At 68.1% G+C, this 56,727-nt stretch carries 50 protein-coding genes and 1 tRNA gene (2 of these 51 only partly in view); 33 read left to right on the plus strand and 18 right to left on the minus strand.

Features of this window, described 5'->3' with window-relative positions:
• The 3 genes from AC1DKQ_RS14065 to AC1DKQ_RS14075 form a co-directional block, all read right to left on the minus strand.
• On the minus strand, positions 1-561 hold the start of the coding sequence (locus tag AC1DKQ_RS14065; protein ID WP_476884321.1) for an ABC transporter permease. The gene continues 1,032 nt to the left of window position 1, outside the view; the window shows 561 of its 1,593 coding nt (coding positions 1-561); its start codon is at positions 559-561; the stop codon falls past the left edge of the window.
• A gap of 5 nt (positions 562-566) precedes the next feature.
• Entirely contained in the window at positions 567-1,622 is a 1,056-nt protein-coding gene (locus tag AC1DKQ_RS14070) for an iron ABC transporter substrate-binding protein (RefSeq protein ID WP_476884320.1), read from the minus strand.
• Between the two features lie 174 nt (positions 1,623-1,796).
• Positions 1,797-2,993 carry a glycoside hydrolase family 76 protein gene (locus AC1DKQ_RS14075; RefSeq protein WP_476919318.1) on the minus strand — a complete coding sequence of 399 codons (1,197 nt, stop codon included), beginning with the start codon at positions 2,991-2,993 and terminating at the stop codon, positions 1,797-1,799.
• Positions 2,994-3,186: 193 nt separating this feature from the next.
• Here AC1DKQ_RS14075 and AC1DKQ_RS14080 point away from each other — a divergent pair, with 193 nt between their 5' ends.
• Together AC1DKQ_RS14080 and AC1DKQ_RS14085 are read left to right on the plus strand one after the other, a co-directional pair.
• Positions 3,187-4,038 (plus strand): SDR family NAD(P)-dependent oxidoreductase, encoded by an 852-nt coding sequence (locus AC1DKQ_RS14080; RefSeq protein ID WP_476919319.1) that lies wholly within the window; start codon positions 3,187-3,189, stop codon positions 4,036-4,038.
• Positions 4,035-5,300: an acyl-CoA dehydrogenase family protein gene (locus AC1DKQ_RS14085; RefSeq protein WP_476919320.1), complete on the plus strand. Its 1,266-nt coding sequence runs from the start codon at positions 4,035-4,037 to the stop codon at positions 5,298-5,300. The genes AC1DKQ_RS14080 and AC1DKQ_RS14085 overlap by 4 nt, the downstream gene beginning before the upstream one ends.
• 37 nt (positions 5,301-5,337) lie before the next feature.
• On the opposite strand, the gene AC1DKQ_RS14090 is transcribed toward AC1DKQ_RS14085, so the two are convergent.
• Complete coding sequence (locus tag AC1DKQ_RS14090; protein ID WP_476919321.1) at positions 5,338-6,198, minus strand: DUF1684 domain-containing protein; 861 nt, start codon at positions 6,196-6,198, stop codon at positions 5,338-5,340.
• Positions 6,199-6,276: 78 nt separating this feature from the next.
• Complete coding sequence (locus tag AC1DKQ_RS14095; protein WP_476919322.1) at positions 6,277-6,897, minus strand: TetR/AcrR family transcriptional regulator; 621 nt, start codon at positions 6,895-6,897, stop codon at positions 6,277-6,279.
• A 217-nt stretch (positions 6,898-7,114) separates the two neighbouring features.
• On the opposite strand from AC1DKQ_RS14095, the gene AC1DKQ_RS14100 reads away from it, so the two are divergent.
• The 3 genes from AC1DKQ_RS14100 to AC1DKQ_RS14110 all read left to right on the plus strand — a co-directional run bounded on the left by AC1DKQ_RS14100 (position 7,115) and on the right by AC1DKQ_RS14110 (position 11,200).
• Positions 7,115-7,795, plus strand: coding sequence for an NADPH-dependent F420 reductase (locus tag AC1DKQ_RS14100; RefSeq protein WP_476919323.1), 681 nt, complete (start codon positions 7,115-7,117; stop codon positions 7,793-7,795).
• A gap of 162 nt (positions 7,796-7,957) precedes the next feature.
• A complete protein-coding gene (gene ppc, locus AC1DKQ_RS14105; RefSeq protein WP_476884313.1) occupies positions 7,958-10,771 on the plus strand; it encodes a phosphoenolpyruvate carboxylase in 2,814 nt (937 codons plus the stop codon).
• A 123-nt stretch (positions 10,772-10,894) separates the two neighbouring features.
• Positions 10,895-11,200: a hypothetical protein gene (locus AC1DKQ_RS14110; protein ID WP_476884312.1), complete on the plus strand. Its 306-nt coding sequence runs from the start codon at positions 10,895-10,897 to the stop codon at positions 11,198-11,200.
• Positions 11,201-11,213: 13 nt separating this feature from the next.
• Here AC1DKQ_RS14110 and AC1DKQ_RS14115 read toward each other — a convergent pair whose 3' ends face one another.
• Positions 11,214-11,849, minus strand: coding sequence for a DedA family protein (locus tag AC1DKQ_RS14115; RefSeq protein ID WP_476919324.1), 636 nt, complete (start codon positions 11,847-11,849; stop codon positions 11,214-11,216).
• Between the two features lie 27 nt (positions 11,850-11,876).
• Positions 11,877-12,860 carry an RluA family pseudouridine synthase gene (locus AC1DKQ_RS14120; RefSeq protein ID WP_476919358.1) on the minus strand — a complete coding sequence of 328 codons (984 nt, stop codon included), beginning with the start codon at positions 12,858-12,860 and terminating at the stop codon, positions 11,877-11,879.
• 330 nt (positions 12,861-13,190) lie between these two features.
• Here AC1DKQ_RS14120 and AC1DKQ_RS14125 point away from each other — a divergent pair, with 330 nt between their 5' ends.
• Together AC1DKQ_RS14125 and AC1DKQ_RS14130 are read left to right on the plus strand one after the other, a co-directional pair.
• The gene (locus tag AC1DKQ_RS14125) at positions 13,191-13,901 is read left to right on the plus strand and encodes a helix-turn-helix domain-containing protein (protein WP_476919325.1); all 711 of its coding nucleotides are present in this window, start codon (positions 13,191-13,193) and stop codon (positions 13,899-13,901) included.
• Complete coding sequence (locus AC1DKQ_RS14130) at positions 13,894-14,586, plus strand: SRPBCC family protein (RefSeq protein WP_476919326.1); 693 nt, start codon at positions 13,894-13,896, stop codon at positions 14,584-14,586. Before AC1DKQ_RS14125 ends, AC1DKQ_RS14130 begins: the two co-directional genes overlap by 8 nt.
• Before the next feature lie 240 nt (positions 14,587-14,826).
• Here AC1DKQ_RS14130 and yczR read toward each other — a convergent pair whose 3' ends face one another.
• On the minus strand, positions 14,827-16,389 hold the full coding sequence (gene yczR / locus AC1DKQ_RS14135) for a MocR-like transcription factor YczR (RefSeq protein WP_476919327.1): 1,563 nt from the start codon (positions 16,387-16,389) through the stop codon (positions 14,827-14,829).
• A gap of 61 nt (positions 16,390-16,450) precedes the next feature.
• Between yczR and yczE the strand changes: the two genes are divergently transcribed.
• Positions 16,451-17,122 carry a membrane protein YczE gene (yczE, locus tag AC1DKQ_RS14140; RefSeq protein ID WP_476919328.1) on the plus strand — a complete coding sequence of 224 codons (672 nt, stop codon included), beginning with the start codon at positions 16,451-16,453 and terminating at the stop codon, positions 17,120-17,122.
• Positions 17,123-17,138: 16 nt separating this feature from the next.
• Here the strand turns inward: yczE and AC1DKQ_RS14145 are convergent, their stop codons facing one another.
• The 7 genes from AC1DKQ_RS14145 to AC1DKQ_RS14175 form a co-directional block, all read right to left on the minus strand.
• Complete coding sequence (locus tag AC1DKQ_RS14145) at positions 17,139-18,005, minus strand: DNA-formamidopyrimidine glycosylase family protein (RefSeq protein ID WP_476919329.1); 867 nt, start codon at positions 18,003-18,005, stop codon at positions 17,139-17,141.
• A complete protein-coding gene (locus tag AC1DKQ_RS14150; protein WP_476919330.1) occupies positions 17,998-23,211 on the minus strand; it encodes an Lhr family helicase in 5,214 nt (1,737 codons plus the stop codon). The genes AC1DKQ_RS14145 and AC1DKQ_RS14150 overlap by 8 nt, the downstream gene beginning before the upstream one ends.
• Positions 23,212-23,342: 131 nt before the next feature.
• Positions 23,343-23,975: a DUF4232 domain-containing protein gene (locus AC1DKQ_RS14155; protein WP_476919331.1), complete on the minus strand. Its 633-nt coding sequence runs from the start codon at positions 23,973-23,975 to the stop codon at positions 23,343-23,345.
• A 145-nt stretch (positions 23,976-24,120) separates the two neighbouring features.
• Entirely contained in the window at positions 24,121-24,267 is a 147-nt protein-coding gene (locus tag AC1DKQ_RS14160; RefSeq protein WP_476884303.1) for a hypothetical protein, read from the minus strand.
• A complete protein-coding gene (locus tag AC1DKQ_RS14165) occupies positions 24,254-24,499 on the minus strand; it encodes a hypothetical protein (protein WP_476884302.1) in 246 nt (81 codons plus the stop codon). The genes AC1DKQ_RS14160 and AC1DKQ_RS14165 overlap by 14 nt, the downstream gene beginning before the upstream one ends.
• A gap of 143 nt (positions 24,500-24,642) precedes the next feature.
• A complete protein-coding gene (locus tag AC1DKQ_RS14170; RefSeq protein ID WP_476919332.1) occupies positions 24,643-25,224 on the minus strand; it encodes an SRPBCC family protein in 582 nt (193 codons plus the stop codon).
• A gap of 26 nt (positions 25,225-25,250) precedes the next feature.
• Entirely contained in the window at positions 25,251-26,261 is a 1,011-nt protein-coding gene (locus AC1DKQ_RS14175) for a LacI family DNA-binding transcriptional regulator (RefSeq protein WP_476884300.1), read from the minus strand.
• A 243-nt stretch (positions 26,262-26,504) separates the two neighbouring features.
• Between AC1DKQ_RS14175 and AC1DKQ_RS14180 the strand changes: the two genes are divergently transcribed.
• From AC1DKQ_RS14180 to AC1DKQ_RS14260, 17 genes are all read left to right on the plus strand, one after another.
• On the plus strand, positions 26,505-28,049 hold the full coding sequence (locus tag AC1DKQ_RS14180) for a sugar ABC transporter ATP-binding protein (RefSeq protein WP_476919333.1): 1,545 nt from the start codon (positions 26,505-26,507) through the stop codon (positions 28,047-28,049).
• A complete protein-coding gene (locus AC1DKQ_RS14185) occupies positions 28,046-29,092 on the plus strand; it encodes an ABC transporter permease (RefSeq protein WP_476884298.1) in 1,047 nt (348 codons plus the stop codon). Before AC1DKQ_RS14180 ends, AC1DKQ_RS14185 begins: the two co-directional genes overlap by 4 nt.
• Entirely contained in the window at positions 29,085-30,167 is a 1,083-nt protein-coding gene (locus tag AC1DKQ_RS14190; RefSeq protein WP_476919334.1) for an ABC transporter permease, read from the plus strand. Before AC1DKQ_RS14185 ends, AC1DKQ_RS14190 begins: the two co-directional genes overlap by 8 nt.
• 80 nt (positions 30,168-30,247) lie before the next feature.
• Positions 30,248-31,315 (plus strand): rhamnose ABC transporter substrate-binding protein, encoded by a 1,068-nt coding sequence (gene rhaS, locus AC1DKQ_RS14195; RefSeq protein ID WP_476919335.1) that lies wholly within the window; start codon positions 30,248-30,250, stop codon positions 31,313-31,315.
• 186 nt (positions 31,316-31,501) lie between these two features.
• On the plus strand, positions 31,502-32,950 hold the full coding sequence (locus tag AC1DKQ_RS14200) for an arabinose isomerase (RefSeq protein ID WP_476919336.1): 1,449 nt from the start codon (positions 31,502-31,504) through the stop codon (positions 32,948-32,950).
• A complete protein-coding gene (locus tag AC1DKQ_RS14205; protein WP_476919337.1) occupies positions 32,947-33,330 on the plus strand; it encodes an L-rhamnose mutarotase in 384 nt (127 codons plus the stop codon). The genes AC1DKQ_RS14200 and AC1DKQ_RS14205 overlap by 4 nt, the downstream gene beginning before the upstream one ends.
• Positions 33,327-34,493, plus strand: coding sequence for an L-rhamnose isomerase (rhaI, locus tag AC1DKQ_RS14210; RefSeq protein WP_476919338.1), 1,167 nt, complete (start codon positions 33,327-33,329; stop codon positions 34,491-34,493). Before AC1DKQ_RS14205 ends, rhaI begins: the two co-directional genes overlap by 4 nt.
• Positions 34,494-34,499: 6 nt before the next feature.
• Positions 34,500-36,551 (plus strand): bifunctional aldolase/short-chain dehydrogenase, encoded by a 2,052-nt coding sequence (locus AC1DKQ_RS14215; RefSeq protein WP_476919339.1) that lies wholly within the window; start codon positions 34,500-34,502, stop codon positions 36,549-36,551.
• Positions 36,548-38,101: a rhamnulokinase gene (locus AC1DKQ_RS14220; RefSeq protein WP_476919340.1), complete on the plus strand. Its 1,554-nt coding sequence runs from the start codon at positions 36,548-36,550 to the stop codon at positions 38,099-38,101. Before AC1DKQ_RS14215 ends, AC1DKQ_RS14220 begins: the two co-directional genes overlap by 4 nt.
• On the plus strand, positions 38,098-38,901 hold the full coding sequence (locus AC1DKQ_RS14225; protein WP_476919341.1) for a (Fe-S)-binding protein: 804 nt from the start codon (positions 38,098-38,100) through the stop codon (positions 38,899-38,901). The genes AC1DKQ_RS14220 and AC1DKQ_RS14225 overlap by 4 nt, the downstream gene beginning before the upstream one ends.
• Positions 38,898-40,463, plus strand: a complete 1,566-nt coding sequence (locus tag AC1DKQ_RS14230; protein ID WP_476919342.1) for a LutB/LldF family L-lactate oxidation iron-sulfur protein — start codon at positions 38,898-38,900, stop codon at positions 40,461-40,463. The genes AC1DKQ_RS14225 and AC1DKQ_RS14230 overlap by 4 nt, the downstream gene beginning before the upstream one ends.
• Complete coding sequence (locus AC1DKQ_RS14235; RefSeq protein ID WP_476884288.1) at positions 40,460-41,101, plus strand: LutC/YkgG family protein; 642 nt, start codon at positions 40,460-40,462, stop codon at positions 41,099-41,101. Before AC1DKQ_RS14230 ends, AC1DKQ_RS14235 begins: the two co-directional genes overlap by 4 nt.
• Before the next feature lie 148 nt (positions 41,102-41,249).
• Entirely contained in the window at positions 41,250-41,516 is a 267-nt protein-coding gene (locus AC1DKQ_RS14240) for a hypothetical protein (protein ID WP_476884287.1), read from the plus strand.
• Positions 41,517-41,880: 364 nt separating this feature from the next.
• On the plus strand, positions 41,881-42,165 hold the full coding sequence (locus AC1DKQ_RS14245; protein ID WP_476884286.1) for a hypothetical protein: 285 nt from the start codon (positions 41,881-41,883) through the stop codon (positions 42,163-42,165).
• A gap of 1,290 nt (positions 42,166-43,455) precedes the next feature.
• A complete protein-coding gene (locus AC1DKQ_RS14250) occupies positions 43,456-44,817 on the plus strand; it encodes a hemolysin family protein (RefSeq protein ID WP_476884285.1) in 1,362 nt (453 codons plus the stop codon).
• Positions 44,810-45,850: a hemolysin family protein gene (locus AC1DKQ_RS14255; RefSeq protein ID WP_476884284.1), complete on the plus strand. Its 1,041-nt coding sequence runs from the start codon at positions 44,810-44,812 to the stop codon at positions 45,848-45,850. The genes AC1DKQ_RS14250 and AC1DKQ_RS14255 overlap by 8 nt, the downstream gene beginning before the upstream one ends.
• 182 nt (positions 45,851-46,032) lie before the next feature.
• Positions 46,033-46,503 carry a hypothetical protein gene (locus AC1DKQ_RS14260; RefSeq protein ID WP_476919343.1) on the plus strand — a complete coding sequence of 157 codons (471 nt, stop codon included), beginning with the start codon at positions 46,033-46,035 and terminating at the stop codon, positions 46,501-46,503.
• Positions 46,504-47,114: 611 nt separating this feature from the next.
• Here the strand turns inward: AC1DKQ_RS14260 and AC1DKQ_RS14265 are convergent.
• Positions 47,115-47,204 (minus strand) — tRNA-Ser (locus tag AC1DKQ_RS14265).
• Between the two features lie 127 nt (positions 47,205-47,331).
• Here AC1DKQ_RS14265 and AC1DKQ_RS14270 point away from each other — a divergent pair.
• The 4 genes from AC1DKQ_RS14270 to AC1DKQ_RS14285 are packed head-to-tail and all read left to right on the plus strand — an operon-like array spanning position 47,332 to position 51,306.
• Complete coding sequence (locus AC1DKQ_RS14270; protein WP_476919344.1) at positions 47,332-48,393, plus strand: zinc-dependent alcohol dehydrogenase; 1,062 nt, start codon at positions 47,332-47,334, stop codon at positions 48,391-48,393.
• A gap of 3 nt (positions 48,394-48,396) precedes the next feature.
• The gene (locus AC1DKQ_RS14275; protein ID WP_476884281.1) at positions 48,397-48,795 is read left to right on the plus strand and encodes a 6-pyruvoyl trahydropterin synthase family protein; all 399 of its coding nucleotides are present in this window, start codon (positions 48,397-48,399) and stop codon (positions 48,793-48,795) included.
• Positions 48,796-48,804: 9 nt separating this feature from the next.
• Positions 48,805-49,947 carry a glycosyltransferase family 4 protein gene (locus AC1DKQ_RS14280; protein WP_476919345.1) on the plus strand — a complete coding sequence of 381 codons (1,143 nt, stop codon included), beginning with the start codon at positions 48,805-48,807 and terminating at the stop codon, positions 49,945-49,947.
• A 48-nt stretch (positions 49,948-49,995) separates the two neighbouring features.
• Complete coding sequence (locus tag AC1DKQ_RS14285; protein WP_476919346.1) at positions 49,996-51,306, plus strand: DNA glycosylase AlkZ-like family protein; 1,311 nt, start codon at positions 49,996-49,998, stop codon at positions 51,304-51,306.
• Between the two features lie 10 nt (positions 51,307-51,316).
• Here the strand turns inward: AC1DKQ_RS14285 and AC1DKQ_RS14290 are convergent, their stop codons facing one another.
• Complete coding sequence (locus AC1DKQ_RS14290) at positions 51,317-51,817, minus strand: nucleoside deaminase (RefSeq protein ID WP_476884278.1); 501 nt, start codon at positions 51,815-51,817, stop codon at positions 51,317-51,319.
• Positions 51,818-51,907: 90 nt separating this feature from the next.
• On the opposite strand from AC1DKQ_RS14290, the gene AC1DKQ_RS14295 reads away from it, so the two are divergent.
• The 4 genes from AC1DKQ_RS14295 (at position 51,908) to AC1DKQ_RS14310 (ending at position 54,626) form a co-directional block, all read left to right on the plus strand.
• Entirely contained in the window at positions 51,908-52,774 is an 867-nt protein-coding gene (locus AC1DKQ_RS14295) for a phosphatase PAP2 family protein (RefSeq protein ID WP_476919347.1), read from the plus strand.
• Positions 52,775-52,786: 12 nt separating this feature from the next.
• Entirely contained in the window at positions 52,787-53,422 is a 636-nt protein-coding gene (upp, locus tag AC1DKQ_RS14300; RefSeq protein ID WP_476919348.1) for a uracil phosphoribosyltransferase, read from the plus strand.
• Between the two features lie 57 nt (positions 53,423-53,479).
• Entirely contained in the window at positions 53,480-53,857 is a 378-nt protein-coding gene (locus AC1DKQ_RS14305) for a glyoxalase superfamily protein (RefSeq protein WP_229994821.1), read from the plus strand.
• Between the two features lie 88 nt (positions 53,858-53,945).
• Entirely contained in the window at positions 53,946-54,626 is a 681-nt protein-coding gene (locus AC1DKQ_RS14310; protein ID WP_476919349.1) for an HAD-IA family hydrolase, read from the plus strand.
• A gap of 68 nt (positions 54,627-54,694) precedes the next feature.
• Here the strand turns inward: AC1DKQ_RS14310 and AC1DKQ_RS14315 are convergent, their stop codons facing one another.
• Positions 54,695-56,727 carry the 3' portion of an ArnT family glycosyltransferase gene (locus tag AC1DKQ_RS14315; RefSeq protein WP_476919350.1) on the minus strand. 64 nt of this gene lie beyond the right edge of the window, so only the last 2,033 of its 2,097 coding nucleotides appear in the window; the start codon falls outside the window, past its right edge; it ends in the stop codon at positions 54,695-54,697.

Consider the following 56,727-nt stretch of genomic DNA (forward strand, 5'->3'; position numbering starts at 1 on the left):
GCGGAAGAACGCGCGCCAGGCGCCGAGGCCGAGGGAGGCGGCGGACTGTTCGATCGCCGGGTCCAGGCGGCTGAGTGTCGCCGCGGCCGGAATGTACACGAGCGGGAAATAGGACAGCGTGGCGATGAGGACCCCGGACCAGAGTCCGCCGAGGGAGGGCACCGCGGAAACCCAGGCGTAGCTGTTGACGAAGGCGGGGATGGCCAGCGGGGCGGCCAGCAGCACGGCCCACCACTTCCGGCCCACCAGGGACGTGCGTTCAACCAGCCACGCCCCGCCGACCCCCAGGACCAGGCACAGCGGCACCGTCACCACGGTGAGCAGCACCGTGTTCAGCAGGAGTTCGCCCACGCGCGGGCGGATGATCAGTGCGGCGGCGGTGTCCCAGCCGGTGGAGGCCGTCATGAAGATCACGTAGGCCAGGGGAATGAGGGAAAACAGGGCGATCAGGACCGCAATGATGGAAACAACAGAAACGCCGAAAGGCGGGCGGGGGCGCTTGCCCCTGCCCGCCGTCGTCGTGTCCCCGGTTATTTTGGGGACCGCCAGCTTGGAAGTCACTGCCGCTACAGCAGCCCTGCTTGGGTCATCAGCTCGGTGACCTTGGCGGAATTGAGCTTCGCGGGATCCACTGTGGGTGCCTGCAACTCCTTGAGCGGAACCAGCTTGTCGTTGGACGGGACGTCCGAGGCGACGGCGTACTCGAAGGAGGTGCCCTTCTGCAGTACTTCCTGGCCCTTCTTTCCGGTGATGAACTTCAGGAAGGACTGGGCCGCCGCGGCGTTCTTCGAGGACTTCAGCACGCCGCCGCCGGAGATGGAGACGAAGGCGCCAGGGTCCTGGTTCTTGAAGTAGTGCGGCGTGACGTTCTTGGAGTTCTCGCCGGTCTTGGCCTGGTCGCCGTAGTAGTAGTAGTGGTAGATCAGGGCGGCGTCCACTTCGCCGGCGTTGACGGCCTTCATGGCCGTGCTGTTGCCCTTGTACGCCTTGGAGTTCTCTTTCATGCCCTTGAGCCATGCCTGCGTGGCGGCTTCGCCCTTGAGTTCCAGCAGGGCCGAGACGATCGCCTGGAAGTCGGCGCCGGACGGCGAGGCTGCCCACTTGCCCTTCCACTCGGGGTTGGCCAGGTCCAGCATGGACTTGGGCAGCTTGTCGGCGCTGATCTTGTTCTTGTCATAGACCAGGACGGTGGAGCGGGCTGCGATGCCGGTCCACTTGTTGGTGGAGGGACGGAACTCAGCGGGGACCTGGTCCACGGTGGCCTTGTCCACGTCCGCGAAGAGACCGGCGTTTTCCACCTGGGCCATGGCGGGTGAGTTCTCGGTCAGGAAGACGTCCGCGGGTGAGGCCTGGCCTTCCTGGATAATCTGGTTGGACATTTCGGTGTCGTCGCCCTGGCGCAGGGTGACCTTGATGCCGGTTTCGGCCGTGAAGGCGTCTACCCACTCTTTGGTCAGGGACTCGTGCTGGGCGTTATAGACCGTGATCTCGCCGGCGGCCGAGCCGCCAGCCGCTGCACTGCTGCCAGCCGGGGCAGCGGAACCGGAGCCGCAGGCGGCCAGGCCCAGGGCGGCAGTGGCTGCCAGGGCGATGCCCGCCAGTGCGTTGTTGCGGATCTTCATGGGGCTACTTTCTGCAAGGAATTCGTCGTCGGTGCCCGGACCCCCGTGAGCGGGGAAGTTAGGGCATGCTCACTACGAAAGACTGTAGGTTAGCCAAACCTAAGCGACCAACCTGAAGGCGCCATAAGTGATGAGGATCACATGAATTACGAAACTGTTGCGTGACCTAATTGGTCAGGGTTGCGGTGCGGCGGCCGCAGCGATCGATGCGGCCGCCTCCAGCACCATCCAGGCCTGGAGCTGTGTGGACAGCTCGACGGCGGCGCCCTCCGGATAGCTGCGGCGAGCCGGAAGTTCGGTGCGGTCGGAGAAGATGAGGTGGCTGCCGGGGCGCGCGAGGCGGTCCTGCGGCGGGAGGATCCGGCGGCCTTCCCAGAGGGACTCGGCGGTATCGTTCACGAGTGCCGCCGCCGTGGCCCGGGTTTCGGCGGGCAGCCGTTCGTCGACGGCGGCAAGGGCCAGATAGCGGACGAGGATCCCGGTGAAGAGTCCGCCGTCGCCTGTTCCCTCGCAGCGCAGCACCGCGGCGGTGCGCCCCAGCAGCGGGGCCGGATGCGTGAGGTTGCTTGCCACGGCTTCCACCAGTGCGGCCGCACGTCCGAGGTTCGCCTCGCCCCCAAGTTCCAGCAAGGCCCCGAGCACGGGCCCCTGGTTGTAGGTGTAGATGGTCTCTTCCAGCACCACGTCGCCCGTGCCGGAAATCCGCAGGCCGTCCCGGTAGAGGCCCTGCCCGGGCTCGTAGAGCTTGGCGTCCAGCCAGTCCAGCAGTGCCTGCGCCTTGTCCGGGTTGCCCGTCCGCGCGTAGTAGAGGGCCACCGGTGCGGTGGCGGGCGTGTTCTTGAAATCGCGCTTCGTGCTCCAGAACGTTCCGCCGCCGAGGTCGTCGGTGGACGCGGAGTCGAACTGCAAGGTCAGGCTCTGCAGGACCTTGGCGTTGCGTCCCCGGCCGGTGTTTTTGCGGGTGTCCTCGGCGAGCTTGTCCAGCCGGAGCGTGGCCAGGGCCAGCCAGGCCATGTCGTCGTAGTAGTTGTTGACCACCGTGAGGAAATTGCGCAGCCGGATGCCGGTGACGAGCCGGGAGGCGAGGCGGCCGGCGCTGGGCCGGTTCTCGCCGTCGAACTTGGCGCCCGGACGCCCGGGCGAGCCCAGTTCCCGGCGGCCGGCGTCCACGAGGCAGTCCAGGTAGTGTGCCTGCCACCAGTAGTGCCAGGGCCGGGACAAATTCTTCAGCCGGCCGGACGGCCGCAAGATCGCGGCGATGTGGGTTCCCGGCAGGAAAAAGAGCCGCTGCCCGAAAAGCCTGGTCACCGAGCGGGCGGCCTCGTCCGCGCGGAAGGACCAGTTGGGGGCGGAGGTGTCGGGTCGGGTCATGAGCCCAGCCTAATCGCGGGAGCCCGTCCGGACCGCGATCGTGACCGCGCCGTCGGCGGGTGCGCCCAAAGGTGCGCAACGGCCGCATTCCAGTTAACATTCACTAACTAATGTTCCCCGCGGACCGGTGCTTCAGGCGCCGTCCGCGTTGAGGCCTCGCGGCCGGGGTTCGGTTCCACATCAAGGAGGATGCATGGACATCAAGGGTACTGTCGGACTGATCACGGGCGGGGCCTCGGGTCTTGGAGCGGCCACGGCCAGGCGCCTGTTCGACGCCGGTGCGTCGGTGGTGCTCGTGGACCTGCCGGGTTCCGCCGGGGACGCCTTTGCCGCCGAACTGACAGCCTCCGCCGCTGGTGCCGCCGCTCTCGGTGCCGGTGCCGCTCCCGCCGCCAGTGCCTCCGCGGCCAATGGCGGCCGCACCGCCGTCTTCGTCCCCGCCGACGTTACGGACGAGGTGCAGGTGCGGGCCGCCGTCGATGCCGCCGCCGCCCTGGGCCCGCTGCGCATCGTGGTCAACTGTGCCGGGATCGCGACCCCAGGCAAGGTCCTGGGCCGTGACGGCGTGCTGCCGCTGGAGGCCTTCAACCGCGTCATCCAGATCAACCTCGTGGGCACCTTCAACGTGATCCGCCTCGCCGCGGCCGCCATGGCAGCCACCGAGCCCGCCACCACCGAACTCGGCGGCCCGGAACGCGGAGTCATCATCAACACCGCCTCCGTTGCCGCGTTCGACGGCCAGATCGGCCAGCCCGCCTACGCCGCTTCCAAGGGTGCTGTGGCCGCCATGACGTTGCCGATCGCCCGCGAACTGGCGCGCTCGCTGATCCGGGTGGTCACCATTGCACCGGGCATTTTCGAGACCCCCATGATGGCAGGGCTGCCGCAGGAGGCGCAGGACTCCCTGGGCCACCAGGTGCCGCACCCCTCGCGGCTGGGCCGCCCCGCCGAATACGCGAACCTTGCCGCCCACATTGTGGAGAACGCCATGCTCAATGGCGAAACCATCCGCCTCGACGGCGCCATCCGGATGGGCCCGAAATGACCTGGTCTGGAATGTCCGGTTCCGGAGTGACCGGGACAGGGCTGGGCGCGACGGACGCACCGTCTGCGGCCGCACCCCCTGTGGCCGCACCATCCACCGCAGGGCTCCCCGCGGCTGACTTCTTCGACTACGAATCCCTGCTCAACGCGGCGGAGCGGGCCAAACTGGTACAGCTGCGGGACTTCCTGGCCGTCGAGGTCGCCCCCTTCGCCACCGACTGGTGGAACAAGGCAGAATTCCCGGCCCACATCCTTCCCAAGCTGGCCGCCTTGGAGCTAAGCGCCCCCGCCCAGCGCGGCTACAGCAACCTGTTCGCCGGAATCGTCATCGCCGAGATGACCCGCGTGGACACCTCGCTCGCCACCTTCTTCCTGGTCCACCATGACCTCTTCGTGGAGTCGCTCTACGGCTTCGGCTCCGAGGAGCAGAAGGCTCGCCTGCTCGAGGACGCGGCGAACCTTCGCACCACCGGCGCCTTTGCCCTCACGGAACCGGATCACGGCTCGGACGTTGCCGGCGGCATGGAAACCCGGGCCCGGCGGGTCCCCGGCGGCGATGCCTGGGTGCTCAACGGCGCCAAGCGCTGGATCGGCAACGGGACGTTTTGCGACTACATGCTGGTCTGGGCCCGGGACGAGGCCGACGGCGGCATCCGCGGCTTCATCGTCGACGCCACCTTGCAGGGCGTGAGCAGGAGCCGGATCGAGAACAAGATTGCCCTGCGCACGGTGCAGAACGCGGACATTGTCTTCACCGACGTCCGCGTGGCCGAAACGGACCGCTTCGCCGGCATCAGCAGCTTCGAGGACACCAACGAACTCCTGCGCGGTTCCCGGATCATGGTGGCCTGGCAGGGCGTGGGGCAGCAGCTCGCCGCGTTCGACGTCGCGCGGCAGTACGCCGTCGAACGTCAGCAGTTCGGCCGCCCGCTGGCAAAGTTCCAGCTGGTTCAGCAGCAGCTGGTGACCATGCTCGGCAATGCCGTGGCCAGCATGGGCATGATGGTCCGGATCGCGCAGCTGCAGGACCAGGGCGCGGCGGACATGCCGCAGGTGGCCCTCGCCAAGTCCTATGTCAGCGCCCGGATGCGCGAAACCGTGGCGATGGGCCGGTCCCTGCTGGGCGGCAACGGGATCGTCACCGACTACCGGATGGCCAAGATCTTCTCCGATGCCGAGGCGATCTACACCTACGAGGGCTCGTTCGAGATCAACACGCTGATTACGGGGCGTGCCGTCACCGGAGTGTCCGCGATCGTGTAAAAGGTCATCTGGAGTGTGACCGGCTAGAAGCGGCCGTCTAGAAGACCCCGGGCTCCTTCTCGCCGGCCGCGATCCGGTAGTCGAGGCTGTTGTTCTTCACCGGCATGGGGCAGGTGCCGTACGGGGTGAAGGCGCTGGGGTAGTTGATGGCCCGGTTGAAATCCAGGACCACACTTCCGTCAGGCCGAGGCTTTGCGGTGGAGACTTTCCGCCACTCGTCGGTCGATTCCCCATTGGTCTCGTCGTGAAACGTCAAGGTCAGGGCGCCGAGCTTCTCCTCCTCGGCCTGCAGGTGGAACTCGTGGTCCGTGCCGGGAAGCCGGAAGACGAGTTCTCCCACTGAGCGGTGGACACCGTCCACCAGCGGGTTGGCGGTGCCGATTGGGACGTCCACGGGCTCGGGATAGGGCGCGAACCGGGCCTCCACCACCAGGTCCGGGCGGAAGTCGAAGGTGGGCACGCCGTCGAACTCGGTCAATGCGGGGGACCGGGAGTCGCGCGTGCGGATGGCGTACTTGTCCGCCCGCATGGCGAGCTCCACCACCACTTGGCGGCCGTCGTCGCCGCCGTACTGGACCCACATGAGGGATTCCTCGTCCGAGAGCACGGCGCTGATGGTGCCGTCCACGGGATCGCCGGTATCCACAAGGGTCAGGCCGTCGGATACGGCGGCGGTGAGGAACGCCGTCGTGCCGTCAGTGGACCAGAGCCCGGGGGCGAGCTCGACGGCGGCCGGCCGGTCCTCGAGCCACTGGAACGAGGTCAGTGTTAACCAACCGTGGTCGCTGGCAAGGGCCGCGTCCCGGCTGTTCCGGAAGCGCTGCCAGCGGGCAAGCTGCGGGTCGGCCGCGGCCTCAGTTGTTCGCGTCGAACCTGTCCCGGGTTCAGGAGCGGTCATGGGTACCTCCAGGGGTATCAGCCCAACTAGCTGGCAGCAGGGGCCGTTTTGAGGCCTCAGAACGGCCCCTGCTGCTAGTCAGTTGGGGGTGGGTGGGATTCTGAGGCTGGCAGCCACGAGTTGGGCCGCGGTGGCTCCGGCGGCGGTGGCCGCGTCCGGGTCGCCGTCGAGCACCCCGCTGGCCAGGCCGCCGTCGAGCAGCAGGGTCAGGCTGCGGGCGAGCTGGTCCGGGTCCCGGGCGCCGGCGCGGGCGGCCAGATCCCGGATCCAGGCGCGGATCTGATGTTTGTGGGCCACGGTCCGGTCATGGACCCGGGTGCCGGCGGCCGACTCGGCGGCGGCATTGATGAAGGCGCAGCCCCGGTAGCCGTCGCGCCGGCAGGCGGTTGTCAGGGCATCGAACAGGCCCACGAGCTGCGCGGCCGGGTCTTGGCCGGCGGCCGCGGCGGCGGCGTGAAGCTGCCCCGTCCAGATGCCGTCGACCTTTTCCAGATAGGCCAGAATGAGGTCGTCCTTGGCCGGAAAGTACTTGTAGAACGTGGCTTTCGCGACGCCCGACTCGGCAATGATGGTGTCGATGCCGGCGGCCCGGAAGCCGTGCGAATAGAACAACCGGAAGGCCGTGGCCAGGATTTTCTCCCTGGCATGCCCGGCGGGGGTGCGGGCAGCCGGCGGGGCGGTGGCTGCTGGCAGCGTCATGACACCATCGTACACAGACAAGTCTGTCTACACCCGGGCGCGCGGCCCCGTGCGGCCCGTCAGGCTTCGACCTGCGCCGCCCGTCAGGCTTCGACCTGCGCGGCCCGGATGCCTTGTTGCGGGCAGGTCTGTCTGCTAGCGTCGAGTCCAAGGGGTAGACGGACCTGTCTACCTGCGGGTTTGGGGTGAGCTCCTGGTGAGCGGAATCGAGGACGCCATGAAGATTGCAGTACTGGGAACCGGCACGGTGGGGCGCACGATTGCCGGCGCACTCGCGGGCCTGGGGCACGACGTCGTGATCGGCACCCGCGACCCGCAGGCGACGCTCGCCCGGGCCGAACCGGACAGGATGGGCACCGCGCCGTTCGCCCAGTGGCAGGCCGCGCACACCGGAATCGGCCTCGCAGACTTTGCTGACGCGGCGGCCGGCGCCGAGCTGATCGTCAACGCCACGCAGGGCGGCGGGTCCCTGGCGGCTCTGGCCGCCGCGGGCACCGGGAACCTCGCCGGCAAAGTCATCATGGACGTCTCCAATCCGCTGGACTTCTCGCAGGGCATGCCGCCGTCGCTGAACCCGGTGAACACGGACAGCCTCGCCGAGCAGATCCAGCGGGCCTTCCCCCATGCCCGGGTGGTGAAAACCCTCAACACCATGACGGCGTCGGTGATGGTGAATCCGGCGAGCGTGGCCGGCGGCGATCACTCGGTGTTTGTCTCCGGGGACGACGCCGACGCGAAGGCCGCCGTGACGGAACTTCTCAAGGGCTTCGGCCACCGCGACGTGATCGACCTCGGGGATATCACCAGTGCCCGCGGCCCGGAAATGCTGCTGCCGATCTGGCTGCGCCTCTGGGGTGCGCTGGGCACCGGCGAGTTCAATTTCAAGGTCGCGCGCTAACTGAACTGGCCCTGCCGGGGCGGTGCCGCGGGGCCTGACACTATCTGAGACGGAATTCCGGCCGGGAGTGCCTGCAGGTAACATCCCATGGGAAGAAGTAATCGGGCTCACAGTATCCAGCGCAGTGTACGAGCCAAGTCGAACCCTCGAAAGATAGTTTCCATGGCTGACACTGCAATGCATTCCGACACCGATCTTGCCGCCGAACTCCGGGCTGATGTCCGCCGGGTCTCCACCCTCCTCGGCGAATCCCTGGTCCGCCAGCACGGGCCCGAGCTCCTGGACCTCGTCGAGCAGGTGCGCCTGCTGACCAAGGAATCCAAAGAGGCCGCCCGCGGCGGGGCCGACGCCACCGGGCCGTGGAGCTCGTACGACGTCGTCGCCCAGGTCCGCGAGCTGCTCGGCTCCCTGCCTCTGGACCAGGCCACCGACCTGGTCCGCGCGTTCGCGTTCTACTTCCACCTCGCGAACGCCGCCGAGCAGGTCCACCGGGTCCGCGGGCTGCGCACCCGGCAGGAGAAGGATGGCTGGCTCGCCAAAGCCGTCGAGGAGATCGCGGACCAGGCCGGCAACTCCGTGCTGCAGGAAGTCGTCAACGAACTCGACGTCCGGCCCATCTTCACCGCACACCCCACCGAGGCCTCCCGCCGCTCCGTGCTGGACAAAATCCGCCGGCTCTCGGACATCCTGTCCGAATCCACCGCGGAGGGCACATCCGCGCGCCGCCGTCAGGACCGCCACCTGTCCGAAGTGATCGACCAGATGTGGCAGACGGACGAGCTCCGCCAGGTCCGGCCCACCCCCGTGGACGAGGCCCGGAACGCCATCTACTACCTCACCGGCATCCTCAGCGACGCCATGCCGGAAATGCTCTCGGACCTCTCCGAGCTGCTGGCCGAGCACGGCGTCACGCTGCCGCCGGAGAAGGCCCCGATCCGCTTCGGCTCCTGGATCGGCGGGGACCGGGACGGTAACCCCAACGTCACCGCCGCCGTCACCCGCGAAATCCTCCAGATCCAGAACCAGCACGCCGTACGGATCAGCATCGGCCTGATCGACGGCCTGATCTCCATCCTGTCCAACTCGACCGCGCTGGCCGGGGCGGACCCGGAACTCCTGGACTCGATCGACGTCGACCTGGGGAACCTTCCCGGCCTAGACCGCCGCGTCCTCGAGCTGAACGCGCAGGAGCCGTACCGGCTCAAACTGACCTGCATCAAGGCCAAGCTGATCAACACCGGCCGGCGCGTAGCGGCCGGATCCGCGCACGAGCCCGGCCGCGACTACACCGCCACCGGGGAGCTCCTCTCCGAGCTCGGCCTGCTGGAACGGTCGCTGCGGAACCACCACGCCGCTCTCGCCGCCGACGGCGCCCTGTCCCGGGTCCGCCGCGCCATCGCCTCGTTCGGTTTGCACCTGGCCACCTTGGACATCCGTGAGCACGCCGACCACCACCACGACGCCGTCGGGCAGCTCATGGACCGCCTTGGCGGCCCCGGTGTCCGGTATGCGGAACTCAGCCGCGCCGAGCGGCTCGAGGTGCTGGGCTCGGAGCTTGCGTCCCGGCGCCCGCTCTCCGGCCACCCGATCAAGCTCGACGGCGTCGCCGACGGCACGTACGACGTCTTCCGGGAGATCCGGCGTGCCCTGCGCACCTACGGCCCCGACGTGATCGAGACCTACATCATCTCCATGACCCGCGGCGCGGACGACGTCCTGGCCGCGGCCGTGCTGGCCCGCGAAGCCGGCCTGGTCAGCATCTTCGGCGAGGCGCCCTACGCCAAGATCGGCTTCGCGCCGCTGCTGGAGACCGTCGACGAGCTCCGTGCCTCGGCCGAGATCGTGGACCAGCTGCTCTCCGATTCTTCCTACCGTGAACTGGTCCGGCTCCGCGGCGACGTGCAGGAGATCATGCTCGGTTACTCGGACTCCAACAAGGAATCCGGCGTCATGACCAGCCAGTGGGAAATCTACAAGACCCAGCGCAAGCTCCGGGACGTGGCCGCGAAACACGGCGTCCGCGTGCGCCTCTTCCACGGCCGCGGCGGCTCGGTGGGCCGCGGCGGCGGGCCGACCTATGACGCCATCATGGCCCAGCCCAACGGCGTGCTCGAGGGCGAGATCAAGTTCACGGAGCAGGGCGAGGTCATCTCGGACAAGTACTCCCTGCCGGAGCTGGCGCGCGAAAACCTCGAGCTCTCCCTCGCCGCGGTGATGCAGGGCTCGGCCCTGCACCGCGCGCCGCGGACCTCCGAGGACCAGCGCGTGCGTTACGGCGACGTCATGGAAACCGTCTCCGACGCCGCGTTTGCGCGCTACCGCACGCTGATTGAGGACCCCGACCTTCCCGCTTACTTCATGGCCTCCACCCCGGTGGAGCAGCTGGGATCCCTGAACATCGGATCCCGTCCGTCCAAGCGGCCCGATTCTGGCGCCGGCCTGGAGGGGCTGCGGGCCATCCCGTGGGTGTTTGGCTGGACGCAGTCACGGCAGATCGTGCCGGGCTGGTTCGGTGTGGGTTCCGGCCTCAAGGCCGCGCGCCAGGCCGGAAATTCGGCCCAGCTCAAGGAGATGATCGAGGGCTGGCACTTCTTCCGCTCGGTGCTGTCCAACGTGGAAATGACTCTGGCGAAGACGGACATGGACATTGCCGGCTACTACGTCTCCACCCTGGTACCGGAGGAGCTGCACCACCTGTTCCGTGCCATTCGGGACGAGTATGAGCTCACCGTCGCGGAAATCCAGAACCTCACGGGTGAGCACGTGATCCTCGACGCCCAGCCCACCCTGAAGCGATCCCTGGAGATCCGGGACCAGTACCTCGACCCCATCAGCTACCTGCAGGTGGAACTGCTCCGCCGCGTCAGGGCCGAGGCCGCGGCGGGCATGTCCGGTGCCGAGATCGACGAGCGCCTCCAGCGGGCCATGCTGATCACGGTCAACGGAGTCGCCGCCGGGCTCCGCAACACCGGGTAGCCTGCACCCTTCCGGCGCTCCCTCGGTTCCAGTCCCTCACTTCCTGTGCCTCGGGACGTACGGGAGCGGCCGCGTGAATCCGGCCGTTCCCTCCGGGGCTGAGGGGGCGGCTAGGGTTGTTCCATGCCGTCGTTCCAGACCAGACTCAAGATCACCGGGCTCAAGCCGGGCACCGCTCCAGAAGCGGTCATGGCCGCGGCCATCGAGGCGCTCGGGACGCGGCACCACGTCGAATCGCACCAGCTTGAGCTCGCCGGCGGCGTGCCTCAGTTGAACCTGCGCTTCCTGGTCGATGCCACCGCGTACAGCGCGGAAAACCGCCAGGCGCTGGAGTCGGCAGCCATGATGCGCGACGCCGTCGAACGCGTTGCGCTCACCGGAGCACTGACCGTCCTGCGCCGCAGCCGCGGCCGGTGGGCACCCGTCTAAAAAAGTCGGGCGTCTAAAAGTCCAGTTCCTCGTCCGGACCGGCCGCGGCGGTCTCCACGGGGGAGCGGCTGCCGCGGCGCCGCGTGACGATCACGCCCACGATGGCGCCGATCGCCAGGCCGACGCCGACCCCGATCAGGGAGCTCGCCCAGAACGGGAGCCCGGTGGCGGAGCCCGTGAAATAGCCCAGCGCCACGGACCAGCTTGCCCAGAGCAGGCCGCCGATGGCCGCGCAAAGGCTGAACCCGCGCGTCGAGACGTTCGCAATGCCCGCCGCGGCCGTCGTCGCCAGCCGCCCTCCGGGGATGAAGCGGATACCGATGATCGCTCCGTACGTGGAGGAACGGCCTGCCTTCGCTATCGCCGCGTGCACGGCCGCGTGGAACCACAGGCCCCATTTCCAGCGGTCGAGAACGTGGCTCAGCCGGCGCTTGAAGAGCTGGAAGACGAGAAGGTCGCCGAGCCACGAGGCGACCGCGGCCAGGAGAATCACGAGGAAGGCATTGATGTGGCCCTCTGCCGAGAGCGCGCCGCCGGTGATGACGACCATTTCAGAGGGAAGAGGCGGGAAAATCGCATCGCCGATCACGAGGGGGAAGATCCAGAAATAGATCGCGGCGCCCCAGCTGTCCGCATTTCCGAAGTCCATGGGCACAAGGTACCGCACTTCCAGCCGCTAGCGTGCCTCGCTGAGTTCCAGTCTGCTGCGGTACTCCACCGGGGTCCCCGAGATGGGGTCGACGAAGCGGATCCCGCGGGCCAGCAGCTGCAGCGGCTTGGTGTAGTCGTCCGGGGCCTTGTCCAGCAGTTCCGGGTAGAACGCATCGTTGACGATCCCCAGCCCCAGTGAGGCCATGTGCACGCGGAGCTGGTGCGTCTTTCCCGAGTGCGGCTCCAGCCGGTACAGCGCGCGGCGTTGGGGGCCGACGTCGGGTGCGCTGTGGGGTGCGCTGTCGGTGGCGGCGTGCGGTCCGCCGTCGGGTGCGCCAAACGTGTGCAGGCGCTCGATGCGGGTTTCCGCGTTGGGCTCGCCGTGAACCACCTCGGCCAGCAGGTAGCTGCGGGACTTGGTCATCCGGTTCCGCACTACCACCGGGAAGTCCACGGTGGGGTGGCCCGGCGCCGGCTCTGCGGCAGCTACACACTCGTATTCCTTCTGGACCTGGCGCTTTTCGAAGAGCACCTGGTACTTGCCCCGGGTCTCGGGGTTTGTGGAGAGCAGTAGGATGCCGGCGGTCATGCGGTCGAGGCGGTGCATCGGGATCAGGTCCGGGAGGCCGAGCTGGTTCCGGAGTCGGACCAGGGCCGATTCCTGGATGTACGTCCCGCCGGGGGTGGTGGGCAGGAAGTGCGGCTTGTCGACGACCAACAGGTGATCGTCCTGGTGCAGGATGTTGAGCTCCACCGGGATCCGGGTCTCCGGCGGCAGGCTGCGGTAGTACCAGATGAACGTGTGGTCCTGCATCGGTGTTGTGCGGTCCAAGGCTATCCCGGCCTCGCCGACGATCTCGCCGGCGTCGAACCGGTCCTCGATGCCCTGCGGGTCGATGTGCCCCCAGCGGTGCATCATGTAGTCCAGCGCGGTCTCCCAGGGTCCCTCGTCCGGCAGGCGCAGGCGCGTTGCATTGACGCCGTCGCGCACGGGGAGAGGGGATTGCATCACCCGACCATTCTACTTGCCCGGCTCCTGCCCCGCCCCGGCGCCTGCGCCGCCCCGGCGCCTGCGCCGCCCCGGCGCCTGCGCCGCCCCGGCGCCTGCTGCGAGGCGCGGGCGCTGCCCGAACGCCCCCCCGACCGCCCCCGCTGCCCGATCCGCCCCCGTCCGAGGCTCCACCGCTGCCCGATCCGCCCCCGTCCGAGCCTCCAGTTCGCCGGAAGGGTTCCAGTTCGCCGGAAAGTTCCGGCGAACTCGCGAGGCCGCGCCTGCATCCTCCCACCGACGAGAAAAAAGTTCTTGACAAATAAAATTGTCGGTTGGCATGCTTGAAGCATGTTGGACATCGAAGTGATTGAGGATCCGGCCGCGGCGGAGGCTTCGCTTGACCCGATCCGGACGCGGATCCTGCGCGAGCTGGCCGAGCCCGGCTCCGCGACGCAGCTCGCCACCAAGGTGGGCCTGCCGCGGCAGAAGGTGAACTACCACCTCAAGGCCCTCGAGCGGCATGGGCTTGTTGAGCTCGTCGAGGAGCGACGGCGCGGCAACGTCACCGAACGCATCCTGCAGGCGACGGCGGCGTCGTACCTGATTTCGCCGGCGGCCCTGGCCTCTGTGGCGCCGGACCCGCACCGGTTCTCGGACCGCTTTTCCGCCTTCTGGCTGTTGGCGCTCGCCGCCCGCATGGTCCAGGAGGTGGGCCAGCTGATCGCCGGGGCGGCCGCGGCAAGGCAGAAACTCGCCACCTTTGCCATCGACGGCGAGATCACCTTCCGGTCGGCAGCGGACCGGGCGGCCTTCGCCGAGGAGCTCGGCGCCGCCGTGACCCTGCTCGTGGACAAGTACCACGACAGTGGAGGTGACTCCCCGCGAGGTGCGCCGGCAGCTGCCCGGCCGGCCGGCCGCAAACACCGGCTGGTCGTCGCGCTCCACCCCTCGCTAAAGGCGCCCCCACCCAAGGCAGCGCACGCAGAACCACACGCTGGCCCACGCACTACCCACCCACAAGCTGCAAACCCACAAGCCAAGGAGCAGGACAATGACTGACAAACGGAAATTCGAAATCGTCTACGACACCGAACTGCCCGGTACGCCGGAGCGGGTGTGGGAGGCCGTTACCAAGGACACCCCGGCGTGGATGTTCCCCACGGACCAATGGCCGGCCGTCCGGACCGTTGACGAGTACCCCTCCCATCTCGTCTCCCGGATGGATGGACCAGACGGCTGGTTCAACCAGCTGGAGCACGCCCTGGAACCGCTCGACGGCGGCCGCGCCCGGCTGCACTATGTGCACAGCGGCATCTTCGCGGACAACTGGGATGAGCAGTACGACGGCGCCAGCAAGCACACGGCGTTCTATCTGCACACCCTGGGCCAGTACCTGAAGTACTTCGACGGCAAGCCGGTGGTCTTCACCGACATCCAGGCACCCGCCGCGTCGCAGACCCCGGACGGCTTCGACCGGCTCAAGAGGGCCCTTGGTGTCGCCGGTTCAGCCCAGGGGGAGACGGTGCAGCTGGAGCTCAACGGCGTCGGGTCGCTCACCGGCGACGTCGACTTCTCGAATGAGAACTTCCTCGGCCTGCGGACTGCGGACACGATGTACCGCTTCTTCGGGCGCAACGCCTTCGGCGCACCGGTGGGAATGACCGTGCACGACTTCAGCGGCAGCGGGGACGCGACGGCGACGGCGAACGCCTGGGCCGGGTTCCTGACGGAGATCTACGCCTAGGCTCGCGATGCGCATCTAATCTGGCGACTCGCATATGCCCTGCCGACACCCGGATTCGGGCGTCGATAGGGCATATGCGCAGCGCGGGAAGAACGGGCGTCGACAGGGCATATGTGCAGCGCGGGAAGAACGGGCGTCGATAGGGCATTTGCGCAGCGCAGGAGAGAACCTGCGTCACTAGGGCATTTGCGCAGCGCAGGGAAGATCCTGCGTCGCCAGGGCCGCCCTACCGGTCTCGGTTCAGGCGATGGCAGCGGCCGGCTGGGCTGACAGATTGCGCCTTAGCTGCGGCGCGCCGTCCAGCCGGTCCTGGGCCGAACGCAATGCCAGGACGGCCGTCTCCAGTTGCTCCGGCGGCAGGGTGAATGGCAGCCGCAGGTATTGCTCGAACGCGCCGCCGACGCCGAACCGGGGCCCCGCGGCCAGCCGGATCCCGAAGTCCGGGGCCACCACTGCCAAAGCCGTGCTGATCGGCATCGGAAGGCGGCACCAGACGGACAGTCCGCCGTCGGGCCATTCCGGCTCCCAGCCCGGCAGGTGCGCGCGGATCAGTTCCAGCAGCGTGTCTCGGTTGCCGCGCAACTCGGCGAGCCGGGCAGGGAGCGGCTCCGTCATGGCGTTGACCAGGTGTGCCGCGGCGAGCTGTTCCACCACGGGCCCGCCCAGGTCCATGATGGTGCGTGCGGCCGCGAAACGCTGGATGAGCGACTCGCTGGCGCGGATCCAGCCCGTGCGCAGCCCTGCCCAGTGCGATTTGCTGAGGGAACCTAGGGAGACCACGGCCGGGCTAAATGCGGCCATGGGGGTCGAGACGGCGCCGTCGAGGTTCAGCTCCCGCAGCGTCTCGTCCGCCACGAGAACGGTGCCCGACGCCGTGGCCGCCTTCACGAGGCGGCGCCGCTGGGAATCGGGCATCAGCCGGCCGGTGGGGTTGTGGAAGTCCGGCACCACGTAGGCCATCGCGGGCCGCTGCTGCAGCAGCGCCGATTCCATGGCTTCGAGGTCCCAGCCGGCCGGTGCATTCGAATTAGTGTTGTCGGGCCCCGGGCCGTTACGTGTTGGGCCGTTACCGACTGCGCCGGCGTGGCCGGTGGGATGCGCGGCGGGCATGGCCACCGGGACCGGGCGGCCGCCCGCCGCCCGGATCGCGTCGAGGGCGTTCGGGTAGCTCGGGTGTTCCACAAGCACCTTGGTCCCCGAGCGGCCGGCCAACGTGCGGAGCACAATGTTCAACGCATGTTGGGCGCCCGAGGTGACCAGGATCTGTGCGGCCGTTGTCGGAACGCCGGCGGCGGTGTACCGGGCCGCGATGGCTTCGCGGAGCGGACCCACGCCCAGGGCGTCGTAGCCGAAGCCCGGCAACAGCGCCGGCAGCTCAGTCAGTGCCGCGGCGAAGGCCCGGTGCACCACTTCGCCGCTGGCGGGCAGGGAGGCATAGGCCAGGTCCAGGATCCCGTCCGGCACGGCCAGGCCGGGCGCGCCACTCAGCCGCAGGGCGCCGTCATGGCCACCTGCATGCGCGGGCCCCTGGCCCGGGATGCAGCTCCGGCTCCGGCTGCCCTGGCCGCTGCTGAGGAAGCCCTGCTCACGCAGCAGGGCGTATGCCGCGGTCACCGTGGTCCGGCTGATGCCAAGGGTCGCTGCCAGCGATCGCTCGCTCGGCAGGGCGACGTCGAGCCCGACGCGGCCGTCGAGGATGAGCAGGCGGACGACGTCGGCCAGCTCGCGGTAGGCGGGAGCGGCGCCGACGTTCCACTCGCCCAGCAGTCGGGCCAGCGACCCCGGAGTCAAAGAGACAGGCATAAAGCCAGTATTTCAAACTGGCTATGGATTGCAAGGCCAGTTTTCGTGGAGGATGGAAACCATGTTGACCCGCAGACTTCTTCAGCTCCTTGTTGGCCTCGCCATGTACGGCGTTTCGCTCGCGATGTTCATCCGGGCCGGACTGGGACTGGATCCCTGGGATGTCTTCCACCAGGGACTCGCGGTCAAGACCGGACTGAGCATCGGCACGGTGGTGGTGATCGTCAGCTTCCTCGTCCTGCTCCTCTGGATTCCGCTCCGTCAGTGGCCCGGCGTCGGCACGCTGTGCAACGCCGTGCTGGTGGGTGTGTTCGCCGACGTCGGACTGGCCCTCATACCGGAGTTCTCGCACCTAGGCGGCCAGATCGGAATGCTCGCGGGGGCCATCCTGCTCAACGGCATCGCCTCGGCCTGCTACATCGGCGCCCGCCTCGGCCCCGGAGCCCGGGATGGACTCATGACGGGACTCGCCCGGCGCACGGGCTGGTCCGTGCGGACATCCCGGACCGGCATTGAAGTGGTGGTTCTCGGCGCCGGCTGGCTGCTGGGCGGTTCGGTCGGCGTGGGCACAGTGGTGTACGCGCTGGCGATTGGCCCGCTGGTCCAGCTGTTGCTGCCGCGGTTCACGGTTCCGGAAGTGCGGACCGTCTCCGGGGCCGGGACTGAAACTGAAGCTGCTGGCGTGGCCGGGGCGGCCGTCCCGGCAACCGCATCCAGCGGCCGGACCGACTGATCCCTCCCGGATCCCGTCAGCTGATGCTGTCTGTCCCGGCGGCCGGCAGGGGCTGGCACGCGGGGCAGTAGTAGATGTCCCGTTCCTCCGTGAAGGTGCCCGTGCCGTTGTCCCGGCCAAGGATTCCGCGGCGGATCGGCGTGCCGCATTTCAGGCACGGCTGGTGCTCGCGCCGGTAGACCCAGTAGCCGGGACGCCCGGCGGTGCGGCCCACGGGCACGCCCCGCGCGTTCAGCACCGTGGTCCGGCGGCCCGGACCGAGGTTGGCGGAGAGCAGGACCTGGGCATCGGTGATGATGGCGGCAAGATCCTGCACCGCGGAGACGGGCGACGCCGGATGGACGCCCGCGAGGAAGCAGGCCTCGCACCGGTAGATGTTCCCGATCCCCGCCAGCTTGCTCTGGTCCAGCAGGGCGACGCCGATGGGCATGTCCGGCGCCGCGAGCAGCCGGCGTTCGGCCTCGACAGCGTCCCAGTCCGGGCCCAGCAGATCCGGCCCGAGGTGTCCCACGATGGAGTCCTCTTGGTCGGTGCGGACCACCTCAAGAATGCCGAGGGAAAATCCGACGGCGTCGGCGGTGGCGGTGCGCAGCACGCAGCGGGCGGTGAAGCCGGGCTTCCGCCAGCGGCCCCCGGACGGGTAGAGCTGCCAGCTGCCCTCCATCTTCAGGTGTGAGTGGATGGTGAGCCGGTCCTTCGGCGTCGGGCCCTGCACCCGCATCAGCAGGTGCTTGCCGCGGGGGATCACCTCGGCCACGGTCCAGCCGCCGAGCTTGAGCGTGGCGAAGCGCGGTACCCGGAAATCGGACGAGATCAGTTCCTTCCCGGCCAGTGCTGCGTGCAGTTGCGCCGCGGCGCGAAACACGGAATCGCCCTCAGGCACGGATCCTCAGTCCCTTCGGCGTGGAGTAGGCCCCGGCCTGGGCGAGCGCGTCTGCCACCGGGGTGTCCAGGATGCCGTGGCCGTTGACCTTTTCCATGATCAGCTTGTCCACGGCCCCGCGGGTCACCACGCCCACTAGAGCCGCACCGGCAGCGGCCAGGACCTCGGTGTCGTCGCTGAAGGCGAGCAGGGTCTTGCCGCCCCGCTCCACATACAGGACCAGAGCGCCGTCGACCAGGACCACCAGGGCGCCGGCCTTCCGGCCGGGGCGGTGGCCGGTGCCGGCGTCGACGTTCAGCCCAGGCCACGGGAGCGCGGCGCCGTAGGGGTTGGCGGGATCCGTCGCGGCGAGGGCCAGGGCCACCGGCTCGGCCTTGTGCAGCTGGGCGTCCTCGACGTAGGACCGCAGCCGGTCCACCGTGGCCGGAACGGCGAACTGCGCCGCACCGAGGTGTTCGATGAAGTAGCCGCGGCGGCAGCGTCCGGCTTCCTCGAGCCGGGCCAGCACTTTGTACATGAGGCCGAAGCCGCCGAGGATGTTTTCCGCCATGACCGAGCCGCGGGTGAGAACGCCGTACCGGTCCAGGAGCAGTTCCGCGGTGGCCCGGGCGTGGATAGTGGGATCGAGTTCCGGGGAGGGCAGCGCGGACCAGCGTCCCGCGGCGAGCGGGGGTGCGGGCGCGGTGCCGGTCACGGAGCCGTACCGGCCGCCGGTGAGACCCGGCGATCCCAGCAGGCCGGTGCCGTGCGCCCGGCCGAGCCGGCTGAGCCGCGGCGCGCGGGCCCGTGGGGCGCGCCCCACCTGCCGGTGCGCGGTGTGGCCGCCGGCGATCAGGGCCCTGACGGGGGCGAAGGTGTCGCCGGTAATCCGGCCCGCCCAGGCGAGATCCCAGAGGGCGGTTACCACGTCCTGGTCGCTCAGCACGGAATCCATGCCGCCGGCAACCTCGGTCAGTTGCCGGAAGAAGTAGCCGCCGCCGTTGTTCTGCAGGTGTTCGAGGAGCCGCCGCTGCGCATCGCCGGGTTCGAAGTCGATGGCAGGGTTCAGCGTCAGCTCGGCCGAATCGGCGAGGTGCAGGCTGACCCAGCCGTCGTTGCCTGGCAATGAGCCGGCACCGGACCAGAGGACTTCGCCGGCGGCCATGAGCTCGTCCAGCATGGCCGGCTGGTAGTTGGAGACGCGGCTGGCCAGGACAAGCGGTTCCCACGCGGAGGCCGGAATGGGCACGCCGGAGAGCTGGTCGATGGCCGTGATGATGCCGTCCAGGCCACGGAGCGCCGACTGCCCCCGGCCGCCGGGGGTCCGCACGTTCTGCCAGGCGGGAAGGAACCGGCCGTAGGCGGCGGTGTCCACGGGCTCGACTTCGGCCCGGAGCGCGGCGAGCGAACGGCGGCGCAGTTTGCGGAGGACCTCGGCGTCGCACCATTCGCTCACACTGGCCAGAGGCAGAACAACCGGCAGAGCAACTGGCAGAACGACCGGCCCCTCACCACCGGATTCCGCATCTTCCGATTCCTGAACACTTGCTGCTGTGCTATCCGACGTAACTGCCGGTGGCGTAGCGTGCGGGCGGAACTCGCCTTCCACCACACGGCCATCCGCGGCCAGCCGCTTCAGCGCCGTGCCGACGACGGCGACGCCGAGTCCCAGCCGCGCCGCGGCCTCGGCGGCGGTGAAGGGCCCGTGCGTGCGGGCGTAGCGCGAGACGAGGTCGCCGAGGGGGTCAGCGACCGGTTCGATGAACGCCAAAGGCACACCCATGGGCAGCGGTACGCCGAGAGCGTCCCGGAGCCGGGCGGCGTCCTCGACCGCCGCAAAGCGTTCGATTCCTCCGATGTTGACCTTGATGGCCCGGTTGGCGCGCTGCAGGGCCATCAGGTGAGCGGCGGCGTCGGCCTCCGTCGCCGGCGTTTCGACGGGCAGCCCCGTCGGCGTTTCGACGGGCAGCACCGCAGGGCCTTCGGCCGGCTCAGCAGCCGGGGCGGACCCGGCGGTTTCGCCCGGCAGGGCTGGGCCCGCCACCGGCTCCAGGCGGGCGGCGACTTCATCCGGCGCGAGCGGACCCAGAAGGCGCAGGAGGTCCGCCACGCCCTCCAACCCGCGCACCTGTCGGTCCCGGGCCAGACGCTGGAGTTCGCGCTCGGTGGCCTCGATGACCTTCACATCGAGCAGTTCGCGCAGCTCCACGCGGCCCATGAGCTCATTGAGCAGGGTGGAGTCGAGGGCCAGAGCGGCGGCGCGGCGCTCCGCGAGCGGGGAGTCGCCCTCGTAGAGGAACTGGGCCACGTAGCCGAAGAGCAAAGACTTCGCGAACGGGGAGGGCTGCTGGGTGGTGGTCTGGACGATCCTGAGCTCGCGGCGTTCCACCGCGGCGGCGATGTCCTTCAGCGCCGGAAGGTCATAGACATCCTGCAGGCACTCCCGGACCGTCTCGAGGACAATCGGGAACGTCGGGTACTTCCTGGCAACATCCAGCAGCTGCGCCGAACGCTGCCGCTGCTGCCACAAAGGCTGCCGCTTGCCGGGATTCTGCCGGGGCAGGAGCAGAGCGCGGGCGGCGCACTCGCGGAACCGGGAGGCGAACAGGGCGCTGCCACCGACTTCCGCCGTCACAATCTGCTCGATTTCCTCGGGGTCGAACAGGAACAGCTCGGCGCCCGGCGGCTCGTCCTCCATCATGGGCACGCGCAGCACGATGCCGTCGTCGGCGGCCATGGCCGAGCCGTCCATCCCGTAGCGCTGCTGCAGGCGCTGGCCCACGGCCAGGGCCCACGGCGCGTGCACGGGCATGCCGAAGGGGCTGTGCAGCACCACGCGCCAGTCGCCGAGCTCGTCATGGAAGCGCTCCACCACGAGGGTCGTGTCGCTGGGGACCACCTCGGTGGCAAGCCGTTGTTCGGCGAGGTATTGGATCAGGTTGTTCGCGGCGTAGTCGTCCAGTCCGCTGGCCTTGCAGCGCTCGGTTGCCGGCCCGACGTCGGAAGCCGCCAGTTCGCGCATGAACGCGCCGAGGGCGCGGCCCAGGTCCACGGGCCGGCCGAGGGAGTCGCCTTTCCAGAAGGGGAGCTTGCCAGGCTGGCCGAACGCGGGCGAGACCAGGACACGGTCATGCGTGATGTCCTCGATCTTCCAGCTGGTGGCGCCGAGGGCGAAGATGTCCCCCACCCGGGATTCGTAGACCATTTCCTCGTCGAGTTCGCCCACCCTGCGGCCGCCCTTGGCCGCCGCGGCGGCCGGGCTGGCGGCCCTGCCGTCCGAACTGGCACCGCCTGAAGCGCCGGTGCCCTCGACCTCGGTGCCGATGATGTAGACGCCGAACAGCCCGCGGTCCGGGATGGTCCCTCCGGAGGTGACGGCGAGCCGCTGCGCGCCGGGACGGCCCTCGATGGTCCCGGCGTTCCGGTCCCAGATGACCCTAGGACGAAGTTCCGCGAATTCGTCCGAGGGGTACCGTCCGGCCAGAAGGTCCAGGGTGGCCTCGAACGCGGAGCGGGGGAGCGAGGCGAACGGCGCGGACCGCCGCACCGTGGTGAACCACTCCTCCACGTCGATGGCACCCAGCGCGGTGGCGGCGACCGTTTGCTGGGCCAAAATGTCCAGCGGGTTGGCCGGCACGCTGAGCCGCTCGATCTTGCCCTCAAGCATCCGCTCCACGGTGATGGCCGTGTGGACGAGGTCGGCGCGGTGCTTCGGGAACAGGACGCCCTGGGAGATCTCGCCGACCTGGTGGCCGGCGCGGCCCACCCGCTGCAGGCCGCTGGCCACCGAGGGCGGCGATTCGACCTGTACCACCAGGTCCACGGCACCCATGTCGATGCCAAGCTCGAGGGAGGACGTGGCCACCACACAGCGCAGCCGCCCGGATTTCAGGTCATCTTCGATCAGGGCGCGCTGGTCCTTGGACACGGACCCGTGGTGCGCGCGGGCCAGCACGGGATCGGCGCCGGCGGTGCTGCCGGCCTGGGCCATCATGTGGGCCGGTGTGGCGGTGGATGTGGGCTGTGCGGCCGTACCGCCGGACGGCGCTGTACTCGATACGGCTTTGGGCGCCGTTCTTGGCACCGTATTAGCTGCCGCATTCGGTGCCGCGGCCGGTACGGCGTCGAAGTCCGGCGCGCCGGCACCAAAGTCTGTCCAGTCGCCGCCGGCCGCCATGAGCTGGCGTTCGGCGTAGATCTCGTTGAGCCGGGCGGTCAGCCGTTCGGCGAGGCGGCGGGAGTTCGCGAACACGATGGTGGACTGGTTGGCCAGCACCAGGTCCACGATTTTCTCCTCCACATGGGGCCAGATGGACGCCTGCGGCTGGAGCCCGGAGGCCGGACCGGAGTCGAAGGCCCCGGCGGCGCCCTGGAGATCGGACATGTCCTCCACAGGGACAGAGACGGTCAGGTCCCAGTTCTTCCGCGACGGAGGGGCCACAATTTCCACCGGCGCGGAACCGGCGAGGAACTGCGCCACCAGCTCCTTGGGTTCCACGGTGGCCGACAGCCCGATGCGCTGGGCGGGCTTGGGCAGCAGCGCGTCAAGCCGTTCCAGCGATACCGCCAGGTGCGCGCCGCGCTTGGTGCCGGCGACGGCGTGGACCTCGTCGACAATGATCGTGTCGACCTCGGTGAGGGTCTCGCGCGCCTTGGACGTCAGCATCAGGAAAAGGGATTCCGGGGTGGTGATGAGGATGTCGGGCGGGTGGCTGAGCAGCGAGCGGCGGTCGGACGCCGTCGTGTCCCCGGACCGGACGCCCACGGTGATGAGCGGGGCAGGTAGGTCCAGGCGTTTCGCGGTCTGCGTGATGCCGATCAGCGGCGCGCGGAGGTTGCGTTCGACGTCGACGCCAAGCGCCTTGAGCGGGGAAATATACAGCACGCGGGTCTTCCGCTGGGCCGCCTTCCGCCGGGCTGAATTTGTCCGCGCGGCCGTCCCGCTGCCGCCCTTGGCCGCCGCGTCCAGACCGGGCAGCGCCTCGGGCTCGGCGGGGGCGGAAACTAGCAGCCGGTCCAGCGCCCAGAGGAACGCGGCGAGCGTCTTACCCGAACCGGTGGGGGCGACGACGAGGGCGTGCGCACCGGAAGAGATCGCATTCCAGGCGCCATTCTGGGCCGGAGTGGGCGCGGAAAAAGCACCCAAGAACCAGTCCCTGGTCGGCCGGCTGAACCGGTCCATGGCGTCTGCCTCGAGCGTGCCTCCGGAGAGCTCCTGCCCCTTCATTCCTCCATCATGCCCTACCCCGCCGACACTATTAGCCGGCCCCGATCACACCGGCCCCGACGGGCATTGGCGGCTCCAGGCGGGCCAAAGCATCGTTGGGCCGGCGGAAACAGAGACGCGGTGCCCTGACGCTACTTGGCCTGGAAGGCTGCGATCGTCAACAGATTGATGTCCGTGTTGGCGCAGGCGTCCATGGGCTGCGCGAGGAACAGCGAGGCCGTGTCGTTCGGCGGGTAGACCCGGAATCCTGCCGCCGCCGTCTTGGTGCAGTTCGGATAGTTGGCGGCCTGCGTGTACCGCAGCGTGGCGGTGCCGGCCGCGCCCGGGGCGAGCAGGACATCGGTTACCGGGGCCGACTCGTCGCGGGTGGCTGCGGCGCCGATCGGCTCACCGTTGGCACCGGCTGTGAGGGAGACGCCCGCATAGCCCTTCAGTAGGCACGGTTCTTTGCCGGAGTTGGTCAGGATCAGCTGCATGTAAACGCTGCCCGCCGCGCCGCCGCCGGAGGAGTCGGTGGTGCCAGTCAGGCTTGCGGCCTTGCACAGTGCCGGGCCCGCCTGGGCCGCGTGCGAGGACGCAGGTATCGCAGAGGTTTCCGTTGCGGCGTCAGAAGTCGCCGGCTGGCTGGTTTCGCTGGCCGACGTTGTGGGCGGCGAAGTGGCCGACTGAGTCTGCGTCGAGCTGCCCCCGCAACCGCTGAGCAGGAGGGCCGCCGCGGCAGCCGTTGTCACAACCAGTGCGTGCATCAATCGTTGAGACCTCATGGCTCAACCATCATGCTCGCCGTTGCCTTAGTCAACGATGCCACGGCGGCGGAGCCCGATTGATGCCCGGATTGTGATTTCCGGGCATCGACCGAGGTCAAGCTCCTTGGTGCCCTGGGGCCGCGGCGCCGCGGGACCGTTGCCGCTAGTCGGTCTCGGGGCCGGAGCAGTAGTGGCAGTCATCCGGGCAGGAGGAGACGGGGCCAGTGGTCCAGGTGCTCGTCCCGGATGCGATGCCGGACGCGGCGTTCGGCTGCTGCATCACGGCGGATTGGCGGTCAGTTGTCAGCATGGCTGGCTCCTTCGGGGTCTGCCACGCTCAGTCCGAAGCCGTCGGCGATATGGAACAGCTTCCGGTGCCCACCCTTGGACACCACCCATACGACGGCGCCGTCGGCGGTGCGGTTGTCCACGCGGCCTGCGTGCTCGAGTCGGCCGCCCCGGCGGAGGTGGACGGCGTCGCCGATCTCGACGTCGTCCCAGTCGGTGGTGCGGCTCGAGGGCCGGTTATTCTGCAGTGTCATGAGGATTTCCTGAACGGTTACGGACAAACGAGGATGTGATCCAGCTAACCGTGGAATGGCCTGCCACCTCAATGGTCAAGTGAATGAGACACCCCAGTCCTGTTGTGCAGGCGTCCAGACGCTAAGGGCTCGGGTGTTAGTCCTTACGGGCTGCGCAGGCCCGGGCTGCGAGCCCGGGTCAGCCAAGCAAATGTGGGCCGGGGCAGCGGTGGAATAGCGGGTCCTCCGTTGGGAGTGGTCCCCGCAGCGGCCCTGCGTCGGCGCAGCTCCAGGGCGAGGCTCTCCTGGCCGCGGGCCATCGCCCAGCGGTGGTTGGCGGCAAAGCCGGGCTTGAAGAGCCAGCTCAGCCGGCGCAGCAGGGGCTTGGCGGCGCTGACCCGCCAGTCGTAGGTGATGACGGTTTCCGGTCCGTCCGGCCCGAAGGTCCACCGGCCGGTGCCGTTGAGATCGCCCGCCGCGGTGAGGGCGAAACCGCGGGGCGTGACCGGCTCCGTGACCGTGAGGGTCCAGCGGAGCGTATAGGGCAGCCAGCCTTTGGTGTGCAGGCGTGCGGGACGGGGCATCCCGGGCCCGGGTTCCGGGCCGCCGGCCACCGGCTCGGCGCTGAGATAGACGGAAGGCCACCAGCGGGGCATGGAAGCCGCATCGCCCAGGACGGCCGCAACCTCTTCCGGCGTCCCAGCCACGCGCCAGACGGTCCGGAACATATAGTCTGTGCTGCCCATCGGGGCCTCCTTTAGCCCTGCGTTGATTAGCTCTGCGTTGATGCCCTCACTATCAGTTCGGGCGGGAACACCACCTGGGTGGGTTCAAAACCGTCCTCGGACGCCGCTTCCCGGAGCAACAGTTCCAGCGCGGTGGAGCCGATGAGGGCGCTGGGCTGCCGGATGGAGGACAGCGGCACGACGGCGGCCGCGGCGAACTCGATGTCGTCGTAGCCGATCAGGGCGATCTCCTGGGGCACCTGGACGCCGCCCATGAGCATCAGGCCCTGGAGGACACCGACGGCCAAAAGGTCGTTGGCTGCAAAGATCGCCTCCGGGCGTTCGGCTTCGGGCCGGGACCGGATGGACTCGCCCGCCGCTCTTCCCGAAAGCACGGTCAGGGATTCCGTCGCGATGACCTCGAGGGTGGCACCCGCAACGGCGTCGGTGGCCTTCCGGGCCCCTGCCAATCGGTCCGCCACCTGCCGGATGCTTGCCGGGCCGCCAACAAACGCGATCCGCCGCCGGCCCAGCGACAACAGGTGGGCCGCAGCCATCTCCCCGCCCGCCAGGTCATCCACGGCCACCGAGGAGAAACTCAGGTTCTCAGTCTGCCGGTCCACAAGCACTGTTGGAATGCCTCGGCGCCGCAGCTGCTCCAGCCGGGGGATCACATTTCCTACCGGGGACAGCAGTACGCCCCGCACGCGTTGCTGCTCGAAGAGATCCAGGTAGGCGGATTCCCGGCCCTCATCCTCGTTGCTATTTCCCACGAGGACCGTCAAGTTCTCCGCGGTGGCACGGTCCTCCGCGCCCCTGGCCAGATCCGAGAAAAAGGGATTCGCGGCGTCCAGGACCACCAGGCCGATGCTGTGGCTCATCCCCGCGCGCAACTGCCGCGCGGCGTCGTTCCGGACGAAGCCGAGCTTGTCGATGGCGGAGTGGACCCTGACAGTGACTTCGGCAGAGACCTTCTCCGGCCGGTTCAGCACATTGGAGACCGTCCCGACCGAGACGCCGGCCAGGGCCGCGACGTCCTTGACGCTCGCTGAAACCATTTCCTGTGCTCCTGAAACGTGGACGGCGCAGCCTACGGTCAGGCGCCCCGTTGGCAAACTACTCTCTTCAGGATACCCGTCAGGGTCCACTTTGAACCCTTTCATTGAAACGAATCAAAAGTCGCGCCACGAATGGTTGATGGCGGTTGACGTCTTCATTTGAAGACCCTATGATTCAAATCACAGCTGGTTATGAAACGATTCATTACGCGTTCACTAAGCCCCAAAGGTGCGGTTAATTTTATGCAGCAGACAAACAGTTCCCGGTCTGGCCCCTCTGACGGGGAGCCGGTTCCGGTTCTCTCCCTCTCTCACGCGGCCAAGACCTTTGGCCCGGTGGTCGCCCTGGCCGATGGAACCATCAACATCGAGGCTGGCGAAATCCACGCACTGGTCGGGGAGAACGGCGCCGGCAAGTCCACGCTGGTGAAAATCCTTGCAGGCCTGCACCACCCCGATTCCGGCGACTTCCGGGTGGCGGGCCAGAGCGTCCAGTTCCGCAACGTTGCCGAGAGCAAGGATGCTGGCATATCGGTCATCTATCAGGAACCCACGCTCTTTCCGGATCTGAGCGTTGCAGAGAACATCTTCATTGGCCGCCAGCCCAAGGGCCGCTTCGGGCTCATCAGCAAGGCGACGATGGTCAGGGAAGCGCACAAGCTGTTCGAACGGCTTGGCGTTCCGATTGAGCCGACCCGCATCGCCGAGGGTCTGTCCATCGCGGACCAGCAGATCATTGAAATCGCCAAGGCCATTTCGCTGGACGCCAAAGTCCTGGTGATGGACGAGCCCACCGCCGCCCTTAGCGGCGTCGAGGTGGAACGGCTGTTCGCCGTCGCCCGGAGTCTCCGGGACCGCGGGACCGGGATCCTCTTCATTTCGCACCGTTTCGATGAGGTCTTTGACCTGTGCGACCGCATCACCGTCATGCGGGATGGCCGCTACATCTCCACCCACCGGACCGCCGACGTCACCGTCGAGCAGATCGTTCGCGAGATGGTGGGCCGCGACATCGGCGCCCTGTTCCCCAAGACGCCTGCCGAAATCGGCGGCGTGGTCCTGAAAGTGGACGGTCTCAGCCGCGCCGGGGTGTTCCGCGATATCAGCTTTGAGGTCCACGCCGGGGAAATCGTTGCCCTGGCCGGCCTCGTGGGCGCCGGCCGCACCGAGGTGGCCCGTGCCGTGTTCGGCATCGATCCCTACGACGCCGGTGCCGTCACCTTCGACGGCCGCACGCTCAGGCCCCGGGATCCCCAGGTGGCCATCACCGCCGGTATGGGCTTCGTCCCGGAGGATCGCCGCAAGCAGGGTCTGGTGATGGACCTGTCCGTGGCCCGCAACGTCACGCTCACGCTGCGCAACAAGTTCACGACGGCGGGCCTGATCAACGGTGCCGCCGAGCGGCGCGCCGCCCAGGAGTGGAGCAAACGGCTCCAGGTCAAGACTGGCTCGCAGGAACACGCCGTCTCCACGCTCTCCGGTGGCAACCAGCAAAAGGTGGTGCTCGCCAAGTGGCTGGCCACGGACCCGCGCCTGCTGATTATCGACGAGCCAACCCGCGGCATCGATGTCGGCACCAAGAGCGAGGTCCACCGGCTCATTTCGGACCTCGCCGGCCGGGGAATCGCGATTCTGATGATCTCCTCCGAACTGCCCGAGGTCCTCGGCATGGCAGACCGCGTCCTGGTGATGCGCGAAGGCCGGATCACCGCCGAACTCGACCGTGCCGATGCGAATCCCGAATCGGTCATGCACGCCGCCACGTCTTCCGCAGGAGGAACCCTGTGAGCTCAGCTCTGGACCACAAGAACGCAACGACGGCGGCGCCCGCCGCCGGCGCCCGGGGCGCCGCCGCTGCGGTGCTGCGGATGCGCGAGCTCCCCGTGCTGATCGCGCTGGCGCTGCTGGTACTCGTCACGTACCTGATCAACCCGCTGTTCCTCACCGCCCAGGGCGTGAAGGACCTGCTGCTCAACGCCACCATCATCATGATTCTGGCCGTGGGGCAGACCCTGCTGATCATCACCCGGAACATCGACCTTTCCGTCGGTTCCATGCTGGGACTGGTCGCCTTCGGCACCGGCTCCATCTTCGCGGCCGTTCCCGGCGTGCCGATCATCGCCGTCTTTGCGATCGGCATGGCCTTCGGGGCGGTGCTGGGCGCCATCAACGGCGCCCTGGTCACCTTGGCCAAAGTGCCCGCCCTGGTCATCACGCTCGGGACGCTCTACGTGTACCGCGGCCTGAACAACGCCTGGGCCGGCGGCAAACAGTTCTTCGCCGGCGACCGTCCGGAGGAGTTCGGCGCCCTCTCGGTGAACACCTTCCTGGGGTTCCCCGTCATCACACTGCTGGCCATCGTCGTCGTGATCGCCGTGGCCGTCTACATGTCCGGCACCCGCCCTGGCCGTGACTTGTACGCCATCGGCTCGGACCCGGACGCGGCCACTGCCTTCGGCATCAAGGTCTCCAAGCGCGTGTTCCTGGCCTTCCTGGCCAACGGGGCGCTCGCCGGCCTGGCCGGCGTACTCTACGCCAGCCGCTTCAACTCAGTCGGCGCCACCACCGGCACCGGCATGGAGCTGACCGTCGTGGCGGCCGCCGTCGTCGGTGGCGTGGCCATCTTCGGCGGCAGCGGATCGGTGACCGGGGCCGCCCTCGGCGCCGTGCTCCTGACCACCATCACCAGCTCCCTGACCGCCCTGCGGGTGGACAAGTTCTGGCAGCAGGCGATCGTCGGCGTGCTGATCCTCACCGCCATCATCATCGACCGCGTGGCCAGCCTGCGCACAGCCAAGAAACTGCGGATTAGCGAGGCTCGCAATGTCTGAAACGACGTCCACCACCAGCACGGCGCCGGCGCCCGTGGCTGACAACACCAAGCCGCTGGCCAGCGAACCGAAGGGCCGGACCGGCGCCGCACGGATCCTGACCGGCCGTGACGCCATCACCATCTACGCCCTGGTTGCTTTCCTGATCTACGCCGCCATCGCGATCCCGCGCTTCGCCTCCCCGGTCACCACCGGCTTCCTGCTCCTGGACGTGATCCCGGTCCTGCTGATCGCCATGCCGATGACGCTGATCATCATCACGGGCGAGATCGACCTGTCCGTGGCCAGCACGGCCGGCCTGACCAGCGCCTTGATGGGCGTCCTCTGGGCCGGCGGGATGGACATCTGGCTGGTCCTGGCGATCAGCCTGCTGGCAGGGGTTGCCGCCGGCATGTTCAACGGCTTCCTGATCGCGGTCCTCGGACTGCCCTCTCTGGCGGTCACCATCGGCACCCTGGCGTTGTTCCGCGGCCTGGCCCTGGTCATCATCGGCGACAACGCGGTGGCCAACTTCCCGAAGGCGCTAACCGCCTTCTTCACCTCCAAGATCGGCGGCACCGGCGTCCCCACGGTCATGATCGGCGTCGTGCTGGTGATGGTTTTCTTCGGTGTGCTGCTGCACTTCACGCCGTTCGGACGGGGGCTCTACGCGATGGGCTACAGCAAGGAAGCCGCCAGCTTCGTCGGCATCAACGTGGCCCGCAGCAAGTTCTGGCTGTACGTCGGATCCGGCGCCGTCTCTGCGCTCGCCGGCATCTACTGGACCTTGCGCTACACGAGCGCCCGCAGCGACAACGCCTCCGGCCTGGAACTGGCCGTCATCGCCGCTGTCCTGCTCGGCGGCGTGTCGATCTTCGGCGGCAAGGGCTCCATTCCCGGCGTCATCGCCGGCGTCCTGCTGATCGGGACGCTCAACTACGCCCTCCGCCTGGCCCGGGTGTCCGACGTCGTCCTCATCACGGTGACCGGCCTGCTGCTGATCGTCTCGGTGGTGGCACCGAGCGTCGGCTCCGCCATCAGGCAATGGCGCCACACCCGGCGCGTACGCCGAAGTTTCACCCGCAAGTCCACCTGAAATCTGCACACAAGCACCACAGAAACCGTGCCCGACTGGGGCCGGCCGCACCTACCGCACGAAGGAAAAGGGAAGAAACGATGATGTTGAACCGCAAGAACATGGGCCGGACCGGCCGACTGGGAAGCATGGTGGCCATCACCGCCGTGGCCGCACTGGCGCTGACAGCCTGCAACAGCGGCTCTGCATCCTCCAGTGATACCAACAGCCCCTCAGCAGCGGGAGGGGACCAGAAGATCACCTTTATCCCCAAGCAGCTGAACAACCCGTACACGGACGTCGTCCTGGGCGGCGGCAAGAAGGGCGCCACCGAGGCAGGTTTCGCCTCCTCCCAGGTCGTCGGACCACTGGAAGCCTCCGCCTCCAGCCAGGTTTCCTTCATCAACGCCGAGACGCAGGCCGGCACGAACGTCATCACGATTGCCGCCAACGACCCCGACGCCGTCTGCACGGCGCTCGGCGAAGCCCGCGCCGCCGGCGCCAAGATCGTCGCGTTCGACTCCGACACCAACCCCGGCTGCCGCGACGTCTTCATCAGCCAGGTCGTAGCCAAGGACGTTGCCCTGATCCAGACCAAGCTGATCTCCGAGCAGATCGGCGGCAGCGGCGAGATCGCCATCCTGTCGGCCACGGCCAACGCCACGAACCAGAACGAGTGGATCAAGTACATGGAGGAGGAGCTGGCCTCCAACCCCGCGTACAAGGACATCAAGCTGGTTGCCAAGGTCTACGGCGACGACAACGACACCAAATCCTTCCAGGAGGCCCAGGGCCTCATGCAGGCCCACCCGAACCTCAAGGGCATCATCTCTCCCACCACGGTAGGCATCGCCGCCACCGCCCGGTACCTCTCCACGTCCGCCTACAAGGGCAAGGTTTCCCTCACCGGGCTGGGGCTGCCGAATGAAATGCGGCCCTTCGTAAAGGACGGAACCGTCAAGGAGTTCGCCCTCTGGGACCCGGCACAGCTTGGCTATGTTGCCGCTTTCGCCGGTAAGGCCCTCACGGACGGCAAGATCACCGGCGCCGAAGGCGACACCTTCACCGCCGGGGAACTTGGCGAACGCAAAGTCGAAAAGGGCGGCCTCGTGATTGTCGGGCCGCCGACCGTCTTCAACGCCGAGAACATCGACAAGTACAACTTCTGAGTACCTTTCCATCCTGAGCGGCCGGGCGGGCCGCCGACAGCCCGCCCGGCACCTTGTCCCCTCCTCTGACCATTTCCACTTCACCGGTGCCACGGCACCGGGCACACGGCGCTTTCCCCACAGCCGTGCCCGGAAACCAGGCACCAGAGCCCCAGGTTCTCTTTTCCACGCCGGAAGGCCCTTTAAATGAACCAGAAACAACCGGCCGACCGGCTGCTGCACCCGCACCGGCGCCGCCCCACCCGCATCGGGCTGGTCTCCGGCGGGCTGGGCGCCTACTGGCCCCAGTTCCCGGAACTGCTGCCGCAGCTGCGGGACTCCGTCCGCTACGTCACCGACCGCTTCCAGGGGCTCGACGCCGAAGTCGTCGACACCGGATTCATCTCCGACGCGCAGGAAGCCTCGGCGGCCGGAGAAAAGCTGCGGGTCGCCGACTGCGACCTCATCGTTATCTTCCTCACCACGTACCTGACGTCCTCCATGGTCCTTCCCATCGCCCAACGGGCCAAAACCCCCGTCCTGGTGATCGACCTGCAGCCGACCGAAGCGATGGACCACGCCAACTTTGACACCGGCAAATGGCTGGCCTACTGCGGCCAGTGCCCCGTGCCGGAGGTCGCCAACGTCTTCCGCCGGGCCGGCATCGACTTCCGCTCAGTCTCCGGGCACCTCAAGCACGAGTCCGCCTGGGAGCGGATCACGCAGTGGGTCCACGCCGCCGGCGTCCGCGCCCGGCTCCGCCATGCCCGGCACGGGCTGATGGGCCACCTCTATCCGGGCATGCTCGACGTCGCCACGGACCTCACCACCGTCTCGACCACCTTCGGCTCCCATGTCGAGGTGCTGGAATTCGATGACCTCCGCGAACGGGTCAACGCCGTGACGGACGCGGAGGTCTCCGAACGGCTTGGGCTGGCCCGCGAACTTTTCGTTGTTGATGACTCCGTGAACGACGACGACTTTGCCTGGGGCGCGAAGGTGTCGGTGGGCCTGGACCGCCTCGTGGAGGACTTTGACCTCGACTCCGTGGCCTACTACCACCGCGGACTGGCCGGGGAACAGCACGAACGGCTGGGCGCCGGGATGATCCTGGGCTCGTCCATCCTGACAGCCAGGGGAATTCCGATGGCCGGCGAATTCGAGCTGCGGACCTCCATTGCCATGCTGGCCGCCCAGGCGATCGGCGCTGGGGGCTCCTTCACCGAGATCCAGGCCCTGAACTTCCTCGACAACGTGGTCGAAATGGGGCACGACGGTCCGGCCCACCTGGCCGTGTCCGCCCAGGACCCGCTCCTGCGCGGACTCGGCATCTACCACGGCAAACGCGGCTGGGGCGTCTCGGTCGAATTCGATGTGCGCCACGGCCCTGTCACCACCTTCGGCCTCGGCCAGGACCCGGACGGAAGCTACGTCTTCGTCACCTCCGAAGGCCAAGTGGTCCCCGGCCCGCTCCTGCAGATCGGCAACACGACCTCCCGGGTGGACTTCGGCGGTGACCCCGGGCTCTGGGTGGACCGGTGGAGCCAGACCGGAATCGGACACCACTGGGCCCTGTGCGTCGGCCACCGGGCAGCGGATATCAAGGCCGCCGCGTCCCTGTTGGGCATCGAACACCGCCACGTGGTGCTCTCATGAGCACGCAACGCGTCTGCTTCCAGCTCCAGGTCAGGCCCGGGCTGATCGATGAATACACCCGCCGGCACGCCGCCGTGTGGCCGGAGATGCTCCGGGCCCTCAAGGCCTCCGGTTGGAACAACTACTCACTCTTCCTCCGGCCCGACGGGCTCCTGATCGGCTACTTCGAAACGGACAGCCTGACCGGAGCCCAGGCCCGGATGGCAGCCATGGACGTCAACGCCCGCTGGCAGGCCGAGATGGCCGGCTTCTTCGACGATCTCGCCGGAGCACCGGACCAGGGCTTCCTCCAGCTCACCGAAATTTTCAATCTCGAGGACCAGTTGTCCGCGGCCAACGCCTCCGGGGACAACCACCAACCGCAGAAGGAACAATCATGAACACCACAGAAACGGCCCTGGGCCGCCTCGCGGAACTCGCCATCGAGGTCCCGTCCTGGGCCTACGGCAACTCCGGCACCCGCTTCAAGGTGTTCGGCACACCCGGCACCCCGCGCACCATCCAGGAGAAGCTGGCCGACGCCGCCAAGGTCCACGAACTCACCGGCCTGGCGCCCACGGTTGCCCTGCACATTCCGTGGGACAAGGTGGATGACTACGCGGCACTGAAAGAGTACGCCGCGGGCCTGGGTGTGGGCCTGGGCACGGTGAATTCCAATACCTTCCAGGATGACGAGTACAAGTTCGGCTCGCTGACCTCCCTGAATCCCGCGGTCCGCCGTCGGGCCATCGATCACCACCTGGAGTGCTTGGAGATCATGCACGCCACGGGCTCGCAGGACCTGAAGATCTGGCTCGCGGACGGCACCAACTACCCGGGCCAGGACGACATGCGCTGCCGGCAGGACCGCCTCGCCGAATCCCTGCAGGAAATCTACGCCGCCCTGGGTGACGAGCAGCGCCTGGTGCTGGAATATAAGTTCTTCGAGCCGGCTTTTTACCACACGGACGTTCCGGACTGGGGCACCTCCTACGCCCAGACCCTGGCCCTGGGCGAGAAGGCCTTCGTCTGCCTCGACACCGGCCACCACGCCCCGGGCACCAACATCGAATTCATCGTCATGCAGCTGCTGCGCCTGGGCAAGCTGGGATCCTTTGACTTCAACTCCCGGTTCTACGCGGACGATGACCTGATCGTCGGCGCGGCCGATCCGTTCCAGCTCTTCCGCATCATGCACGAGGTCATCCGCGGCGGCGGCTTCGGCAAAGAGTCCGGCGTCGCCCTGATGCTGGACCAGTGCCACAACCTGGAGGAAAAGATCCCGGGCCAGATCCGCTCCGTGCTCAACGTCCAGGAAATGACGGCCCGCGCCCTACTCATCGACACCGATGCGCTGGCTGAGGCCCAGCGCGGCGGCGACGTCCTGGCCGCCAACGGCATCTTCAACGATGCCTTCTACACCGATGTCCGTCCGGCGCTGGCGCAGTGGCGTGAATCCCGCGGCCTTCCCGCGGACCCGCTGGCCGCCTTCAAGGCCAGCGGCTACCAGAAGAAGATCAACGAGGACCGCGTCGGCGGCCAGCAAGCCGGATGGGGAGCATAAGCAGGCATGAACATGCAGAACACAGCCAACAAGACTATTGAAGAACTGATTGCCCGTTCCAACCGCCTCGGCGCGGACAAGCGGAACACCAACTTCGCCGGCGGCAACACCTCCGCCAAGGGCACCGAAAAGGACCCCGTCACGGGCGAGGACGTCGAACTTCTGTGGGTCAAGGGATCCGGCGGGGACCTCGGCACGCTGAAGGCCGAGGGCCTTGCCGTGCTGCGGCTGGACCGGCTGCAGGCACTGAAAAACGTGTACCCCGGCGTCGAGCGTGAAGACGACATGGTGGCCGCGTTCGATTACTGCCTGCACGGTAAGGGCGGCGCCGCGCCGTCGATCGACACCGCCATGCACGGGCTGGTCGACGCCGCGCACGTGGACCACCTGCACCCGGACTCCGGCATCGCCATCGCCACGGCCGCCGACGGCGAGGCACTCACCAAGGAGATCTTCGGCGAGAAGGTGGCGTGGGTGCCGTGGCGTCGCCCCGGGTTCCAGCTGGGCCTGGACATCGCCGCGATCAAGGACGCGAACCCGCACGCAGTCGGCACCATCCTCGGCGGCCACGGCATCACCGCCTGGGGCGCCACCAGCGACGAAGCCGAGGCCAACTCGCTGTGGATCATCGAACAGGCCGAGCAGTACATCAAAGACCACGGCAGGAACGAACCGTTCGGGCCCAAGCTGCCCGGCTACGCCGCCCTCCCGGAGGCCGAGCGCCGCGCCAAGGCCGCCGCCCTGGCGCCCGTGATCCGCGGACTCGCCTCCACGGACAAGCCGCAGCTGGGACACTTCAGCGACGCCCCGGCCGTCCTGGACTTCCTCGAAGCCGCAGAGCACCCGCGGCTCGGGGCCCTGGGCACGTCCTGCCCGGACCACTTCCTGCGCACCAAGGTCAAGCCTCTGGTCCTGGACCTGCCCGCCGACGCCCCGGTGGAGGACGTCGTGGCCCGGCTCAAGGAACTCCACGCCGCCTACCGCGAGGACTACCAGGGGTATTACAGCCGCCACGCGACCCCGGACAGCCCCGCCCTGCGTGGCGCGGACCCGGCGATCGTCCTGGTGCCCGGGGTGGGCATGTTCTCCTTCGGGGCGAACAAGCAGACCGCACGGGTGGCGGGGGAGTTCTACCTCAACGCCATCAACGTCATGCGCGGGGCCGAGGCCGTCTCCACCTACGCCCCGATCGAGGAATCCGAGAAGTTCCGGATCGAATACTGGGCCCTGGAAGAGGCCAAGCTGGCCCGGATGCCCAAGCCCAAATCCCACGTCGGCCGGATCGCCCTGGTGACCGGGGCGGCGTCGGGCATCGGCAAGGCGATCGCCACCCGCTTCGCCGCCGACGGCGCGTGCGTGGTCATCGCGGACCTGAACCTCGAAAACGCCCAGGCCGTGGCCGCGGAACTCGGCGGCCCCGACGTCGCCATCGGTGTCCAGGCCGACGTCACCGACGAAGCCCAGATCGCCGCGGCCATCCAGGAAGCAGTTCTGGCCTTCGGCGGCCTGGACCTGGTGGTCAACAACGCCGGGCTCTCCATCTCCAAGCCGCTCCTGGAAACCACCGAAAAGGACTGGGACCTGCAGCACAACGTCATGGCCAAGGGCTCATTCCTGGTGGCCAAGGCGGCGGCGCAGGTGATGATCGGCCAGGAGATGGGCGGCGACATCATCTACATCTCCTCCAAGAACTCCGTGTTCGCCGGCCCGAACAACATCGCCTACTCCGCCACCAAGGCAGACCAGGCCCACCAGGTCCGGCTCCTCGCCGCGGAACTGGGCGAGTACGGGATCCGGGTCAACGGCATCAACCCCGACGGCGTGGTCCGGGGCTCCGGGATCTTCGCCGGCGGCTGGGGCGCCAAGCGCGCCGCCGTCTACGGCGTACAGGAAGAGGAACTGGGCAAGTACTACGCCCAGCGCACCCTGCTCAAGCGCGAAGTCCTCCCCGAAAACGTGGCCAACGCCGCCGCCGTGCTCACCGGCAGCGAGCTCTCCCACACCACCGGGCTGCACATCCCCGTGGACGCCGGCGTGGCCGCGGCCTTCCTGCGATGAGCACTCCTGCAGTAAGCACGGTGTCAACCACGGACGTCGACGGCGGCCTGTTCGCCGGCAGCCTTTTTGTCGCAATCGACATTGGCGCCTCCTCCGGCCGCGTCATCCTGGGCCGGGTCGCGGGCAGTCCCGGTGGGACGAGGGCAGAACTGGAGACCACGCACCGCTTCCCCAACGGCGTCAGAGAGTTCGACGGCGGCCTCCGCTGGGACTTCGACGCGCTGTTCGCCGAGGTCCTCACCGGGCTCGCGGCTGCCGCCACGGCGGCCGCGGCCCGCGGCGAGGGCATCGCCAGCATCGGGATTGATACCTGGGCCGTCGATTACGGGCTGGTCAACGGCGCCGGCGAACTCGTCGCGGCACCGTTCAGCTACCGCGACGACCGGTCCCGGGGCGCCGTCGCCCGGGTCCACCGGGAACTGGACCCGGCCCGTCTGTACGCCACTACGGGGCTGCAGTTCCTGCCGTTCAACACGATCTACCAGCTCGCCAGCGAGCCCGGCCTGGACGGGCTGCAGGCACTGCTCATCCCGGACCTCATCGGATTCCTGCTGACCGGCCGGCGCCGCACCGAGGCCACCAACGCCTCCACCACCGGACTCTTCGACGCCGTCGCGGGGGAGTGGGCCACGGAGTTCCTGGCCGCGCTGGGCCTGCCCGGGAACCTGTTCCCGCCGCTGATCCAGCCCGGCGAGATCCTCGGCCCCCTGCTGCCGGGGATCGCGGAACGGACCGGCCTGCCCGCCGCCACGAAGGTGGTGGCCGTGGGCTCGCACGACACCGCATCCGCCGTCGCCGCCGTGCCCGCGGACGCCGGAGGTGAAAAGGAGAAATTCGCCTACGTCTCCTCGGGCACCTGGTCCCTGGTCGGCGTCGAACTCTCCCATCCGGTTCTGACCGAAGCCAGCCGGGCCGCGAACTTCACCAACGAACGCGGCGTGGACGGCACCATCCGCTACTTGCGCAACGTCGGCGGCCTCTGGCTGCTGAGCGAATGCCAGCGCACCTGGGCTGCCGAGGGCTACCGGCCCGGGCTCGAGGAACTCCTCGCCGCGGCCGCAACTCTTCCTCCCGGTGGTCCGGTCATCAACGCCGACGACCCCTCCTTCATCGCCCCGGACAACATGCCCCAACGCATCCGGGCCGCTGCCCGCAACACCGTGACGGTCCTGCCGGAGCATCCCGCGCACATCGTGCGGTGCATCCTGGACAGCCTCGCCGCCGGTTACGCCCGGACCATCGCCGACGCCGAACGGCTCGCGGACGTGCACGCCGGCGTCGTGCACATTGTTGGCGGCGGGTCCCAGAACCGGCTCCTGTGCCAGCTCACCGCCGACGCCACCGGAAAAACCGTCGTGGCCGGACCCGTGGAAGCCACCGCGCTGGGCAACGTCCTGGTCCAGGCCCGCGCCGCCGGCGTGCTCCGCGGCGGCCTGGCCGAGCTGCGCGCCGTGGTCCGCGCCTCCCAGCAGCCGGTGGACTATGTGCCCTCCCCTGTGGCCGCACACCAGAGCGCCGCCCGGTCCGTTTCCAGTGGGGGTGCCCTGTGAGGATCGCGCTCTTCGCCACGTGCATCGTGGACGCCATGTACCCAGCCACGGCGCGCGCCACGGTGTCCATCCTCGAACGCCTCGGCCACGAGGTCATCTTCCCCGCCGGGCAGGCGTGCTGCGGGCAGATGCACGTCAACAGCGGCTACTTTACGGAAGCGCTGCCCGTCGTCGCCAACCATGTGAAGGCGTTCGAGGAAGATGAGTACGACGTCGCCGTCGCGCCGTCCGGTTCCTGCGTCGCCTCCGTGAAGCACCAGCACCCCATGGTCGCCCGCCGCTGCGGGGACGCCGGGCTGGAAGCCCGGGCAGCCGCCGTCGGGCACAAAACCTATGAGCTCGCCCAGCTTTTGGTCGATGTCCTGGGCGTCACGGACGCCGCGGCGCAGCTGGGCTCCTACTTCCCGCACCGGATCACCTACCACCCGAGCTGCCACGGGATGCGGCTGCTCCGGCTCGGCGACCGGCAGCTGGACCTCCTGCGCTCGGTGGCAGGCATTGAGGTGGCCGAGCTGCCTGAGGCCGAGCAGTGCTGCGGATTCGGCGGCACGTTCTCGATGAAGAACGCGGATGTGTCCTCGGCGATGCTCGCGGACAAGACCGCCAACATCTGCGGAACCGGCGCGGAGCTGTGCGCAGGCGGCGACGCGTCCTGCCTCCTGCATATCGGCGGCGGTTTGTCCCGGCAGGGCAGCGGCGTCACCACGATGCACTTCGCCGAGATCCTGGCCAGCACGCTCGAGCATCCCGCCGCCGTCACCGGCGACGTCCGCCTCACCACCGGAAGGACCGCACGATGAGCGGCACATTCCTGGGGATGCCGTCCCTGCCCGTCTTCGGCATCGGCAACCTGCACGAGCACGAGCCCTTCCCGAAAGCTGCGCACCGCGAGCTGGGCAACACCCAGCTGCGGGCAAACCTCGGCCACGCCACCCGGACCATCCGGGACAAGCGGCTGGCCGTGGTGTCCGAGCTCCCCGACTGGGAGGAGCTGCGCAAGGCCGGCCGGGCGATCAAGGAATCGGTCATGGCCCGGCTGCCGGAGCTGCTGGAGCAGTTCGAGGCCAACTTCACTGCCCGCGGCGGCACCATCCACTGGGCGCGCGACGCCGGCGAAGCCAACCGGATTGTCGCCGGCCTCATCCGGGACCAGGGCGCCGACGAGGTGGTCAAGGTCAAGTCCATGGCCACCCAGGAAATCGGCCTCAACGAGTACCTCGAAGAGCAGGGGATCGCGGCGTTCGAAACCGACCTCGCCGAGCTCATCGTCCAGCTGGACCACGACAAGCCCAGCCACATCCTGGTCCCGGCGATCCACAAGAACCGCAGCCAGGTCCGGGACATCTTCCTGCGCGAAATGGCGGGCGTGGATCCGGAGCTGACCGACGAGCCGGCCCGGCTCGCCGCGGCCGCCCGGGCCCACCTGCGCCGCAAGTTCCTCAGCGCCAAGGTGGCCGTGTCCGGCGCGAACTTCGCCCTCGCGGACTCCGGCACGCTCGCCGTCGTCGAATCCGAAGGCAACGGGCGCATGTGCCTGACCCTCCCGGAAACCCTCATCACCGTGATGGGCGTGGAGAAGCTGCTGCCGGCGTGGGAGGACCTCGAGGTGTTCATGCAGCTGCTCCCGCGCTCCTCCACCGGGGAGCGGATGAACCCATACACCTCGCTCTGGACCGGCGTCACACCCGACGACGGGCCGCAGAACGTCCACCTGGTCCTGCTGGACAACGGGCGCAGCGCCGCCCTGGCCGACGAAATGGGCCGCTCCGCACTGCACTGCATCCGCTGCAGCGCCTGCATGAACGTCTGCCCCGTCTATGAGCGCACCGGCGGGCACGCCTACGGATCCACCTACCCGGGACCGATCGGCGCCATCCTGTCCCCGCTGCTGACCGGAATCACGGCGGAGGAGAACAACTCCCTGCCGTACGCGTCATCCCTGTGCGGCGCCTGCTACGACGCCTGCCCGGTGAAGATCAACATCCCGGACATCCTGGTGCACCTGCGCGGCGAGGACGTGGACAGCAAACGGGGCAAGAACAAGTTGCCGAGCCAGATGGACCTCGGCATGAAGGCGGCCTCCTGGGCGCTGTCCTCCGGCAAGAACCTCGGACTGGTCGAGAAGGCGCTGCCCCTGGGCCGGCTCGCCGCCGGACCGGACCGGAAAATCACCAAACTGCCCGGCATCGCCGCCGGCTGGACCCAGAGCCGGGACATCCCGGCACCGCCGTCGCAGTCCTTCCGGCAATGGTGGGACAAGGAACACCAGGCGCCGGCTGCCCCGGCGGCCGCAAACGAGACCGGCGACGCCGGTTTTGGCGACGCCGGCACAGGACCCGCAGGCACAGAGGAGAACCCGTGAACGCACGCGCAGAAATACTCGACCGGATCCGCTCTGCACTCCGGGATGCTCCGGCGGTACCGGAGGTTCCCCGCGACTACCGGCGCACCTCCACCCTGGGCGAGGAGGAGCTCATCGAGCTGTTGACGGACCGGCTCCTGGACTACAAGGCGAACGTCTTCGTCGAGGAATCGGCCGCCGTTCCGCAGCGGCTCGCCACGCTGCTCGAGAGCACCGGCCGCTACGCCGTCCCGCACGGCCTCGACAAGGCGCTGTTCGCGGGGGCAGACGCCCACGACGCCGGTTCCAGCCGCCGCGTCACCGACGCCCCCGGGCACCGGCTCAGTGTCGAGGAACTGGACGGGGTGGACGCCGTCGTCACCGGCAGCGCCGTCGCAGTCGCCGAAACCGGCACCATCGTCCTCGACGCCGGCCCGGACCAGGGCCGCCGGGTCATCAGCCTCGTCCCGGACCGGCACATCTGCATCGTCCGGGCGGGGGACATCACGGCCATCTTGCCCGAGGCGCTCCGCCGGCTCGACGCCACCCGCGCCCAGACCTGGATCAGCGGCCCCAGCGCCACCAGCGACATCGAGCTCGAACGCGTCGAAGGCGTCCACGGCCCCCGGACCCTGGATGTGGTGATCGTCCGCGGGTAGGCCAGAGGACGGGCCCTGCTTCCCTTGGAGAGAAGGGGAAGCAGGGCCTTCTTGCTTGGCAGTGACCGGTTCGGGGAAAAGGGCCGCTAGCCCCGATCACTCAGTGGATACACATGGTCTTCTCAGCGGCGAGTTGAACCATGGAACCATGCACTTAGTCGATCCCAAAGCCTACGCATATCGCCTGATACACCCGGGCGCTTGGTTCCGCACGGCGATCTGCCGGCACTTGGTCGCTCAAAGCCAGCAGCCCAAGCACTCCCGACTCGACTGTCTCGAAGCCGGCCTCACGGGAACACTGAGCACGGCGTATTCACGACGCAGAGCCAAGGAACTGGAACAGGCCTTCCGTAACGGTGAAGTGTCCTACGAGGACGCGTGCCTGGAGATGGAGCAACTCGACGGGGAGCCTTGATCGGCCCGGTGCTGATGCCGGCTGCGGGCAGTTCAGGGCGAATTCAGGCCCTCCGTTCGCCCTGAACTGCCCGATAGCCGCGGAACTGCGCATACGTGGATGTCTGGATGTGGGGCCCTGGACGCTTCGGGGTCATAAACCTGGCGCTCCTTTGTCTTCTCTATCTTTGATGCTTTTGGGTTCCCGTGTTCATGGACGGTTCACACTTTCTGGGGAGGATCGCTGCCTCCTCTCCCTTCAGCCCGCCGAATCGCCCGTCCACGTGACGCCCTCGCTGCGACAGTCGAGACCGTCGAGTTGGTTCGTCTTGAAGCCGAGCATGGGCTGTACTCTTGCGGAGTCAATCGCGCTATTTGGGGGAAAAGTGGAGTTCAAACGTTCAGCCGGGATCTTCGTGGTCGGGATTTCTTTGTTCCTTGGGGGCCCGCTTCTGAGCTATGCCGGGATCTTCATGGCCTTGTCTGCTTCGAGGAACGACAGAGGCTTGATTGCTGTGTTTGTTAGTCTGTCGATTTTCGGGGCGCTGCTCGGCCTGCTGGGGTTCTTCATGCTGCTCGTGGCCACGCACCGCGCCCTAACCAAGATCGATGCGCTGCCCGTGCGCATACCGTCAGCACAGCGGCAGAGCTGGCCTGCGGACCGAGTCTGACAGCCAACTCACCGACCAGGTGCCCCTGCCTCGGCCTAGCTCTCCTTCTGTGGTGTTCTCAGCCTCAGCGATGCCCAGCCGGCGACGTGCGCTCTGGTGCTCGTCTTCGGCCTTCTGCGCCTTCGCGGAGATGGAGATGACGTCAGCGGGGTGGTTGCAATAGCCAAAACGGCTCCTTCTGGTGTTTTTGGGTGCAAAAAGCCCGCCATGAGCGGGCTGCAATTGGCTAAGTTGAAGGTGTGGAAAGCACGGGCAAGTGGGACGGCAACGGCGCCACGGTCAGTGGTTTGACCTTCGAGCCTTACGTAGCCGACTTCCGCAAACGTCTACCAGGTTCGAGCGCGAAGGGTCTTTCTTAGAGTCAGCGGTTGTTCTACCGTTGCGGCTATGAGGCTGCACGTGACCTACCAAGGTGGAGACAACGATAGTAAGTCTGAGCTTCGCGAATTATCGGAGTTCCCGATAGAACTTCCTGGGGGCAGGTACGACTTGATCTTCAGACACGCGAGCCAAGAACCCGAGCCGACCCGAGCCATAGCTGCGTGGGTAGAGGAAGCGCTGCCGACACGTCAGTAGCCCATCAATCGACGAATGGCGATGGCTTCAAGGGGACGCGTCGGAGGCGTAGGAGCTAATTTCGTTCCGCTTGGGGACTCCGAACGTTGCTTCCTTAACGATCTGGCCTTGAAGGGCGGCAGCGCTCATAGGTGCCGTGTCCTGCGAGGTCGCCTGCCTGGAGATGGAGCAACTTGACGGGGAGCCGTGATCGGCCCGCGCTGCTCATGCAGGCTGCGGGCAGTTCAGGGCAGATTCAGGCCCTCGATTCTCCCTGAACTGACCCATAGCCCCGGAGCGGCGACGTTACGCGGTCTTCGCCGCTTCGGGAGCTGCCGCTGTCGTAGGCGAGGGGGCCGTGATCATGGCTGCCGGGGCCGTAGCAGCCCCCGTCGCCGGGCTTTCGCCGCCGGCTGGTGCGTAGGTGAACGTGAAACTTCCTTCGGAGCTGGGCGTTGCCGCCAGGCTGCTGCCGGTTCCCGACCCTTCAACCGGTGGTGGAGGCATAGCGGCCGGCCTCCCCGGCGCGGGCGACATCTGCAGCATGACTACGCCGTGGCCGTGATGCGCTCCCCGCCAGGGAACTTTTCCGGCCGGCTCAGCCGGGGCTTCGGGATGGGCGTTTAGCAGCAACCGCTAGACTGGGCTGCACCATGGATGACCCTCCTTCACATATGCCCTCGCCCCTCCACCTTCTGACCGGATTGCCGGCCATCACGGGAGAGGGGCGCCCGAATGTATGAATGGATCATGATCGGCATCGGTCTCGTCCTCACCGTCGGCACCGGTTTGTTTGTTGCCTCCGAGTTCGCGCTCGTCAATCTGGACCGGAATGATCTGGAAGCACGGCAGGCCAAGGGCGAAAAGCGCCTCACGCCGACCATCAAGGCGCTGAAGATCACCTCGACGCATCTTTCCAGTGCCCAGCTCGGCATCACCCTAACGACCCTGTTGACCGGCTACACCTTCGAACCGGCCATCAGTTCGCTGCTGCGCTCACCGTTGCTCGCAGCGGGACTGCCTGAGACCGTGGTGCCCGGTGTCGGCGCTGTCGCGGGCATTTTCATCGCCACCGTGTTCTCGATGGTGATCGGTGAGCTGGTGCCGAAGAACTTCGCCCTGGCGCTTCCCCTGGCTACAGCGAAACTCGTCATCCCCTTCCAGGCAGCCTTCACCGCGGTGTTCAAACCCGTGATCCTGCTGTTTAACAACACCGCGAACAAGATCATCCGGTCATTCGGGATCGAGCCCAAGGAAGAGCTCTCCGGTGCCCGTAGCGCCGAGGAGCTCAGTTCGCTGGTCCGCCGTTCCGCCCTGGAAGGGGTGCTGGACCTGGACCACGCCGCCCTGCTGCACCGCACGCTGCGCTTCTCGGACCACAGCGCCGCCGATGTCATGACCCCCCGGGTCCGGATGACCACGGTCCATGCCGATGCCACGGCGGAGGACATCGTCCGGCTGGCGACGTCGACCGGTTACTCCCGGTTCCCCGTCATCGGACGGGACCCGGACGATGTTCTGGGGGTAGTTCACGTCAAGCAGGCGTTCGCCGTTTCCCTGGAAGAGAGAGCGGGCGTGACGGCGGACGGTCTCATGATCGAACCGCTGCGGGTACCTGAATCCATGGGCGTGGACACGCTGCTGGGGCTGTTGCGCAAGCAGGGGCTGCAGGTAGCCATCGTCACCGACGAGCACGGCGGAACCGCCGGGATCGTCACCCTTGAAGACCTGGTCGAAGAAATTGTTGGCGAGCTCGAGGATGAACACGACCGCGCCCGCGCCGGCGTGGTCCGGACCGGCCGCGCGATCACGTTTGATGCCTCGCTTCGCCCGGATGAACTTCTGGACCGCACGGGAATTGTTGTCCCGGACGGGGAAGAGTACGACACGATGGCCGGGTTCGTCACAGACCGGCTCGACCGCCTCCCGGAACTTGGCGATGAAGTTCCCATTCTCGGCGGGGACCTGCGGGTCGAGCGGATGGCCGGCAACCACGTCGAGCGGCTCCGCTTCACCCCGGATGCCACCGGGGAAGAGCCGAAGAGCGCCCACGACCGCATCGTTGACAACCTGACACAGGAGCTGACCCATGGGTGACTACCTCCCCGGCATCATCTGGCTGGTGGTGCTCCTGGCCGTCAACGCGTTCTTCGTCGGCGCCGAGTTCGCCGTGATCTCGGCCCGCCGTTCCCAGATCGAACCAAAGGCGGAGGCCGGCAGCAAGGCCGCGAAGACGACTCTCTGGGCGATGGAACACGCCACCCTCATGCTGGCCACCAGCCAGCTCGGCATTACCGTGTGTTCCCTGGTGATCCTGAATGTCTCCGAGCCGGCGATCCACCACCTGCTCGAGATTCCGCTGGGCCTGACCTCGCTGTCCGGCGAAGCGATTGGCATCATCGCCTTCGTCACCGCTCTCCTGCTGGTGACCTTCCTGCACGTCGTCCTGGGAGAGATGGTGCCGAAGAACATCTCCTTCTCGGTTCCCACCCGTGCCGCCCTCGTCCTGGCCCCGCCGCTGGTGACGGTCGCCCGGATCTTCAAGCCCGTCATCTGGACACTGAACGGCCTGGCGAACGCCACGCTGCGCCTGTTCAAAGTCGAGCCCAAGGACGAAGCCACCAGCGCCTACACCCTGGACGAGGTCGCCACCATCGTGGAGCAGTCCACCCGGGATGGCATGCTTACCGACAGGAGCGGGACCCTGACGGCGGCGTTCGAATTCACGGCGAAGACGGTGGCCGATGTCGAGGTCCCCATTGCCCGGATGGTCCTGTTGCCGGAATCGGCGGCCCCGGCGGATATCCAGCGGGCCGTGGCCGAGCACGGATACTCCCGCTACATCCTGACCAACGAGGACGCCGAACCAACCGGATACCTTCATCTGAAGGACGTCATGGACCTCACCACCGTCGAGAAGTTCCACCTGCCGGTGCCGGCCAAGCGGATCCGCCGGCTCGCCTCCGCGTTTCTCGGCAACGATTTGGAGGACGCCCTGGCCACCATGCGCCGCACCGGCGCGCACGTCGCCCGGGTCTTCAACGTCGACGGCAACACCACCGGTGTGCTGTTCCTCGAGGACATCATCGAAGAACTCGTCGGCGAAGTGCAGGACGCCACCAGCGTGTAGTACCCCTGGGGCGCCCGACCCGTTCCCACCGGCTGCCCAGTTTTTCCAAGGGCCATTCCGGAAGGATACAACGAAGCTGGACGTGCCCGGCCCCCAGGTCCGGGCACATCCCAGTCCAGTACCGGGCGCATGGCCTTTTCGGAGATGCCGTCAGGGAACAAGCGACAATGCAAGGGGGCGCTATGAATCGATCCGGGCCAACCCTGATCGGCGTCCTGCTGGTCTCGGGCACGCTCTTGGTCTCCTGCAGCCAGCCCGTGGCCGCGCCCCCATTGGTGGACCCGACAACTTCCCCGGAGCGGGCCGTAACGGAGACGGCGACACCCCCTCCGGAGTCCCCACCGTCCGTTGCCGACGGGGACCCCGCCGTGACGCAGCGGGTGAAAAATATCTGCCTGAAAGAGCTTCAGAACCAGGCCTCCGGTGCAACACCGGCACCCGGACAGCGGCGCCCGGTAAAAGTCACCCTGGTCAAAATCGCATTTTCCAGCGGGCTCAAACAGATCACGCTCGCGGATGGTGCAAGCGGTTACGAGCTCGGCATCGACTACACCTACAAGGTGGGACACAACGACTCGATGACCGGCCGGAAATACTGCAGGACGGACGCGGACGTCTCAACTGTAGACTGGCAATGGACCCCAAGCCCCTGAATTTCCGAGACCACGAACCTGCGTACCCAAACCTGATCTTCCCAATCCCCGGCCGCAGCAGCATCGGATGAGCGCACCCCGCAGCGACCCTTCAGGGCAGTGTGGCGGCGGGAGTGCGACGACGAAGGGTGCGGCTCCACAGGAGCCGCACCCATCGGCCCATGCAGCGGATGAAACAGTGGGTTGGTGGTGTTGGTCAGCGGTGATGTGCGCCCCCTTCCCGGACGTCGTGTCCGTTTGCCCTGCATTCGACACCGCAAGACTGTAATAAATGATCCGCGGATCGTCCAGCCGCCGCACCCTGGGGCCGCCTTCCGTGGAATGCGGCGTGGGGCGCCCTCATCCTAGGCGCCGACCGCGCCCCCCAAGGAGGGCCAGGCACTGGCGGACTTCTTCCCGCTCGACGTCACCTCCGAACAGCAATGCGCGGCAGTCGTCCAAGGCATCACAGGCCGGACATGAAGGATGACGTCGGGGCGGGAGCGCAAAGTTGTTGGCTCTCCGGAGGCGCCATAGTTAAGTTTTGCCAATCTTTTGCCAATGAGCCACCTATGGGCAAAGCAAAAGGCCCTGATTCCCTTTGTTTACAAGGGAAGCAGGGCCTTTCTCATTGGCGGTGACGGTGGGATTTGAACCCACGTTGGCTTTTACACCAAACAACATTTCGAGTGTTGCACCTTCGGCCGCTCGGACACGTCACCAACCTGACTAGGGTACCGGAGCAAGGCGCCCATCCACAAAACGAGCCACAACGGCTTCCGCACAGCACCGCGAACGCGCGCGGCACGCTTCCCCAGGAACAGAGTGGGCACTAGATTCGTAAGCACAATGACTACTTCTGAACGGCACGCCACCGCCTATTGGACCGTCGGCCCGCAACAGGGCGAGCTCCGCAGCGAGGACGTGCCCGCCCCCGGTCCCGGGGAGGCGATGGTCCGCACCCTGTATTCGGGCATCAGCAAGGGCACCGAGCTGGTGGTCCATCACGCCAGCGTCCCGGCGTGCGTCGCCGATGCCATGGCCGCCCCCAACCAGGAGGGGGACTTCCCCTACCCGGTGAAGTTCGGCTACCTCACCGTGGGCGTGGTCGAGGCCGGCCCGGACGGCTGGGCGGGCAAGACCGTTTTCTGCCTCTACCCGCACCAGGACCGCTTCGTCGTCCCAGTCGGATCACTTACCGTGATTCCCGACGACGTTCCCGCCCGCCGCGCGGTACTCACCGGCACGGTGGAAACCGCCGTCAACGGCATCTGGGAGGCCGGGCCGCGACTGGGCGACAGGGTTGCCGTGATCGGGGCCGGACTCGTCGGCGGCATGGTGGCCAAGCTCCTGGCCGGTTTTCCGCTCGCGCGGCTCCAGCTGATCGACGTCGACCCCGCCAAGCGCGCGTTCGCGGACGCCCTAGGCGTCGACTTCAGCCACCCCGACGACGCGCTCCCGGACTGCGACATCGTGATCCACTGCTCGGCCTCGCAGGAAGGCCTGCAGCGGAGCCTGCAGTTGGTGGGCGATGACGGCGACATCATCGAAATGTCCTGGTACGCCGACCGGGCGATCTCGCTGCCACTGGGGGAGGACTTCCATGCCCGCCGCCTGTCCATCCGGGCCAGCCAGGTGGGGATGGTGGCCCGCGCCCGCCGGCACCGCCGCACCAACGCCGACCGCCTCGCGCTGGCCGTGTCGCTGCTGCGGGACCCGGTCTTCGACGTGTTCCTGACCGGATCCTCAACGTTCGAGGAGCTCCCCGGCGCAGTCCAGCGGCTCGCGGACGGGACCCTGGACGCCCTGTGCCACGTCATTGAATACCCGTCCACCGGAGCCCCAGCCCCTGAAGCCCCATCCATCCAAGTCTCATCCGCCCAAGCCCAGCCCACCGAAGCCACGAGGTAGCCCGTGTTCAGTCTTACCGTCCGCCGAAACTTCATGATCGCCCACAGCCTTCCGCGCGAAGCCTTCGGCCCGGCCCAGGGCCTGCACGGGGCCACGTTCGTCACGGAGGTGACCTTCCGCCGTCGTGAGCTCAACGACGACGCGATCGTGCTGGACATCGGCGCGGCGGGGGACGTGCTGGACGAGGTCCTCGAGGGGCTGAACTACAAGAACCTCGACGAGCACCCCGACTTCGCCGGAAAGCTGAGCACCACCGAGGCCCTGGCACAGTACATCGCCAACGCCGTCGCCGCCCAGATCCGCGTCGGCAACGACGGCCGCGACCTTGCCGGGCTGGACGTCACCCTGCGCGAGACTCCCGATGCCTGGGCAAGCTTCTCGCTGGACTTCGACGCCCGCTAAGCACCGCAGATGCCCCCGGCCAGCGTTCGCCTCCGGTTCGTGGTGCCCGGCAACGTCCGGCACAACTCTGGCGGCAACGTCTACAACGCGGCGATCGCACGGGAACTGGGGGTCCTCGGCGCCGCGGTGGAAACCTGCCCGCTCGACGGCGACTGGCCAGGGGGCAGCGCGGGGGACCGGCGGCGCCTGGCCAGGCTGCTGCGCTCGGCGCCCTCCGTATCCTTGGTGGACAGCCTCCTCGCCTGCGGCGCGCCCGACGAACTGGAGGCGGCCGCCGCGGCGGGGCAGGAGGTCTGGATCCTGCTGCACATGCCACTCCCGGACCATGCGGAGCATGAACGCAGGGCCCTGCAGGCCGCGGCCGGTGTCATTTGCACCAGTGGCTCGGCCGCGGCGGGCATCCGCGCCCGGCACGGCCTGGCCGGCATCAGGGTTGCCCTGCCCGGTACTGCGCCCGCCCCGCTGGCGGCGGGAAGCCTGTCCGCCGGCGTACCGCACTTGGTCGCCGTGGCGGCGCTGCTGCCGAACAAGGACCAGTCGCTCCTGCTGGACGCGCTCGCCCGGCTCACGGACTTGCCCTGGACAGGGTCCCTGATCGGCTCGGACACCACCGACCCCGGTTATGCCGCGCAGCTCCGGGACTCCGTGGAACGGTTGGGCCTGGCCGGGCGGGTCCGCATCCCGGGCGAACTCCGTGGCCCGGCGCTGGAGGCCGAATGGGACGCCGCCGATCTCAGCCTGCTGATTTCCCGGGCCGAAACCTACGGACTGGTAGTCACCGAATCGCTTGCCCGCGGTGTTCCCGTGGTGGTGCGCGAGGGCACCGGAGCCGTCGAGGCGCTCGCCGCCGGCAGCCTGTCCGGCTTGCCGGTGCCGGGCAGCCGGCCTGGCACGCCGGTGCCTGACACGCCGCTGCCGGGCGCCGCCGTCGGACTTGGAACGGACCCCGCCCCGTTGTCGGATCTGCTCCGCCGCTGGCTGGGCGACGCTGGACTCAGGAAACGCTGGCGGGACGCGGCAGCGGACGCCCGGGACCGGTTGCCCGGCTGGGACGCCACCGCCCGTACAGTTCTGGAGCTCCTCACTGGAATCGAGCGAATCGACGGAACCTCCCGAAACCGGCGAATCCGGGAAACCGGCGGCGCAGGTTGATACGGCTTCGTGATACCGCTGACAGAGAAGCTGTTGGAGAATGAGCCCATGAGCACCCACCCTGTCGCCTCCCAATCGCCGTCGGTAGAAGAGCCCGTCAACCTGCCGGAGCCGCAGAGCCTGACCCCGGAGCGGCTCCGGGCGTGGGCCTGGCACCGGCAGGGCCTGGACGGCTCGCTGGCCGGATGCACGTCGGAGCAGGTTCTCGCCCGGGCAGGCTGGGCCCGGTCCGTGGGCGGCGCCAACCCCTACCTCACGCTCTTCGCCCGGGCGGGCATCCGCCGCGAACAGGTGGACACCGACGTCCTGGCCCACCGGATTCTCGAACTGCCCGTCGCCCGCGGCTGCACCTACGTCCTGGGCCGGGAAGACTTCGCCTGGGCGCTGAAGCTGGGCAAGGACGCCGCCGAGGCCATCCGGGTGCTCGGTCGGCTGGGCGTGGAACGAGGCGAAATCACGCTCCTGGAGGAGCAGGTGCTGCACGTGCTCGCCGAGGCGGAGGGGCCGATGGATCCGCGGCAGCTCAAGGAAGAACTGGGCGACTCGATCCGGAACCTCGGCGAGGAAGGCAAGAAGAAGGGCGCCACCACCACGCTGCCCACCGCCCTGGGGATCCTGCAGTCGCAGGGCAAGATCCGCCGCGTCCCGGCCAACGGCCGCCTGGACCAGCAGCGCTACGCCTACGAGCCCTGGGGCCTGGCGCCCAGCGGCCTGGACGATGACGCCGCGCGCACCGAGCTGATCCGCCGCTACCTGGGCTGGACCGGCGGAGCAACTCTCAAGCAATCACAGTGGTTCACAGGGTTCACGGTGGCGCAAAGCAAGACGGCGCTCGCCGCCGTCGGTGCCGTCGAGGTGCCCACCGCGCCGGCCCCGTCACAGGCCGAGACCGGGGGCGACCCGCTGTGGATGCTGCCCGCGGACGTCGGCCGCCTCGCCGCATTCGAGGAGCCGGCGGGGGAACAGATCCAGCTGCTGGCCGGAACAGACTCCCTGTTCCTGCTGCGCCGCAACGCGGCGGACCTGCTCGCGGAGGAAGACCGGCACAAACAGGCGCTGGGATCGCTCGCGCTGCAGGCGGATCTCCCGGACCACCCCATCCTGGACCGCGGCCGGATCATCGGGCTCTGGCAGTACGAACCGGCCAAGGAGAGGATCGTGCCCTGGCTGTTCCAAGGCCCCACCCCCGCCGTAACGCAGCGGATCGCCGAGGTGGAAGCCTGGATCCTCGAGGACCTCGGTGATTTCCGCGCCTTCAGCCTGGACTCTCCGGCCTCCCGGCAGAAGCGCATCGACGCGCTCGCGGCATCTGCAGGAGCCTCCACGGCAGGGTCACCGACCGCCGGTACGGCCGGCTAGCCGGAACGGATCAGGCGCGGTGCCCGGCGAAGAAATCCCGCAGGAGTGCGGCGCACTCCTGCTCCCGGACGCCCGCAAAGACTTCCACCCAGTGGTTGAGCCGGCGTTCACGCAGGATGTCGAACACGGAACCCGCGGCGCCTGCCTTCTCATCCCAGGCACCGAACACCACCCGCGGAATCCTGGCGAGGACGATCGCTCCCGCGCACATCGCGCACGGTTCCAGCGTCACCACCAGGGTGCAGTCCTCCAGCCGCCAGCCGTCGTCGCCCTTGCCTTCCAGCGCCCGGTGCGCCCGCAACCGCGCGGCGGCTTCCCGGATGGCCACCATCTCGGCATGGGCCGTCGGGTCCCCAAGGGCCTCGCGTTCGTTTCGCCCGGTGCCCAGCACGGAACCGTCCGGTCCGATCACGACAGCACCGATCGGCACGTCCGCGGTGGCCAGTGCATTCCGGGCCTCGGCCAGGGCAAGGCTCATCCATTCGGCATGGCGCGGCTCGGGGACAGTCATGGGTCAATGATAGTTTCGATCCTAAGCATGCTGTGCAGCTCCGCTGTGCGGCCTATGTAGTCAATGAAGTCAAGTAGTCGGGAGACGGCCGTGACCACCGGAACAGAGACTTGGCTGGCGCGGCGTTGGGGCAAATGGGTGGTGCCCTACGCGGCCCTGTGGATCACCATGCTGATCGGCGGTGTGGTGGTGGTGATCCTGGCGCTGGTGAGTGCCGAGGTCTACGACAACGTGGTGGACGACGCCGGGCTCGCGAACCTGGACAAGCCGGCACTGGCGTTCATGGAACAGTTGCGCAGCCCCGGTCTGGACGCCTTTGTTACCGGGTTCACCAACATCGGCGGCGGGATCGGGATGCCCATCCTTGGTAGCATCCTGACGGCGCTGCTGATCTACAAGTCCCGGAGCTGGCGTCCGCTGATCCTGATCGGCGGCGCGGCCGCCGTCTCGGTGACTGCCACAACCCTGGGCAAAAAAATGATCGGCCGCGTCCGCCCGGACCATGCCGACGCGGTGCCGCCCTACGAGACCTCGCCGTCGTTCCCGAGCGGTCACACGCTGAACACCACGGTGGTGATCGCGCTCGTGGTGTACCTGGCCTGCCTGGAGATCAAACGGACCAGCGCTCGGATCGCCCTGATCGCCGCTGGTGTGATCTTCATCGTCGCGATGGGCCTCAGCCGGGTCTATCTGGGCCATCACTGGATGACCGACGTGATCGTCGGGTGGGTCATCGGGCTGGCCTGGGTGGGGATTGTGATCATGGCGCACCGGTTCTTCCATGCGTTGCGGCGCCGGGAACACGCCGGGGACGCACCGACCTTCGAACATCCCGCCCACCTCCATAACGGCGCCGCCAGCGCCACTGCCGGCGGCCCTGCCGGCGGCACTACACAGGCCGACGCGAACGACGCCGATACCCCCGGCCCCGCGGGACGGTCCTCCGCATCCGGGTGATAGTTTTGACCCATGCGCACTCTCGTTGTGGACCACCCGCTGGTCGCCCATAAGCTCACCGTTCTGCGGGACAAGAACACCCCGTCCCCGGTCTTCCGCCAGCTCACCGAGGAGCTCGTCACGCTCCTGGCCTACGAAGCCACGCGTGACGTCCGCACCGAACCGAAGACCATCGAGACGCCCGTCAGCACCACCATCGGCACTTACTTCACCAAGCCGACCCCCCTGGTGGTCCCGATTCTCCGGGCCGGGCTGGGCATGCTCGAGGGCATGACCAAGCTGGTCCCCACCGCCGAGGTCGGCTTCCTGGGCATGGCCCGCGACGAAGAGACCCTGGACATCATCACGTACGCGGAGCGCCTCCCGGATGACCTCACGGACCGGCAGATCTTCGTCCTCGATCCCATGCTGGCCACCGGCGGAACCCTGCGTGAGGCCATCAAGTTCCTCTTCAAGCGCGGCGCCTCCGACATCACGTGCATCTGCCTCCTCGCCGCCCCGGAGGGCCTGGCCAAGCTGGAGGAAGAGCTCTCCGACTCCAACGTGACAATCGTCCTGGCCTCGATCGACGAGAAGCTCGACGAGAAGTCGTACATCGTGCCCGGCCTGGGCGACGCGGGAGACCGCTTGTACGGCATCGCCGGCTAGGACCAGTTCGCCGGGGGTCCCTTCCGCATTGCCGCGGTCCGCGCTAGCGTGTGCGCCATGGATTGGAAACTTGAACTCGTGTTTGTGCCGGTCTCCGATGTGGACCGAGCCAAGGATTTCTATGTCAACAAGGTGGGCTTCAACGCCGACTACGACGAGCGGCCCATGGACGGCATCCGCTTCGTCCAGCTGACTCCGCCGGGCTCGGGCTGTTCGATTGCCATCGGGGAAGGCCTCAACGACGCCCCGCCCGGTACGGCTCCATCCCTGCAGCTAGTGGTCAGCGACATCCAGGCCGCGCACAAGCAGCTCAAGGACAACGGCGTGGACGTCAGCGACGTCGACGTTCAGGACTGGGGGCACTTCGTCCATTTCGCCGACCCCGACGGCAACAAATGGGCCGTGCAATACATCCCCAACCGGCCCAACGGCTGATCCCATCCGACGGTCAGAGGCGGCTTCGCCCCGGACCAACGGGAGGCCCGCCCAGCGGTTAGACCGGGTCATGCGGCAGGATGGTGGCATGAGCCTTCCAGCCCGTTCCAGTACTGCCAACCTGACCGCCCGCGCCGTCCTGTTCGACATGGACGGCACGCTGGTGGATTCCACCAGCATCGTGGAGCAGGTCTGGACCACGTTTGCCGGGCGCTACGGCCTGGAAATCGGCGAGATCCTGCGCTCCTCGCATGGGGTCCAGGCCATGGACACGGTCCGCAGATTTGCCCCGCCCGGATCCGACATCCACGCCCTCGCCGCCGAGCTGGGACGGATGGAGCTGGCCGAGACCCGCGGCATCGTCCCGGTGCCCGGCGCCTTGGAGCTGCTGGCGAGCCTGCCGCCGGATGCCGTAGCGCTGGTGACGAGCGCTTCCCGGGACCTTGCCGAGGTCCGGATGGCAGCCGCGGGGATCCGCGTCCCGGCCGTCTCGGTCATGTCCGAGGACGTCAGCCAAGGCAAACCCCACCCTGAGGGATACCTCCGGGCGGCCTCCCTGCTGGGTGTGGCCCCGGCCGATGCGGTGATCTTCGAGGACGCCCCGGCCGGCATCGCTGCGGGCATCGCCGCCGGCATCCGGACCGTGGCGGTAGGGCCCAACGCCGGCGAACTGCCGGACGGTGTCCTTCACATTCCTGACTACGCCGAGGTCGCCGTGACCACGCACCTCACCGGCGCCGGAGTGCGAAGCCTGTCCTTCACCTTTTAGGCCCCGGGGCCGGCCGAGGCCCGGCCCCGCCCGCCTAACCTGCCAGCCCGCCTAACCTGCCAGCCCGCCTAACCTGCCAGCCGATACACGCTGGCCCCGCCCACGGTCTGGGCGGTGAAATTGTCCTGCACCCACGCGGCAATCTGTGCAGCATCGTCGGATCCGCTTTCACCCTGCATCATGCGCCCGGCGATGAAGTAGTGGATCTTGCCGTCGGTGACGTACTGCTGGAACTGTGCCAGGGTGGGCGCAGGGTCCGTGCCGTTGAACCCGCCCACGGCCATCACTGGCAGCTGCGTTGCCAGCTGGTAGCCGGCGGCGTTGTTGGACCCGACGACGGCGGCAGCCCACGTGTAGGCGCCCGCGTCTGTCTGCAGCGCGGTCACCAGGGCCGCCGACGGCGTGCTGGCCCCCAGCAGCCCGCCCATTCCGCCGGCTCCGCCCGCTCCAGGGCCGCGGCCAGAGCCGCCAGTGCCGGTGCCGTTCACCGCCGTTGCGCCGCCGAAGCCACCGCCGGCTGCACCGCCGAGGGACGGCGGCAGCCCGGCCCCGCCCCGGCCGGACACGGCCGGCCCGGCGCTGACCACCGAGCCGCTGTGCGCCGTGGACGCGGTGGAGAGCGAGTACGCCAGCGGTCCGGCGAGGGCGGCGACGACGGCGAGCGTCGCCGTCGTCCGCACCATGATCCCGGACACCTTCATCCCCGGTCCCTCGACTCCCGCGATCCCCTTGAATCCCTTGATTCCCGGGGCCGCGGCGGTCAGGACCAGGGTTGCGGCGGCGAGGGAGCCCAGGAGCGCCACCCAGCGCAGCCATGGCAAGTACCCCGCGGTGCGGCCGAGGAGTACGGCGGCCATGGCCCCGGCCGCCACGATCGCGACGGCGAGGACGGCGGCCGCTGCAGGCTGGTCCCGCCGCTGCCAGACCAGGATGCCGCCGAGCCCGGCGAGCGCCGCGATCCCGGGAGCCAGCGCCACCATGTAATACGGGTGGATGATCCCGGCCATGAAGCTGAACGTCAGGCCGGTGACAACAACCCAAGAGCCCCAGATGATCACCGAGGCCCGCACTGCGTCGGTGCGCGGCGCGCGGCGGCCCAGCCAGAGCAGCCCGGCTCCGAGCAGCAGCACCGACGGCAGCAGCCAGGCGATCTGGCCGCCGAACTCGCTGTTGAAGAGCCGGAACGGCCCGGGCGTGCCCCAGCCGTTGCTGCCGCCAACACTTCCGGTTTCATCGCCGGTCAGCCGGCCCAAGCCGTTGTAGCCGAGGGTCAGCTCCAGGATGGAGTTGTTCTGCGAGCCGCCGATGTAAGGGCGGTTGGCCGCGGGAATGAGTTCGACGGCGGCCAGCCACCAGCCGGCCGCGACGGCCATCGCCGCGCCTGCGCCGAGCAGGTGAAGGATCCGCCGGCCTGCCGCGGCTGGCGCAGCAAGCAGGTAGGCCACGGCGAAGCCGGGTACCACCAGCAGGACCTGCAGCTGTTTGGTAAGGAACCCGAAGCCCAGGAGCGCCCCGGCGAACAGCAGCCAGCGCAGGCGTGCATCCTGGATGGACCGCAACACGGCGTAGGCGGCGGCGGTCAGCAACAGCACCAGCAGGGCGTCGGGGTTGTTGAACCGGAACATCAGCACGGCCACCGGGGTCAGCGCCATGACCGCGCCGGCGAGGAGCCCCGCACGGTGGGCCAGACGGGCGTCGGCCGTGGCGGGGGCCGCGGCCCGGCGTACGGCCAGATAGAGGAGCCAGGCCGTGCCGACCCCCATGAGCGCCTGCGGCACGAGGACGCTCCAGGAACTCAACCCGAAGATCCGCACCGACAACCCCATCACCCACAGCGACGCCGGCGGCTTGTCCACAGTGATGGCGTTGGCTGAGTCGAAAGAGCCAAAGAACCAGGCCGCCCAGTCCTGCGACCCCGCCTGGGCCGCCGCGGAGTAGAAGGCGTTCGCCCAGCCGGAGGCGCCGAGGTTCCACAGGTAGAGCGCGGCCGTGGCCAGTAGCAACGCCGCGAGTTCCAGCCGCCGCCGCAGCGGCCGGGCGTCGGAGACGGCGCGCGTGCCGCCGGCAGCCGGGGCCGCCAGGCGCCGACCACGGTCCGGGA

It is taken from the genome of Arthrobacter sp. 05L421 (assembly GCF_056397785.1).

Bases quoted from the DNA above. Each gene is read 5' to 3' on its own strand.
- AC1DKQ_RS14070 (WP_476884320.1), bottom strand. From the start codon at position 1,622: ATGAAGATCCGCAACAACGCACTGGCGGGCATCGCCCTGGCAGCCACT.
- AC1DKQ_RS14075 (WP_476919318.1), bottom strand. From the start codon at position 2,993: ATGACCCGACCCGACACCTCCGCCCCCAACTGGTCCTTCCGCGCGGAC.
- AC1DKQ_RS14080 (WP_476919319.1), top strand. From the start codon at position 3,187: ATGGACATCAAGGGTACTGTCGGACTGATCACGGGCGGGGCCTCGGGT.
- AC1DKQ_RS14085 (WP_476919320.1), top strand. From the start codon at position 4,035: ATGACCTGGTCTGGAATGTCCGGTTCCGGAGTGACCGGGACAGGGCTG.
- AC1DKQ_RS14090 (WP_476919321.1), bottom strand. From the start codon at position 6,198: ATGACCGCTCCTGAACCCGGGACAGGTTCGACGCGAACAACTGAGGCC.
- AC1DKQ_RS14095 (WP_476919322.1), bottom strand. From the start codon at position 6,897: ATGACGCTGCCAGCAGCCACCGCCCCGCCGGCTGCCCGCACCCCCGCC.
- AC1DKQ_RS14100 (WP_476919323.1), top strand. From the start codon at position 7,115: ATGAAGATTGCAGTACTGGGAACCGGCACGGTGGGGCGCACGATTGCC.
- ppc (WP_476884313.1), top strand. From the start codon at position 7,958: ATGGCTGACACTGCAATGCATTCCGACACCGATCTTGCCGCCGAACTC.
- AC1DKQ_RS14110 (WP_476884312.1), top strand. From the start codon at position 10,895: ATGCCGTCGTTCCAGACCAGACTCAAGATCACCGGGCTCAAGCCGGGC.
- AC1DKQ_RS14115 (WP_476919324.1), bottom strand. From the start codon at position 11,849: ATGGACTTCGGAAATGCGGACAGCTGGGGCGCCGCGATCTATTTCTGG.
- AC1DKQ_RS14120 (WP_476919358.1), bottom strand. From the start codon at position 12,860: ATGCAATCCCCTCTCCCCGTGCGCGACGGCGTCAATGCAACGCGCCTG.
- AC1DKQ_RS14125 (WP_476919325.1), top strand. From the start codon at position 13,191: ATGTTGGACATCGAAGTGATTGAGGATCCGGCCGCGGCGGAGGCTTCG.
- AC1DKQ_RS14130 (WP_476919326.1), top strand. From the start codon at position 13,894: ATGACTGACAAACGGAAATTCGAAATCGTCTACGACACCGAACTGCCC.
- yczR (WP_476919327.1), bottom strand. From the start codon at position 16,389: ATGCCTGTCTCTTTGACTCCGGGGTCGCTGGCCCGACTGCTGGGCGAG.
- yczE (WP_476919328.1), top strand. From the start codon at position 16,451: ATGTTGACCCGCAGACTTCTTCAGCTCCTTGTTGGCCTCGCCATGTAC.
- AC1DKQ_RS14150 (WP_476919330.1), bottom strand. From the start codon at position 23,211: ATGAAGGGGCAGGAGCTCTCCGGAGGCACGCTCGAGGCAGACGCCATG.
- AC1DKQ_RS14155 (WP_476919331.1), bottom strand. From the start codon at position 23,975: ATGAGGTCTCAACGATTGATGCACGCACTGGTTGTGACAACGGCTGCC.
- AC1DKQ_RS14160 (WP_476884303.1), bottom strand. From the start codon at position 24,267: ATGCTGACAACTGACCGCCAATCCGCCGTGATGCAGCAGCCGAACGCC.
- AC1DKQ_RS14165 (WP_476884302.1), bottom strand. From the start codon at position 24,499: ATGACACTGCAGAATAACCGGCCCTCGAGCCGCACCACCGACTGGGAC.
- AC1DKQ_RS14170 (WP_476919332.1), bottom strand. From the start codon at position 25,224: ATGGGCAGCACAGACTATATGTTCCGGACCGTCTGGCGCGTGGCTGGG.
- AC1DKQ_RS14175 (WP_476884300.1), bottom strand. From the start codon at position 26,261: ATGGTTTCAGCGAGCGTCAAGGACGTCGCGGCCCTGGCCGGCGTCTCG.
- AC1DKQ_RS14180 (WP_476919333.1), top strand. From the start codon at position 26,505: ATGCAGCAGACAAACAGTTCCCGGTCTGGCCCCTCTGACGGGGAGCCG.
- AC1DKQ_RS14190 (WP_476919334.1), top strand. From the start codon at position 29,085: ATGTCTGAAACGACGTCCACCACCAGCACGGCGCCGGCGCCCGTGGCT.
- rhaS (WP_476919335.1), top strand. From the start codon at position 30,248: ATGATGTTGAACCGCAAGAACATGGGCCGGACCGGCCGACTGGGAAGC.
- AC1DKQ_RS14200 (WP_476919336.1), top strand. From the start codon at position 31,502: ATGAACCAGAAACAACCGGCCGACCGGCTGCTGCACCCGCACCGGCGC.
- AC1DKQ_RS14205 (WP_476919337.1), top strand. From the start codon at position 32,947: ATGAGCACGCAACGCGTCTGCTTCCAGCTCCAGGTCAGGCCCGGGCTG.
- rhaI (WP_476919338.1), top strand. From the start codon at position 33,327: ATGAACACCACAGAAACGGCCCTGGGCCGCCTCGCGGAACTCGCCATC.
- AC1DKQ_RS14215 (WP_476919339.1), top strand. From the start codon at position 34,500: ATGAACATGCAGAACACAGCCAACAAGACTATTGAAGAACTGATTGCC.
- AC1DKQ_RS14220 (WP_476919340.1), top strand. From the start codon at position 36,548: ATGAGCACTCCTGCAGTAAGCACGGTGTCAACCACGGACGTCGACGGC.
- AC1DKQ_RS14230 (WP_476919342.1), top strand. From the start codon at position 38,898: ATGAGCGGCACATTCCTGGGGATGCCGTCCCTGCCCGTCTTCGGCATC.
- AC1DKQ_RS14240 (WP_476884287.1), top strand. From the start codon at position 41,250: ATGCACTTAGTCGATCCCAAAGCCTACGCATATCGCCTGATACACCCG.
- AC1DKQ_RS14250 (WP_476884285.1), top strand. From the start codon at position 43,456: ATGTATGAATGGATCATGATCGGCATCGGTCTCGTCCTCACCGTCGGC.
- AC1DKQ_RS14255 (WP_476884284.1), top strand. From the start codon at position 44,810: ATGGGTGACTACCTCCCCGGCATCATCTGGCTGGTGGTGCTCCTGGCC.
- AC1DKQ_RS14260 (WP_476919343.1), top strand. From the start codon at position 46,033: ATGAATCGATCCGGGCCAACCCTGATCGGCGTCCTGCTGGTCTCGGGC.
- AC1DKQ_RS14270 (WP_476919344.1), top strand. From the start codon at position 47,332: ATGACTACTTCTGAACGGCACGCCACCGCCTATTGGACCGTCGGCCCG.
- AC1DKQ_RS14280 (WP_476919345.1), top strand. From the start codon at position 48,805: ATGCCCCCGGCCAGCGTTCGCCTCCGGTTCGTGGTGCCCGGCAACGTC.
- AC1DKQ_RS14285 (WP_476919346.1), top strand. From the start codon at position 49,996: ATGAGCACCCACCCTGTCGCCTCCCAATCGCCGTCGGTAGAAGAGCCC.
- AC1DKQ_RS14290 (WP_476884278.1), bottom strand. From the start codon at position 51,817: ATGACTGTCCCCGAGCCGCGCCATGCCGAATGGATGAGCCTTGCCCTG.
- upp (WP_476919348.1), top strand. From the start codon at position 52,787: ATGCGCACTCTCGTTGTGGACCACCCGCTGGTCGCCCATAAGCTCACC.
- AC1DKQ_RS14305 (WP_229994821.1), top strand. From the start codon at position 53,480: ATGGATTGGAAACTTGAACTCGTGTTTGTGCCGGTCTCCGATGTGGAC.
- AC1DKQ_RS14310 (WP_476919349.1), top strand. From the start codon at position 53,946: ATGAGCCTTCCAGCCCGTTCCAGTACTGCCAACCTGACCGCCCGCGCC.